Annotated in this window: 61 protein-coding genes (2 of these 61 cut by a window edge); 31 read left to right on the forward strand and 30 right to left on the reverse strand. The window is 68.3% G+C overall.

The genetic code is table 11. The features are described from left to right. A protein-coding gene (locus LDL21_RS00455; protein WP_225278344.1) for a TetR/AcrR family transcriptional regulator crosses the window boundary here: on the forward strand, window positions 1-295 show its end. 431 nt of this gene lie to the left of the window's left edge; 295 of the gene's 726 nt are visible here — the last part of the coding sequence; its start codon lies beyond the left edge, outside the window; its stop codon occupies window positions 293-295. Between the two features lie 114 nt (window positions 296-409). On the opposite strand, the gene thiD is transcribed toward LDL21_RS00455, so the two are convergent. After that, the gene (thiD, locus tag LDL21_RS00460) at window positions 410-1,258 is read right to left on the reverse strand and encodes a bifunctional hydroxymethylpyrimidine kinase/phosphomethylpyrimidine kinase (protein ID WP_225278345.1); all 849 of its coding nucleotides are present in this window, start codon (window positions 1,256-1,258) and stop codon (window positions 410-412) included. A gap of 77 nt (window positions 1,259-1,335) precedes the next feature. Between thiD and LDL21_RS00465 the strand changes: the two genes are divergently transcribed. Beyond that, window positions 1,336-2,484, forward strand: a complete 1,149-nt coding sequence (locus tag LDL21_RS00465) for a GTP-binding protein (protein ID WP_225278346.1) — start codon at window positions 1,336-1,338, stop codon at window positions 2,482-2,484. A gap of 100 nt (window positions 2,485-2,584) precedes the next feature. Here the strand turns inward: LDL21_RS00465 and LDL21_RS00470 are convergent, their stop codons facing one another. Further along, a complete protein-coding gene (locus tag LDL21_RS00470) occupies window positions 2,585-3,718 on the reverse strand; it encodes an epoxide hydrolase family protein (RefSeq protein ID WP_225278347.1) in 1,134 nt (377 codons plus the stop codon). Between the two features lie 89 nt (window positions 3,719-3,807). Here LDL21_RS00470 and LDL21_RS00475 point away from each other — a divergent pair, with 89 nt between their 5' ends. The 10 genes from LDL21_RS00475 (at window position 3,808) to LDL21_RS00520 (ending at window position 11,319) form a co-directional block, all read left to right on the forward strand. Further along, window positions 3,808-4,455: a TetR/AcrR family transcriptional regulator gene (locus LDL21_RS00475; RefSeq protein ID WP_225278348.1), complete on the forward strand. Its 648-nt coding sequence runs from the start codon at window positions 3,808-3,810 to the stop codon at window positions 4,453-4,455. 57 nt (window positions 4,456-4,512) lie between these two features. After that, window positions 4,513-4,923 carry a VOC family protein gene (locus tag LDL21_RS00480; RefSeq protein WP_225278349.1) on the forward strand — a complete coding sequence of 137 codons (411 nt, stop codon included), beginning with the start codon at window positions 4,513-4,515 and terminating at the stop codon, window positions 4,921-4,923. 57 nt (window positions 4,924-4,980) lie between these two features. Then, entirely contained in the window at window positions 4,981-5,778 is a 798-nt protein-coding gene (locus LDL21_RS00485) for an ABC transporter permease (protein WP_225278350.1), read from the forward strand. A gap of 109 nt (window positions 5,779-5,887) precedes the next feature. Next, entirely contained in the window at window positions 5,888-6,625 is a 738-nt protein-coding gene (locus LDL21_RS00490; RefSeq protein ID WP_225278351.1) for an ABC transporter ATP-binding protein, read from the forward strand. 31 nt (window positions 6,626-6,656) lie between these two features. Continuing rightward, window positions 6,657-7,652, forward strand: a complete 996-nt coding sequence (locus tag LDL21_RS00495; protein WP_225278352.1) for an ABC transporter substrate-binding protein — start codon at window positions 6,657-6,659, stop codon at window positions 7,650-7,652. 155 nt (window positions 7,653-7,807) lie between these two features. Then, entirely contained in the window at window positions 7,808-9,325 is a 1,518-nt protein-coding gene (locus LDL21_RS00500) for an MFS transporter (RefSeq protein ID WP_225278353.1), read from the forward strand. 71 nt (window positions 9,326-9,396) lie between these two features. After that, window positions 9,397-9,828, forward strand: coding sequence for an SRPBCC domain-containing protein (locus LDL21_RS00505; protein ID WP_225278354.1), 432 nt, complete (start codon window positions 9,397-9,399; stop codon window positions 9,826-9,828). Continuing rightward, window positions 9,818-10,147, forward strand: a complete 330-nt coding sequence (locus LDL21_RS00510; RefSeq protein WP_067484519.1) for an ArsR/SmtB family transcription factor — start codon at window positions 9,818-9,820, stop codon at window positions 10,145-10,147. The genes LDL21_RS00505 and LDL21_RS00510 overlap by 11 nt, the downstream gene beginning before the upstream one ends. A 19-nt stretch (window positions 10,148-10,166) precedes the next feature. Continuing rightward, the gene (locus tag LDL21_RS00515) at window positions 10,167-10,673 is read left to right on the forward strand and encodes an SRPBCC family protein (RefSeq protein ID WP_225278355.1); all 507 of its coding nucleotides are present in this window, start codon (window positions 10,167-10,169) and stop codon (window positions 10,671-10,673) included. A gap of 28 nt (window positions 10,674-10,701) precedes the next feature. Further along, a complete protein-coding gene (locus LDL21_RS00520) occupies window positions 10,702-11,319 on the forward strand; it encodes a maleylpyruvate isomerase family mycothiol-dependent enzyme (RefSeq protein ID WP_225278356.1) in 618 nt (205 codons plus the stop codon). A gap of 117 nt (window positions 11,320-11,436) precedes the next feature. Here the strand turns inward: LDL21_RS00520 and LDL21_RS00525 are convergent, their stop codons facing one another. From LDL21_RS00525 to LDL21_RS00535, 3 genes are all read right to left on the reverse strand, one after another. Next, entirely contained in the window at window positions 11,437-12,231 is a 795-nt protein-coding gene (locus LDL21_RS00525; protein ID WP_225278357.1) for a thioesterase family protein, read from the reverse strand. Window positions 12,232-12,273: 42 nt separating this feature from the next. Further along, on the reverse strand, window positions 12,274-12,486 hold the full coding sequence (locus LDL21_RS00530; protein WP_225278358.1) for a hypothetical protein: 213 nt from the start codon (window positions 12,484-12,486) through the stop codon (window positions 12,274-12,276). Between the two features lie 71 nt (window positions 12,487-12,557). Then, window positions 12,558-13,415 (reverse strand): MmyB family transcriptional regulator, encoded by an 858-nt coding sequence (locus LDL21_RS00535; RefSeq protein ID WP_225278359.1) that lies wholly within the window; start codon window positions 13,413-13,415, stop codon window positions 12,558-12,560. An 87-nt stretch (window positions 13,416-13,502) separates the two neighbouring features. On the opposite strand from LDL21_RS00535, the gene LDL21_RS00540 reads away from it, so the two are divergent. The 4 genes from LDL21_RS00540 to LDL21_RS00555 all read left to right on the forward strand — a co-directional run bounded on the left by LDL21_RS00540 (window position 13,503) and on the right by LDL21_RS00555 (window position 15,436). Next, window positions 13,503-14,261, forward strand: a complete 759-nt coding sequence (locus LDL21_RS00540; RefSeq protein WP_225278360.1) for an SDR family oxidoreductase — start codon at window positions 13,503-13,505, stop codon at window positions 14,259-14,261. A 50-nt stretch (window positions 14,262-14,311) separates the two neighbouring features. Then, a complete protein-coding gene (locus tag LDL21_RS00545; RefSeq protein ID WP_225278361.1) occupies window positions 14,312-14,521 on the forward strand; it encodes a 4-oxalocrotonate tautomerase family protein in 210 nt (69 codons plus the stop codon). 124 nt (window positions 14,522-14,645) lie between these two features. After that, window positions 14,646-15,074, forward strand: coding sequence for an alternative ribosome rescue aminoacyl-tRNA hydrolase ArfB (gene arfB, locus LDL21_RS00550; protein ID WP_067484539.1), 429 nt, complete (start codon window positions 14,646-14,648; stop codon window positions 15,072-15,074). Between the two features lie 197 nt (window positions 15,075-15,271). Beyond that, window positions 15,272-15,436 (forward strand): hypothetical protein, encoded by a 165-nt coding sequence (locus LDL21_RS00555; RefSeq protein WP_225278362.1) that lies wholly within the window; start codon window positions 15,272-15,274, stop codon window positions 15,434-15,436. Window positions 15,437-15,492: 56 nt separating this feature from the next. On the opposite strand, the gene thiC is transcribed toward LDL21_RS00555, so the two are convergent. The 8 genes from thiC to LDL21_RS00595 form a co-directional block, all read right to left on the reverse strand. Further along, window positions 15,493-17,145, reverse strand: coding sequence for a phosphomethylpyrimidine synthase ThiC (gene thiC, locus LDL21_RS00560; RefSeq protein ID WP_067485802.1), 1,653 nt, complete (start codon window positions 17,143-17,145; stop codon window positions 15,493-15,495). A gap of 177 nt (window positions 17,146-17,322) precedes the next feature. Further along, a complete protein-coding gene (locus tag LDL21_RS00565) occupies window positions 17,323-19,578 on the reverse strand; it encodes an MMPL family transporter (RefSeq protein ID WP_225278363.1) in 2,256 nt (751 codons plus the stop codon). A gap of 125 nt (window positions 19,579-19,703) precedes the next feature. Further along, entirely contained in the window at window positions 19,704-19,892 is a 189-nt protein-coding gene (locus LDL21_RS00570; protein ID WP_067979020.1) for a hypothetical protein, read from the reverse strand. A 63-nt stretch (window positions 19,893-19,955) separates the two neighbouring features. Continuing rightward, window positions 19,956-21,131, reverse strand: coding sequence for a fumarylacetoacetase (fahA, locus tag LDL21_RS00575; protein ID WP_225279187.1), 1,176 nt, complete (start codon window positions 21,129-21,131; stop codon window positions 19,956-19,958). 8 nt (window positions 21,132-21,139) lie between these two features. After that, window positions 21,140-22,333, reverse strand: a complete 1,194-nt coding sequence (locus tag LDL21_RS00580; protein WP_225278364.1) for a homogentisate 1,2-dioxygenase — start codon at window positions 22,331-22,333, stop codon at window positions 21,140-21,142. Window positions 22,334-22,391: 58 nt separating this feature from the next. Continuing rightward, window positions 22,392-23,207 (reverse strand): exodeoxyribonuclease III, encoded by an 816-nt coding sequence (locus tag LDL21_RS00585; protein WP_225278365.1) that lies wholly within the window; start codon window positions 23,205-23,207, stop codon window positions 22,392-22,394. A gap of 43 nt (window positions 23,208-23,250) precedes the next feature. Next, window positions 23,251-24,204, reverse strand: a complete 954-nt coding sequence (locus LDL21_RS00590; RefSeq protein WP_225278366.1) for an N-acetylglutamate synthase, CG3035 family — start codon at window positions 24,202-24,204, stop codon at window positions 23,251-23,253. Next, window positions 24,197-24,784, reverse strand: a complete 588-nt coding sequence (locus LDL21_RS00595; RefSeq protein WP_225278367.1) for a peptide deformylase — start codon at window positions 24,782-24,784, stop codon at window positions 24,197-24,199. The genes LDL21_RS00590 and LDL21_RS00595 overlap by 8 nt, the downstream gene beginning before the upstream one ends. Before the next feature lie 181 nt (window positions 24,785-24,965). Here LDL21_RS00595 and napA point away from each other — a divergent pair, with 181 nt between their 5' ends. The 5 genes from napA (at window position 24,966) to LDL21_RS00620 (ending at window position 29,213) form a co-directional block, all read left to right on the forward strand. Continuing rightward, a complete protein-coding gene (napA, locus tag LDL21_RS00600; protein ID WP_225278368.1) occupies window positions 24,966-25,271 on the forward strand; it encodes a nucleoid-associated protein NapA in 306 nt (101 codons plus the stop codon). A gap of 42 nt (window positions 25,272-25,313) precedes the next feature. Further along, the gene (locus LDL21_RS00605; RefSeq protein WP_225278369.1) at window positions 25,314-25,877 is read left to right on the forward strand and encodes a LytR C-terminal domain-containing protein; all 564 of its coding nucleotides are present in this window, start codon (window positions 25,314-25,316) and stop codon (window positions 25,875-25,877) included. 88 nt (window positions 25,878-25,965) lie between these two features. Beyond that, on the forward strand, window positions 25,966-26,664 hold the full coding sequence (sodC, locus tag LDL21_RS00610) for a superoxide dismutase[Cu-Zn] (RefSeq protein WP_225278370.1): 699 nt from the start codon (window positions 25,966-25,968) through the stop codon (window positions 26,662-26,664). A gap of 12 nt (window positions 26,665-26,676) precedes the next feature. Beyond that, window positions 26,677-27,819 carry a glutamate--cysteine ligase gene (locus LDL21_RS00615; protein WP_225278371.1) on the forward strand — a complete coding sequence of 381 codons (1,143 nt, stop codon included), beginning with the start codon at window positions 26,677-26,679 and terminating at the stop codon, window positions 27,817-27,819. A gap of 50 nt (window positions 27,820-27,869) precedes the next feature. Further along, on the forward strand, window positions 27,870-29,213 hold the full coding sequence (locus LDL21_RS00620; RefSeq protein WP_225278372.1) for a phosphatase PAP2 family protein: 1,344 nt from the start codon (window positions 27,870-27,872) through the stop codon (window positions 29,211-29,213). Here the strand turns inward: LDL21_RS00620 and mnhG are convergent, their stop codons facing one another. The 8 genes from mnhG to LDL21_RS00660 all read right to left on the reverse strand — a co-directional run bounded on the left by mnhG (window position 29,214) and on the right by LDL21_RS00660 (window position 38,751). After that, entirely contained in the window at window positions 29,214-29,546 is a 333-nt protein-coding gene (mnhG, locus tag LDL21_RS00625) for a monovalent cation/H(+) antiporter subunit G (protein WP_225278373.1), read from the reverse strand. It abuts the gene before it with no gap. Then, window positions 29,543-29,803 (reverse strand): monovalent cation/H+ antiporter complex subunit F, encoded by a 261-nt coding sequence (locus LDL21_RS00630; RefSeq protein ID WP_225278374.1) that lies wholly within the window; start codon window positions 29,801-29,803, stop codon window positions 29,543-29,545. Before LDL21_RS00630 ends, mnhG begins: the two co-directional genes overlap by 4 nt. Next, window positions 29,800-30,333, reverse strand: a complete 534-nt coding sequence (locus LDL21_RS00635) for a Na+/H+ antiporter subunit E (protein WP_372462146.1) — start codon at window positions 30,331-30,333, stop codon at window positions 29,800-29,802. The genes LDL21_RS00630 and LDL21_RS00635 overlap by 4 nt, the downstream gene beginning before the upstream one ends. A gap of 17 nt (window positions 30,334-30,350) precedes the next feature. Then, the gene (locus LDL21_RS00640; RefSeq protein WP_225278376.1) at window positions 30,351-31,949 is read right to left on the reverse strand and encodes a Na+/H+ antiporter subunit D; all 1,599 of its coding nucleotides are present in this window, start codon (window positions 31,947-31,949) and stop codon (window positions 30,351-30,353) included. After that, window positions 31,946-32,332 carry a Na(+)/H(+) antiporter subunit C gene (locus LDL21_RS00645; RefSeq protein ID WP_067484576.1) on the reverse strand — a complete coding sequence of 129 codons (387 nt, stop codon included), beginning with the start codon at window positions 32,330-32,332 and terminating at the stop codon, window positions 31,946-31,948. Before LDL21_RS00645 ends, LDL21_RS00640 begins: the two co-directional genes overlap by 4 nt. Beyond that, entirely contained in the window at window positions 32,329-35,112 is a 2,784-nt protein-coding gene (locus LDL21_RS00650; protein WP_225278377.1) for a Na+/H+ antiporter subunit A, read from the reverse strand. The genes LDL21_RS00645 and LDL21_RS00650 overlap by 4 nt, the downstream gene beginning before the upstream one ends. A 108-nt stretch (window positions 35,113-35,220) precedes the next feature. Continuing rightward, window positions 35,221-36,495: a hypothetical protein gene (locus tag LDL21_RS00655; RefSeq protein ID WP_225278378.1), complete on the reverse strand. Its 1,275-nt coding sequence runs from the start codon at window positions 36,493-36,495 to the stop codon at window positions 35,221-35,223. A 57-nt stretch (window positions 36,496-36,552) separates the two neighbouring features. Further along, a complete protein-coding gene (locus LDL21_RS00660) occupies window positions 36,553-38,751 on the reverse strand; it encodes an AAA family ATPase (RefSeq protein ID WP_225278379.1) in 2,199 nt (732 codons plus the stop codon). Window positions 38,752-38,889: 138 nt separating this feature from the next. Here LDL21_RS00660 and LDL21_RS00665 point away from each other — a divergent pair, with 138 nt between their 5' ends. Further along, window positions 38,890-39,252: a hypothetical protein gene (locus tag LDL21_RS00665; RefSeq protein WP_225278380.1), complete on the forward strand. Its 363-nt coding sequence runs from the start codon at window positions 38,890-38,892 to the stop codon at window positions 39,250-39,252. A gap of 2 nt (window positions 39,253-39,254) precedes the next feature. Here LDL21_RS00665 and LDL21_RS00670 read toward each other — a convergent pair whose 3' ends face one another. From LDL21_RS00670 to LDL21_RS00690, 5 genes are all read right to left on the reverse strand, one after another. Then, on the reverse strand, window positions 39,255-39,599 hold the full coding sequence (locus LDL21_RS00670; protein ID WP_225278381.1) for a UBP-type zinc finger domain-containing protein: 345 nt from the start codon (window positions 39,597-39,599) through the stop codon (window positions 39,255-39,257). Window positions 39,600-39,658: 59 nt separating this feature from the next. After that, window positions 39,659-41,098 carry an ATP-binding protein gene (locus LDL21_RS00675; RefSeq protein WP_225278382.1) on the reverse strand — a complete coding sequence of 480 codons (1,440 nt, stop codon included), beginning with the start codon at window positions 41,096-41,098 and terminating at the stop codon, window positions 39,659-39,661. Window positions 41,099-41,106: 8 nt separating this feature from the next. Next, window positions 41,107-42,774: an NAD(P)/FAD-dependent oxidoreductase gene (locus tag LDL21_RS00680; RefSeq protein WP_225278383.1), complete on the reverse strand. Its 1,668-nt coding sequence runs from the start codon at window positions 42,772-42,774 to the stop codon at window positions 41,107-41,109. 85 nt (window positions 42,775-42,859) lie between these two features. Further along, complete coding sequence (locus LDL21_RS00685) at window positions 42,860-43,039, reverse strand: hypothetical protein (protein ID WP_067642018.1); 180 nt, start codon at window positions 43,037-43,039, stop codon at window positions 42,860-42,862. A 189-nt stretch (window positions 43,040-43,228) separates the two neighbouring features. Then, on the reverse strand, window positions 43,229-44,260 hold the full coding sequence (locus LDL21_RS00690) for a beta-ketoacyl-ACP synthase III (protein ID WP_225278384.1): 1,032 nt from the start codon (window positions 44,258-44,260) through the stop codon (window positions 43,229-43,231). Window positions 44,261-44,500: 240 nt separating this feature from the next. On the opposite strand from LDL21_RS00690, the gene LDL21_RS00695 reads away from it, so the two are divergent. The 5 genes from LDL21_RS00695 to LDL21_RS00715 all read left to right on the forward strand — a co-directional run bounded on the left by LDL21_RS00695 (window position 44,501) and on the right by LDL21_RS00715 (window position 48,679). Next, on the forward strand, window positions 44,501-44,773 hold the full coding sequence (locus LDL21_RS00695; protein WP_225278385.1) for a GlsB/YeaQ/YmgE family stress response membrane protein: 273 nt from the start codon (window positions 44,501-44,503) through the stop codon (window positions 44,771-44,773). A 69-nt stretch (window positions 44,774-44,842) separates the two neighbouring features. Next, the gene (locus LDL21_RS00700) at window positions 44,843-45,556 is read left to right on the forward strand and encodes a phosphatidylserine decarboxylase (protein WP_225278386.1); all 714 of its coding nucleotides are present in this window, start codon (window positions 44,843-44,845) and stop codon (window positions 45,554-45,556) included. Beyond that, a complete protein-coding gene (locus LDL21_RS00705; protein ID WP_225278387.1) occupies window positions 45,553-46,431 on the forward strand; it encodes a CDP-alcohol phosphatidyltransferase family protein in 879 nt (292 codons plus the stop codon). The genes LDL21_RS00700 and LDL21_RS00705 overlap by 4 nt, the downstream gene beginning before the upstream one ends. A gap of 85 nt (window positions 46,432-46,516) precedes the next feature. Next, window positions 46,517-47,389, forward strand: a complete 873-nt coding sequence (locus LDL21_RS00710) for an RNA polymerase sigma-70 factor (RefSeq protein ID WP_225278388.1) — start codon at window positions 46,517-46,519, stop codon at window positions 47,387-47,389. An 81-nt stretch (window positions 47,390-47,470) separates the two neighbouring features. Next, entirely contained in the window at window positions 47,471-48,679 is a 1,209-nt protein-coding gene (locus LDL21_RS00715) for an NAD(P)/FAD-dependent oxidoreductase (RefSeq protein ID WP_225278389.1), read from the forward strand. Between the two features lie 20 nt (window positions 48,680-48,699). On the opposite strand, the gene LDL21_RS00720 is transcribed toward LDL21_RS00715, so the two are convergent. Continuing rightward, window positions 48,700-49,965 carry a hypothetical protein gene (locus LDL21_RS00720; RefSeq protein WP_225278390.1) on the reverse strand — a complete coding sequence of 422 codons (1,266 nt, stop codon included), beginning with the start codon at window positions 49,963-49,965 and terminating at the stop codon, window positions 48,700-48,702. Window positions 49,966-50,038: 73 nt separating this feature from the next. On the opposite strand from LDL21_RS00720, the gene LDL21_RS00725 reads away from it, so the two are divergent. Continuing rightward, window positions 50,039-50,767, forward strand: coding sequence for a Clp protease N-terminal domain-containing protein (locus tag LDL21_RS00725; RefSeq protein WP_225278391.1), 729 nt, complete (start codon window positions 50,039-50,041; stop codon window positions 50,765-50,767). Between the two features lie 244 nt (window positions 50,768-51,011). Beyond that, on the forward strand, window positions 51,012-52,634 hold the full coding sequence (gene groL / locus LDL21_RS00730; protein ID WP_225278392.1) for a chaperonin GroEL: 1,623 nt from the start codon (window positions 51,012-51,014) through the stop codon (window positions 52,632-52,634). A 177-nt stretch (window positions 52,635-52,811) separates the two neighbouring features. Here groL and LDL21_RS00735 read toward each other — a convergent pair whose 3' ends face one another. After that, window positions 52,812-53,609, reverse strand: a complete 798-nt coding sequence (locus LDL21_RS00735) for a DUF6585 family protein (protein WP_225278393.1) — start codon at window positions 53,607-53,609, stop codon at window positions 52,812-52,814. Window positions 53,610-53,767: 158 nt separating this feature from the next. On the opposite strand from LDL21_RS00735, the gene LDL21_RS00740 reads away from it, so the two are divergent. Next, window positions 53,768-54,259, forward strand: a complete 492-nt coding sequence (locus LDL21_RS00740; protein ID WP_225278394.1) for a hypothetical protein — start codon at window positions 53,768-53,770, stop codon at window positions 54,257-54,259. Here LDL21_RS00740 and LDL21_RS00745 read toward each other — a convergent pair whose 3' ends face one another. Beyond that, window positions 54,260-54,814 carry a TetR/AcrR family transcriptional regulator gene (locus LDL21_RS00745; RefSeq protein ID WP_225278395.1) on the reverse strand — a complete coding sequence of 185 codons (555 nt, stop codon included), beginning with the start codon at window positions 54,812-54,814 and terminating at the stop codon, window positions 54,260-54,262. A gap of 38 nt (window positions 54,815-54,852) precedes the next feature. On the opposite strand from LDL21_RS00745, the gene LDL21_RS00750 reads away from it, so the two are divergent. Next, the gene (locus LDL21_RS00750) at window positions 54,853-55,626 is read left to right on the forward strand and encodes an alpha/beta fold hydrolase (protein ID WP_225278396.1); all 774 of its coding nucleotides are present in this window, start codon (window positions 54,853-54,855) and stop codon (window positions 55,624-55,626) included. On the opposite strand, the gene LDL21_RS00755 is transcribed toward LDL21_RS00750, so the two are convergent. Next, window positions 55,606-55,701 carry the final stretch of an SMP-30/gluconolactonase/LRE family protein gene (locus LDL21_RS00755; RefSeq protein WP_225278397.1) on the reverse strand. Its footprint extends 864 nt past the window's final position, so the window shows 96 of its 960 coding nt (coding positions 865-960); its start codon lies beyond the right edge, outside the window; it ends in the stop codon at window positions 55,606-55,608. The two genes, LDL21_RS00750 and LDL21_RS00755, sit on opposite strands and share 21 nt — an antisense overlap.

Raw genomic sequence — 55,701 nt, forward strand, 5'->3', positions numbered from 1 at the left:
CGCCGCCCGCCAATCGGCCAGGCGCGCCGCCGAATTCATCGCCGGGTTGCTGCCGGACGAGTCGGTCGACGTGGCGGGCATCGAATTGGTGAGCTATTCGATTTTCGGGGCGGTCGCCTCGGCGACGGACTGGTGGCTCGGCGCCAATCAGCGCGAGGTGTCGGCGATGCCCGTGGAGCGGTTCATCGACTATCTGGCCGAGAGCATCTCGGCCCTGGCTCAAGCTCATGCGCGCTTCAACGGCGTGCGCATCGACCCCGCACAGCCATTGCGCGACGCCTTTATCACGGCCTGAAACGTCTCGCGCCCGGCACGAACCTCGTTGTTCTCGCCGACTACGTCGTTGGAGCCGGTGGGGGTGCGATGACCTCAGTATGGACCCGCCCACCGACAAGTTTCGATTGCCACGCTAGCGATCTGTGCGGAGTCTCCATAACGGTGACACAGGCCCGTGACCAGCGCCGAGGTCGTAAGACGCGGCCAGGCAGCGGTAGGTCCACTCCTTGGCGAAGGCCACCGCGTCGGGCACCGGGAACCCGTGGGCGAGTGCGCTCGCGATGGCCGCGGCCAAGGTGTCACCGCCGCCGTGATCGTTGCCGGTGGCGATGCGCGGCGCACTGAATTCCTGGAAGGTGTCGCCGTCGAAGAGCAGGTCCGTGCTGGTCTCCGACGTGCGCAGGTGCCCGCCCTTGACGATGGCCCACTGCGCGCCGAGGCCGTGCAGGGCTTCGGCGGCCTTGCGGGCGGTCGGGTCGTCGACCACCTCGATGCCGGTGATCAGGCGCACCTCGTCGAGATTCGGCGTGACGACGGTGGCGAGCGGAATGAGTGTCGTGCGCACGGCGTCGAGCGCCGAGGCGTGCAGCAGGGGGTCGCCGTGCATGGACGCCGCGACCGGATCGACGACCAGCGGCACCGTTCCCTGCCGCCCGATCCCGACTTCGCGGCACACCGCCGCCACCGATTCGATGATGGCGGTGGACGCGAGCATCCCCGTCTTGGCCGCGCCGATCCCGATATCGCGCACGACCACCCGCACCTGATCGGCCACGATCTGTGGCGGGATCTCGTGAAAACCGCTGACGCCCACCGTGTTCTGCACCGTCACCGCCGCGACGGCGACACAGGCGTGCACCCCGCACATGGCCATGGTCCGCGAATCGGCCTGGATACCCGCGCCGCCACCGGAGTCGGTGCCCGCGATGGTGAGCGCGCGAACAGGAGTTTGGCCATCGGGGGCGAGCGGCAACATCTTCACGCCCCAACCCTACGACCGCCTGTCCGATTTACTGGACCCAACCGGTTACGGCAATTGAAAACCATTATCATTAACTGGTGACCACTACCGATTCGCCCACCCGCCTGCCCGTCACCGTCCTGTCCGGCTTCCTCGGCGCGGGCAAGACGACCCTGCTCAATCACATCCTCGCCAACCGCGAAGGCCGCCGGGTCGCGGTGATCGTCAACGACATGAGCGAGGTGAACATCGACGCCGCGCTCGTCGCGGGTCAGGGCCACCTCGACCGCACCGAGGAGAAACTCGTCGAGCTCACCAACGGCTGCATCTGCTGCACGCTGCGCGAGGACCTGATCGAAGCCGTCGCACGACTCGCCCGCGAGGGCCGGTTCGACCAGTTGGTGATCGAGTCGACCGGCATCTCCGAACCGATGCCGGTGGCCGCCACCTTCGACTGGGAATTCGAGGACGGCTTCCGCCTCGGCGATGTGGCCCGCCTCGACACCATGGTCACCGTCGTCGACGCCTCGACGTTCCTCGCCGAACTGGTGCGCGGCCAAGCCCTGGCCGAGCGCGAACTCGAAGCGGGCGAGGGTGATTCGCGGACCATCGCCGACCTGCTCGTGGATCAGGTGGAGTTCGCCGACGTACTGCTGGTGAACAAGACCGACCTGGTCAGTGCGAATGCCGCCGCGACCGTCGAGGCCACCGTGCGCAGGCTCAACCCACGCGCCCACATCCTGCGCACCGAGAAGGGGGTCGTCGACCTGGGTGAAGTGCTGTCCACCGGTCGCTACAACCCGGTGGTCGCCGCCGAAACAGACGGTTGGGCAGAGGAATTGGCAGGCGGACACACACCCGAGACCGAGGAATACGGCATCAGCAGCCTCACCTTCACCGCTGACCGCCCCTTCCATCCGCAACGCCTGGCCGACGCGCTGACCACCCTGCGCGGCATGCTCCGCAGCAAGGGCTTCTGCTGGATCGCCAGCCGCCCCGAGTTGGCCGCGATCTGGTCGCAGGCCGGACCCAACCTCACCTTCGAACCGGGCGCGTGGTGGTCGGCGCTCGAGGTGCCCGCCGGACAGGAGATCGTGTTCATCGGCGTGCGGCTCGACGCGGCGGCGGTGCGGCGCGAACTGACCGCCGCCCTGCTCACCGATGCCGAATTCGCCGCGGGCGCGGCCGTGTGGGCGACCTACGACGACCCGTTCCCCGCCTGGGGCGACCTGCACGAACACCACTGATCGCCGACTTCGTTACGCACATGTCGGTGCGCTGGTGCATGATTCGAATGGGCCTCGGCCCACGCACCGATGAGGGGAGCGTGGGCCGGGGCACCGGGACTCAGGACAGGCCGGCGAAGAACCGCCGGATATCGCCCACCAGCACGTCCGGCGCCTCGTGCGCGGCGTAGTGCCCGGCGGCATCGTTGGCCCCGCCCGCGCCGGTGCGCACGTCGTAGGAATTCCAGCTGACGATATTGCTGTGGTCGCGTTCGGCGAAGCGCCGGATGGACTGGAAGTCGCCGGCGAACATGGCCAATCCGGTCGGCACGGTGGTCGGTGTGCTCGGGTGCTCGGCCGCGTGCGCGTCCTCGTAGTAGAACCGCAGCGACGAACCCGAGGTACCGGTGAGCCAGTACAGCGCCACATTCGCGATCACGAACCGCGCGTCGATCGATTCACCGAACAGCTGTGCGTTCCAGCCGAGCAGGCCGATCGGTGAATCGGCCAGCGCGTAGGCCAGGGTCTGCGGCTGCTGGCTGTGCAGGGTGTTGAACGACATCTTGTTCTCGTGGAACCACTGCAGGTGTTGCAGCGCGGCCATATCCGCCTCCGACATCCCCTCGAACTCGGCCGGGTCGCCGGAGGGGAAGGAGAACAGCTGGGTGACGTGCACGCCGATCACCTGCTCCGGCGCGATCCGCCCGATCTCGGGGGAGACCATCGAACCGCCGTCGTTGCCGATGGCGCCGTAGCGCTGGTAACCCAGGCGCGCCATCAGCTCGGCCCACGCGCGGGCGGTGCGGTAGCGATTCCAGCCGGTGCTGCGGGTCGGCCCGGAGAACCCGAATCCCGGCAGTGACGGGATGACCAGGTGGAACGCCGGATCCTCGGCGGATTCGGGCTCGGTGAGCGGCGCGATCACATCCACGTATTCCAGGATCGAGCCCGGCCAGCCGTGGGTGAGGATCACCGGCGTCGCATCGGCGCGCGAGGAACGGATGTGCAGGAAGTGGATGTTCTCGCCGTCGATCTCGGTGGTGAACTGCGGGTAGGCGTTCAGCTCGGATTCCACTGCGCGCCAGTCGAATTCTTCGAGCCAGTACTTGGCCAGAGCGCGGACCCGATCGCCGGGGACGCCGTAGGCATCGCCCACGCCGGGCAGCTCGTCCGGGTAGAGCGCGTTGCGCAGCCGGGCGGCGAGATCGTCGAGCCGGGCCTGGGGGACATCGATGCGGAAGGGCGTGACGGTCATGTCGGATCCTCTTGTTGAAACGGAATGCTTCGTTCTGTTCCAACCGTAACAGAACGGATCATTCCGTTTCAAGTGGTAGGCTGATATTCATGCCGAAGCAGAACGAATCCCCAGCTCAGCCGCGCTTGCCCGGTCGCAAGGCGCAGGCCGCGCGCAATGACGGACTGATCCTCGAGGCCGCGCGCACGGTGTTTCTCGACGATCCGAACGCACCGATCGCCGCGGTGGCCGAGCAGGCCGGCGTCGGGATCAGTGCCCTCTACCGCCGCTATCCGAGCAAGGAGGTGCTGCTGCGCACGTTGTGCCACGAAGGGTTACGGCGCTACAACGTGGAAGCCGATGCCGCACTGGAGGACTCGGACGGCTGGCGCGGGTTCGTCGGCTTCCTCGAGCGGGTGGTCGATGCCGACGTGCACTCGCTCACCGTGCGGTTGGCAGGCACCTTCACCCCCGACGACGCGATGCTGCCCGACGTGCTGCATTCCGGCGAGGTCACCGAGGAACTGGTCCGCCGCGCCCACGCCACCGGTCGACTGCGCGCCGACGTGAGCGCCTTGGACATCGGCCTGGTTCTCGAGGCATGCGCCGCGATAACCATGCCCGGCCAGGCGCGCACCGGCGAACTACGCCGCCGCGTCCTCGCCCTGCTGATCGACGGCCTGCGCGCCGACGGCGACCTGCCGGGCCCGCCACCGGCACCGGGCGAATTCGCCTGGCGTTGGGAGCGGAAACCCTGAGGTGGTGGCACACTGATCGGCGTTGCGAGTCGGCAGACCAACCGTGGAGGGTGCGTCGTGAACTGGACTCTGGAAGTAGTGGTCGTTCCTGTCTCGGATATCGACCGAGCCAAGGATTTCTACGCGAACCGGCTGGGCTTCGATGTCGACCACGACACGGTGATCTCCGACGACGTGCGCATCGTCCAGCTCACCCCGCCCGGCTCCGGCTGTTCCATCGTGATCGGCAAGGGCGCGGTTCCACAGATGCCGCCGGGTTCGTTGAAGGGCTTGCAGCTGGTGGTGCCCGATATCGAGCAGGCGCGTGCCGAACTCGTGGCCCGCGGCGTCGAGGTCACCGACGTGCAGGTGCTCGGCGTGAACCCGTCGCCCACACCGCATCCACTCGACAATGTCGGCTTCGTGTTCTTCAGCGATCCCGACGGCAACGGGTGGGGTGTGCAGCAGATTTCCAGCCGCGCGGGGTAATCCTCGAGCTGATCGCAACCCTGTCGTGGCGTGACAGGGGCGGGGCACCATGCATCCATGTCGATCGCAACGCGCACCGCACCTGTGGACCGGCCGCTGTATCGCCGACCCGGCCTGCTGCGCGCGGTCGCGCCGCTCGCGTTGCTGCTGCTGTGGCAGATCGGCAGCACCAGCGGTTGGATTCCACCGAAGAAGCTGCCCGCGCCGTCGGCCGTGGTCGAGGCCGGTCTGGAGATCTACCGGTCCGGTCAACTCGCCGACGCGCTGCTGGTCTCGGGCCAGCGCGCGCTCTACGGTTTCGCGCTCGGCGCGGCGCTCGCGTTGCTGTTCGGCGTGGTGGCCGGGCTCAGCAAGATCGGCGAATACGCGCTCGATCCGCCGCTGCAGATGATCCGCACCATCCCGCTGTTCGGCCTGATCCCGCTGTTCATCATCTGGTTCGGCATCGGCGAGGAACCCAAGGTCTATCTGATCGCGCTCGGCGTGTTCTTCCCGCTCTACCTCAACACCTACTCCGGTATCCGTCAGCTCGACCCGAAGCTGCTCGAACTCGGGACCGCCCTTCGTCTCGGCCTCGGTGAGCGGTTGCGGCTGCTTGTGCTGCCGGGTGCGCTGCCGCAGATTCTGGTCGGTGCGCGTCAAAGTCTCGGCATCGCTTGGCTTTCGCTCATCGTCGCCGAACAGATCAACGCGAGCGCGGGTCTCGGCTTCGTCGTCAACAACGCCCGCGAATTCCTGCGCACCGACATCGTGGTGTTCGGGCTGGTGGTCTACAGCCTGCTCGGCCTGCTCACCGATTCGCTGGTGCGGCTGGCCGAGCGCCGTGCGCTGCGCTGGCGACCGGGGGTGCGGTGATGGGCGAGTCCATCTCGTCGCGACCGGCGTCACCATCGGCTACAGCTGCCTCGGGGCGCCACGCACGCCGACCGACCATCGTCCGCCGTTCGATTGCGAGGCCCACCCGATGACAGCCACTACCGCCACCGCCCCGCGCACGGCCACCGCCGCGCGAATCACTGGCCTAGGCAAGAGTTTCGGTGACCGAACCGTCCTCGACGGCATCGACCTCGAGATCGGCGCGGGTGAGATCGTCGCCCTCGTCGGACGCAGTGGCTCGGGCAAATCCACCCTGCTGCGGATTCTCGGCGGGCTCGATTCGGCAAGTGCCGGTGAAGTTCTCGTCGAGGGCAGGCCGACGATCGTCTTCCAGGAACCCCGGCTGATCCCGTGGCAGCCGGTGGTTCGCAACGTCGCGCTCGGCAGGCGCGCACCGCGCAATCGCCGAGCCGACGAACAAGCCGCGCGCGAAGTACTCGCCGAGGTCGGCCTGGCCGCGCGCGCCGACGCGTGGCCGCTCACGCTGTCCGGCGGCGAAGCCCAACGTGCCGCGCTGGCACGGGCTCTGGTGGCCGAACCGACCCTGCTCCTGCTCGACGAACCGTTCGGTGCCCTCGACGCGCTCACCCGGCTGACCATGCACGACCTGCTGCTCGGTCTGCACGCCGAGCGCGCCTTCGGCGTGCTGCTGGTGACCCATGACGTGCTCGAGGCGATCACCCTCGCCGACCGCGTGCTCGTCCTCGACGACGGCCGCATCGCCGCCGACGTCCCCATCGACCTCCCGCGACCCCGCACCCCGGCGGCACCGGAGGTCGCCGAATACGCGACCCGACTGCTCGCGCTGCTCGGCGTCACCCACTGACCCACCCATCCATCGCACGAAAGTTGTTCGCGTGAAACGCACTCCGAAGTCCCGTCTGGCCGGACTCGCCCTCGCCGTCGTCGCCGCGCTCTCGCTGAGCGCCTGCGGTGACGACGCGGCGACCGAGGCGGCTCCTTCGGGGCCGGTCGACCTGAGCACGGTGACGCTGAAAGTCGGTGACCAGAAGGCGATCTCGATCGAGGTGCTGCTGAAGGCGTCGGGTCAGCTGGAAAACCTGCCCTACAAGATCGAGTTCTCCACCTTCACCGCCGGCCTGCCGCTGGTCGAGGCGGCCAGCGCGGGCGGCATCGACATCGCCCAGACCGGCAACACCCCGGTCATCTTCGGTGCCGCCGCCGATGCCGATATCAAGATCGTCGGCGCGCTCTCGGCCACCGGCAAGGGCGATGCGATCCTGGTCGGCAAGGATTCGCCGATCGCTTCGGTCGCGGCGCTCGAGGGCAAGAAGGTCGCCGTCTACAAGGGCAGTTCGGCCAACGCCAACCTGCTGCTGCAACTGAAGAAGGCCGGTCTGTCGCTGAGCGATGTCGAACCGGTCTACCTCTCGCCCGGTGACGGCTACACGGCCCTCACCAGGGGAGATGTCGATGCCTGGGCCACCTGGGACCCCTACACCGCCATCGCCGAGAAGGAGATCGGTGCCAAGTCCATCGCCACCGCCGATCAGGCCGCCAACGGCTACAACTTCTGGGCAGCGGGCAACAAGACCCTCGCCGACCCGGGCAAGTCGGCCGCCCTCGCCGACTTCTTCCAGCGCTACGCGGCCGCGACCAAGTGGTCCTCGGACAACCTCGACACCTGGTCGGCGAAGTACGCCGAACTCACCCAGATCAGCGTCGATGCCTCCCGCACCACCTGGACCCGCTCGATCAAGGAACCGATCGAGCTCACCGACCAGGTGATCGCCTCCGAACAGGAGATCGCCGACGCGTTCACCGACGCCAAGGCCATCCCCGGCAAGGTCGACTTCGACTCCTACGTCGACACCAGGTTCGACAAGTCCTGAGACAGACCCATGACGGCGCCTTCGATCCACCGGGTCGGAGGCGCCGTTTCGCGTTCACCTGGTGTGGCGCTGCCCCGGGTGACCGGTGCCGAGCGGTTACGTTGACCTGGGCGGTCGAGCGCCACGGAAACCGATCACGACCAGGATGGTGACAGGTGGACGAGCAGACGAAGACCTACGGGTCGGTGCGCTGGGTGATGCTCGGGGTGCTGTGCGCCAGCCTGTTGCTGGTGGCGATGGATGCCACGATTCTCAATGTGGCGTTGCCGTCGTTGATCGACGATCTGCACGTCGGGCCGCTCGAGCAGTTGTGGATCATCGACATCTACGGCCTCGTGCTCGGCGGGTTGCTCATCACCACCGGTGCGCTGGGCGACCGGTGGGGTCGGAAGTTGTTGTTCATCAGCGGTTTTCTGCTGTTCGGTGTCGCTTCGGTGATCGCGGCCACCGCGGGCAGTGCGGCGCAGCTGATCGTCGGGCGTGTGCTGCTCGGTATCGGTGGCGCGATGGTGATGCCCTCGACGCTGTCGCTGATCCGCAATATCTTCACCGACGTGCGCGAGCGCACCATGGCCATCGGGATCTGGGCGGCGGTCGCCGGGGTGGGCGCGACGGTCGGTCCGATCGTCGGCGGTTTCCTGGTGGAGCATTTCGGCTGGTCGTCGGCGTTCTGGCTGAACGTGCCGGTGGTGCTGGTGACGGTGGTCGTCGGGTTGTGGGTGCTGCCGGAATACCGGACCCCGCAGGCGGGTCGGCTCGATTGGTTCTCGGCGGTGCTGTCCGTGGCGGGCATCGTCTGCCTGGCGTGGGGCATCAAGCATCTGGCCAAAGGCGAGGCGACCGTGGTGGATTGGGCGATGCTGCTGATCGGTGTCGGCGCGCTGGCCTGGTTCGCCCGCCGCCAGCTCCGGTCGGCCGATCCGCTGCTGGATGTGCGCCTGTTCCGCAACGGCGCGTTCACCGCGGCCGCCGTCGCGACCCTGCTCGCCATGATGGCCATCGGCGCCGCCATGTTCCTGATCTCGCTGTGGTTGCAGTATGTGCACGGCTACAGCCCGTCGCAGGCGGGTATCCGGATGCTGCCCGCCGCCCTCACCCTGCTCACGGCCTCGCTGCTCACGCCGATGCTGATGGAGAAATTCGGGGTCCGCGTGGTGCTCGGCGTCGGGCTCGGCGCGGTCGCGCTCGGTTTCCTGCTGCTCGCGGTGAGCCCGGAACCGACCTCGTATCCGGTGGTTGCGCTGGTGCTCGTCTCCTTCGGGCTCGGTGACGGGATGGCCGTCACCGCGGCCGCTGCCGTGCTCGTCGGTGCCGTTCCCGCCGATCGGGCGGGCCAGGCCGGCGCGGTCGAGGAGACCAATTACGAGGTCGGCGTTGGTTTCGGGGTGGCGTTGCTCGGCAGCCTGCACGCCCGGCTGTTCACCGAGCACATGACCGATCTGCCCGTCCCCGCCGACCGGGTGGAGCAGGCGAGCGGCTCGGTGGGCGGCGCCGCCGAGGTCGCCTCGGACCTGCCGGAACCCGCGCGCACCGAGCTGCTCGGCGCCGCCACCCATGCTTTCGATTCCGCGCTCACCACCACGTCGTACCTGTCCGCGGCCGTGGTGGCCCTGGTGACGGTCGGCGCCGTCTGGCTGGTGCCCAAGGGGTTCCGGGTGAGCGGCGGACACTGACTCTTGACGCAACTAGTTGGTTGCCATACTGTGAGTAGCAACCAATCGGTTGCGACACAGGAGGAAGCACCATGGGATTTCCCGATCAGATCGTGCGAACCGTAGAACTCGACCACCCGCCTGCCAAGGTATGGGCGGCGATCACCACCGCCGAGGGGCTCGCGAGCTGGTTCGGCAATACCGCCGAGATCGACCTGCGACCCGGCGGGGACATGCGGATGACGTGGGACGAAGGCATGGCCGCCGACATGCGCGTGGAACGGGTCGAGGAGCCGGCCGTCTTCGGCTACACCTGGCCCATCAACGGCCTGCCCGACGACGACCCGCGCCGCACCTACGTCGAATTCCGGCTCGAACCGACCGGCGCGGGCACCCGGCTCACCGTGGTCGAATCCGGCTTCGCGCAGCTGCCCGAGGATGCCCACAAGGAGGCGTTCGAGGGCAATGTCGGCGGCTGGAAGAGCGAGCTGGGTGAGCTCGTCGAGTACCTCGATGCGGCCTGAGACCGAGGCAACCGCCGAACGGGTCTTCGTCGCGCTGGCCGATCCGAGCCGTCGCGCGGTCCTCGCCGCGCTGGCCGCCGACGGTCCGGCCACCGCGACCGACCTCGCCGATCGCCTGCCCATCACCCGGCAGGCGATCGCCAAACACCTTGCCCTGCTTGCGGACGCGGGCCTGGTGATCGCGGAACCCGGTGAACGGCGTCGCGTGCGCTACCGCCTCGATTCCGCCCCCATGCGGGTGGCCCAGCAGTTCCTGGCCGCCCTGTCCCGTGACTGGGACGGTCCACTCGACGCGCTCCGCCGCCACCTCGACGGCTGAGCCGAACATAGGAAAAGCCATGAGCGACTTCACCGCGACAATCACCGTGCCCAAGACCCCGGAGGAAGCCTTCGCCGCCATCAACGACGTGTGGTCGTGGTGGTCGGAGACGGTCGAGGGCACCTCGGGAACGGTCGGCGACAGCTACCGCTTCGAAGTCCCCGGCATCCACCGCTGCACCATGACCACCACCGAATCGATCCCCGGCAAGCGCCTGGTCTGGCACGTCACCGACTCCCACCTCGCCTTCATCTCCGACACCGCCGAATGGGAGAACACCGACGTCGTCTTCGACATCGCCGAAACCCCCGCAGGCACCGAAATCCGCTTCACCCACGTGGGTCTGGCGCCGGAGGTCGAATGCTACGAGGTGTGCGCCAATGCCTGGGGTGCCTACATCACCACCAGCCTCCACGGCCTGCTCACCACCGGAAAGGGTGATCCGTTCCGCCGCACGAGCACCGGTGAATCGGAACTGATCAAGCACGGCAACGCCGAACTGGTAAACCTCGACGCCCTGCGCTGAGTACCCCGCGGCCGGTACTTTCGATGCTGTGCACGAGCATCCGGCCGAAACCTTTGTGAGCGCGGCGGCGAGCTTCGCCGCCCTTGTCCGAAAGATCCCCGCCGACAGCTGGGCGGGGCCGGGACTGGGCGAGTGGGATCTGCGATCGCTGGTCGGTCACACCTCCCGCTCGCTCACCACCGTCACCGCCTACCTTCGGCAGCCCGCCGAGGTGGAGGACGTGGCGAGCCCGCAGGAGTACTACGCCATGGCGAAAGCCTATGCGGCGCGGGCGGGTAGCGAGGCGATCGTGCGGCGCGGACGCGACGCGGCCACCGAACTCGGCGACGACCCCGCCGCGGCGATCGACGCCCTGGCCGCCGCCGCGACCGCCGCTGTGACCGGCGCCGAGGATCGGTTGATCACCGTCATCGGTGGGCTCGGGATGCGGCTCTACACCTACCTGCCCACCCGGACGTTCGAGCTGGCCGTGCACAGTCTCGACATCGCCGCCGCCACCGGCCTGCCCTGCGAGTTGCCCGAGGATGTGCTCACCGAGGCCACGGTGCTTGCCGCACGCACTGCGGTCCACCTCGGCGACGGAGTATCGGTGCTGTCGGCGTTTACGGGGAGATCCACACTGCCCCAGGGTTTTTCGGTGGTCTGACGAATGTGCTGCGGTGCGCACCCGGCGGGCTGGGTGGGTCGGCACCGGGATTGCGCGCCGCACCGCCCGGTTCTCCGCACCGAAGTGTCATCGCGTGGGTGTCGCCGAGAAGGTGCCCTATCCGCGCGGTGCGATCAACAGGGTCTGGGTACTGCGCCCGATCGGCCCCGTCTCGTCGAACAACGCCGATTCCGCGAGGCCGATGCCGTGCGGTTGCGGGTGGGTCACCGCGTCCAGGCAGACCCACTCGCCCACGGGCTGACGGTGCAGCGTGACAGTGAGGTCGGTGTTGATGAACAGGTATTTCGACCAGTCGAGCACCGCGCTCACCCCATTGCCCGAATCGGCGGCGGCCAGCGCACGTTCGAGCGGGCTCGGTGTTGTGCCCGCGACGATCGGGTACTTCAGTTTGATCCAGCACACCGCGGGACCCGGGGCGGCGAAAGACCCTGTACTGAAACGGTATTCGATTCCGGTGTGGAACCCGACCCGCTGATTCGACGGGAACGTCCCCGGCTGCGCCTCGTCCGGCAGCGGCCTCGTGCCGCTCGGCAAAAACTCCGGCGGCAGATCCAGCGGCGGCTCCGACAACTTCAACCGCCAGGCCACCGCCCGCATCACCGGCCCCCGCTCCGCCGACAACGTAGCCTCGATCAACTCCACACTGCGCCCCGACCGCACTACCTCGGCCCGCACCGTCAACGGCGCCAACGGCACCGGCCCGAGAATCTCCACCGCCACCCGCCCCACCTGAAACCCGTCACGCGGTTCGCACCGCTCGATGACATGGCCGAGCAGCGCCGACGGCGGCCCCGCGTGCTGCGCATCCGGCGACCAGGGGCCGCGGGTGAGCTCGGTCGACTCGAAGCGATTCGGGTCCGTCGGGTCGGGGAGATAGAACGCATCGGCCATATCGCCGACGCTACCGCAGGCCGTAGCGGGGATGGTGCGCCGTTAGGCGGAGCCGCTGGTCACCAGGGTGAGCAGGTCGAGCAGCGGGCGAATGGGGCAGGGGTTGATATCGGTCGACGTGCAACCGATGGAGGACGACCCGGAATCGGCGATCGGCAGCGGCGAGGCCGCCTGAGCGGTACCGAGCGGTGCGGCGAGAGACAGGGCGGCGGCCGCGAGGGCCCCGGCGAAGACACGTTTCGTGCGAACAGACATGCCAGAACCCTAGTGATCGCCTGGATAACGTCGCCCCGTCCGCCGCCCCTGACCTCGGGCCCCGGCACCGGTCACCGGAGGTCGGTGAGTTCCTGTGTGCCGACCACGGTGAGCAGGTCCAGCTTGTTCGCGCTGTCGGTGCCGACGGCCGGGGTGAACCAGAGCAGCCGTTGCCGGCCGTCTTCGCTGAACAGATTGAGGCAGTTGACTTCGATCAGGCCGAGCGTCGGGTGATTGATACGTTTGCGGTCGTTTCGACGGAATGCCACCTCGTGAGCCGTCCATATCGCCGCGAACTCGGCCGAGCAGCTCAGCAGCTCGGAGATGAGCGAAGCCGCCTCGGAATCCGCGGCGGAGCGACGGCCCGCGGCGGCCCGCAGATCGGCGACGAACGCGCGGGATTGGGTCTCGTGGTCGCTGTCGGGATAGAGCCGCCGGGATACCGGATCGGTGAACCATCGGTACACAAAGCTCGCCCCCATGCCCTGTCGGCCGGTTTGATCGCCGAGCAGCGCGACGGCCAGAGCATTCTGCACCAGCGTGACGTGCAGGTCGGTGATCACCTGGGCGGGCGTCGCGACAAGCCGGGTGAGCAGGTCGACCATTCCCGGATGGACGTGCGAACTCGCGGTGCCGGCGCGCCGCACCGGACGGTCGGCGAGGTGATAGATGTGGTCACGTTCGTCTGCGGTCAGCCGCAACGCGCGCGCCAGCGCCGCCAGCATCTGTTCCGACGGCTGCGACCCGGCCCCGCGCTCGAGCTCGTTGTAGTAGTCCACCGAAGCTCCGGCGAGTTGGGCCACCTCGTCGCGACGGAGTCCGCGCACGCGCCGTCGTGGCCCGGACACGAATCCGACCTCTTCGGGCCGGATGCGCTCGCGCCGTGACCGCAGGAACGCACCCAGCTCGGCATACTTAGCGACGCTCATGACATCCAGTCTGCGGTATGCCGGGCCCGCGACACAGGGGATGACGTCCCCTCGTACCCGCCGCCCGAGCCGCCGATAGTTGAGAACATGACATCTACCGACATCGCATCGGGAAAGGCCGCACAGGTTGCCGTCGTCACCGGAGGTTCCCGCGGCATCGGGCTGGCGATCTCGCTCGAGCTCGCGGCCCGTGGCAGCACCGTCGTCGTCAACTACACGGACAACGCCGCCGCGGCCGAGGAAGCCGTGGCGACCATCTCCGCGACGGGTGGCACCGCCATCGCGGTCCGGGCCGACGTCGCCGACGAAGACGCCGTCTCGGCACTGTTCGACCGCGCCGAGGCCGAATTCGGCGGCGTCGACGTCGTCGTCAACTCTGCGGGCCGCCTCGCCCTGTCCACCATCGCCGACCTCGATCTGAATGTTCTCGACGCGATCCACCGCGTCAACATCCGCGGCACTTTCGTCGTTGCCCAGCAAGCCGCGCGGCGGCTGCGCGGCGGCGGCTCGTTCGTGAGCTTGTCGACCTCCGTGGTCGGTGCCCAGTTCCCCACCTACGGCGCCTATGCCGCCAGCAAAGGCGCCGTAGAAGCGGTCACGCTGATCCTGGCCAGGGAACTGCGTGGCCGCGACATCACCGTCAACACCGTGGCTCCCGGCCCGACCGCCACCGCGATGTTCCTGGACGGGAAGACCGAGGAACAGATCACAGCGCTGGCCGAGAATCCGCCGCTCGAACGCCTGGGCACACCGGAGGACATCGCCCGCGTGGTCGCCTTCCTCACCAGTCCCGAGGGGCACTGGATCAACGGCCAGATCGTGCGCGCCAACGGCGGCATGATCTGACGCCGAGACCGCCGCCATCGCCGAATATCACACCACCTGAGGAGATCGTTATGCCGTTCGCCAACTTCAAGGTCCCCGCTGGGACCATCGACGACGAGGACAAGCGGAAGATCGTGGAACGCACCACCGAGCTGTATGTCGAGATCTACGGTGAACGCGCTCGCGCGACCACCGTCGTCCTCGTCGACGAGATCGTCGACGGCGGCTGGGGAGTCGGCGGCAATGTGCTGACCGCCGAAATGCTCAACGGCAACACCTGATTCATTCGCCGCACAGGCACACCCGAAACGCGCGCATACAAGGTCGTCGTTATCGTGAACGACAAGGTCACCATTCAGCTACTTGGGATAGTGGACTCGCGAATCGGAAAGACGGCATCGGATCATGGCGGAAGACCTGACCGTGACTCGGACACTGGTGATACCCGCATCCGAGTTGCGCGAGCGGTTCTCACGCTCGTCCGGCCCGGGCGGGCAGCACGTCAACACAACCGACAGCCGGGTCGAGCTGTCGTTCGACCTCGCCAACTCGCCTTCCGTGCCGGAGTGGCTGCGCACCCGGATGCTCGATCGCCTGGCCACCCGCCTGGTCGACGGGGTGCTCACGATCGCCGCTTCGGAGCACCGCGCACAGTTGCAGAACCGCGCAGCCGCCCGCGAACGCCTGACCTCCTTACTGCGTGCCGCCGCTGCCGCCCCGCCACCCGTCCGCCGCCCCACCAAGCCGTCGCGCGGCGCGAAAGAACGTCGCATCGCCGCGAAGAAGCGGCGCGGCATCACCAAGCGAAACCGCCGCGCGTTCCCCGACGACTAGGCCGTGTGTCGAAGTGGTGAGCAGCGACGCGGATGGTCGCGAGGTATCGGACAGCGTCTGGAATAGGGAAAGCCCCCGAACCCAGTGAGTGGCCGCAGTTCGAGTTCCGGGCTGTGTCGCTGGGGTCCGGGACGATCGGGGACGCGCGTTATGTGCGGAAAGTAGGCGCCCCGGCGGCGGTTGCTCATCCCTCGGCGTTGGGACTCTGGAGTGTCACTGTCGAGGAGTTCGACAAGCTGTTCGGCCCGGTGCAGCCGGTGGACAGCTGGCTCCCGAACGAGGAGTTCATCTTCTGGTTCGAGGGTCGACGATGCGGTGTCGGGTTCGGCTGGGGCTTGTATCTAGGGTTCGACCAGCTCTGATCGGACATCGTCCGACGACAACGCCCGCCCCGATGGTGGGGCGGGCGTTGACGGGGTCAGGAGACGACCGGGAGGTAGACCTGGTTTCCGTGGTCGGCGAACTCGGCGGATTTCTCGGCCATGCCCGCTTCGATGGCGGCGACGTCGGTGAGGCCTTGTTTTTCGGCGTATTCGCGGACGTCGGCGGAGATGCGCATAGAGCAGAACTTCGGGCCGCACATGGAGCAGAAGTGGGCGGTCTTGGCGGGTTCGGCGGGCAGGGTTTCGTCGTGGTATTCGCGGGCGGTGTCCGGGTCGAGCGAGAGCGCGAACTGGTCGTGCCAGCGGAATTCGAAACGGGCCTTGGACAATTCGTTGTCTCGGTCCTGGGCGTGCGGGTGGCCCTTGGCGAGGTCGGCGGCGTGGGCGGCGATCTTGTAGGTGATCACGCCGACCTTCACGTCGTCGCGGTTGGGCAGGCCTAGGTGCTCCTTGGGGGTGACGTAGCAGAGCATCGCGGTGCCGGCCTGGGCGATGATCGCGGCACCGATGGCCGAGGTGATGTGGTCGTAGGCGGGCGCGATATCGGTGGCGAGCGGGCCGAGGGTGTAGAACGGTGCCTCTTCGCAGAGTTCTTCTTCGAGGCGGACGTTCTCGACGATCTTGTGCATCGGCACGTGGCCGGGCCCTTCGATCATCACCTGCACGCCATAGGATTTCGCGATCTTGGTGAGTTCGCCGAGGGTGCGCAGTTCGGCGAACTGGGCCTCGTCGTTGGCGTCGGCGATGGAGCCGGGGCGCAGGCCGTCACCGAGGGAGAAGGTGACGTCGTACTTCGCGAGGATCTCGCAGAGCTCCCGGAAGTGCGTGTACAGGAACGATTCCTGATGATGCGCCAAACACCAGGCGGCCATGATGGATCCGCCGCGCGAGACGATGCCGGTGACGCGCTTGGCCGTGAGCGGGATGTAGCGCAGCAGCACGCCCGCGTGCACGGTCATGTAGTCCACACCCTGCTCGCACTGCTCGATCACGGTGTCGCGGTACAGCTCCCAGGTGAGCTTGGTCGGATCACCGTTCACCTTCTCCAGCGCCTGGTAGATCGGCACCGTGCCGATCGGGACCGGCGAATTGCGCAGGATCCACTCGCGGGTCTCGTGGATGTTCTTGCCGGTCGACAGGTCCATGATGGTGTCGGCGCCCCACCGCGAGGCCCACACCATCTTCTCCACCTCCTCGGCGATCGACGACGACACCGCCGAGTTGCCGATATTGGCGTTGATCTTCACCAGGAACTTCTTGCCGATGATGGTCGGTTCGAGTTCGGGGTGGTTGTGGTTGGCCGGGATCACCGCGCGCCCGGCGGCGACCTCCTCGCGCACGAGTTCGGCCGAGACGCCTTCGCGGGCGGCGATGAAGCGCATCTCGTCGGTGACGACGCCCTGGCGCGCCCAGTGCAGCTGGGTGGGCGGGCCGTCGATCTGCGGCTTGGTCCATTCGTCGCGCAGTTTCGGCAGACCGGCTTCGAGGTCGATCACCGCGTTGTCGTCGGTGTAGGGCCCCGAGGTGTCGTAGACGTCGAAGTGGTCTCCGTTGGTGAGGTTGATCCGGCGCACGGGAATGCGCAGGCCGTCGACCTCTTTGTAGTGTTTGACGCTGCCCTGGATGGGTCCGGTGGTGACGGTGTCGACTCCGGCGGTGTTGCCGTTCGACGACGTGGCTGTGCCCATGAACAGTCCTCCCTACGCCGGCATTACCCGGTCAGGTTCATACGGTCGACGGCCCTGATCGCCCGGAAAAAGGGCTAGCCGTCCTCTCAGCCCGCTGGTGCGAGCCCCCGTGTTGATGTGGAATTCTCCGCCGCCGACGATACCCGCCGGGCGGTGCGACCCGCCCGGCGATCGGGGTTATGCGGAGGTCTTCTCGAGTGTCGGATGTGCGGCCGGGAGGTCGTCGTCGGCCTCGTGTAAACCGAACCTGTTGTGCAGCTTCGCGAGTGGCTTGGGCGCCCACCAGTTCCAGGTGCCCATCATCCGCATGAGCGCCGGCGCGAGCAGGCCGCGGATGACCGTCGCGTCGCTGATGACGGCGAGCGCGCAGCCCAGCCCGAACAGCTTCATCATCGACACACCGGAGGTGGCGACGCCGAGGAACACGATGCTCATCAGCAGCGCGGCGGCGGTGAAGATGCGCCCGGTGCGGGCCACACCCATCGCGACCGCCTCGGTATTGCCCTCGGTGGTCTTGGGTCCGGCCAGCCATTCCTCGCGAATGCGGGAGAGCAGGAACACCTCGTAGTCCATGGACGCGCCGAAGGCCAGGCTGAACATGAGGATCGGCATGGCCAGGTTGAGGGTGCCGGTGGCCTGGAAACCGAGCAGTCCGGACAGGTGTCCGTCCTGGAAGATCCACACCATCGCGCCGAAGGTGGCCGCCAGCGACAGGATATTGAGCGCGAGCGCCTTCACCGGGAGCACGACGCTGCCCGTGAACAGGAACAACAGCACCAGCGTGGTGATCGCGATCAGCGCACCGGCCAGCGGCAGCTTGCCGGTGATGGCCTCCACGGAATCCTGGTTCAGTGCGGCGGGACCGGTGACGAGTGCGTCGGTGGGTGCGGGTACGGCACGCAGCGTGTCGAGTTGGTCGCGGCCCGCGTCGGAGTAGGGATCGAGCCGGGTGGCGACCGACAGGTACGCACCCGCCGGCGGGTCCGACATCTCCGGCACACCCGCCGCCACCCGCAGGCCGTTGCGGTACACGGCCGCGCTGCTCAGCACCGCCGGTACGTCGGGCACCTTGGACAGCTCGCGCGCGTACGCGTCCAGCTCGGCCGGGCCGCCCCGGAATTCGCGCAGCACGATGGTCGCGCTCGACGCCATGTCGGCGTCGAATTCGGTGCGCAGTACGTCGCCGACTTCACGGCTGGCGACTTCGGTGGGCAGCGAGCGGTCGTCGGGGTAGCCGAACTGCACGCCGAGGAACGGTGATCCGAGCAGCAGCAGGAACGCGGTGGTGGCCAGCGCGATCGGCAGCGGCCGCTTCATCACGGCGGTGACCAGGCGGTACCAGAAAGTCTGGCGCGGCTGCTTCTCCTCGCGCGGCGCCAGCCGCAACAGCTTGCGCAGCGGTGTGCGCAGGTCACCGGCGTCGATGCGGTGCCCGACCAGCATGAGCAGTGCGGGCAGCACGATGACCGCGGCGGCCGTGGCCGCGGCGACCACCGCGATACCGGCGTAGGCGAACGACTTGAAGAAGTACTGCGGGAACACCAGCAGCGCCGACAGCGACAGCGCGACCACCAGCGCCGAATACACCACCGTCCGCCCGGCCGTGCGGATCGACCGGATCACGGCCTCGGTGGGTGTGGATCCGCCGGTGAGTTCCTCGCGGTAGCGGCTCACGATGAACAGGCTGTAGTCGATGGCCAGCGCCAGACCGAGGGCGGTGGTCATGTTCAGGGCGAAGATCGACACATCGGTGACGGCGGTGAGCACACGCAGAATGCCGAGCGCGGCAGCGATCGCGAACATGCCGATGGCCACCGGCAACGCGGCCGCGACGAGACTGCCGAACACCAGCGCCAGCAACAGGCCGGTGATGGGGATGGCGATGGCCTCGGCCAGGATCAGGTCCTTGCTGATCTGGGTGTTGATGTCGGAGAACGTGGCGGCCAGACCGCCCGCCTCGATGGTCACCGGCCCGTCGTGGTCCGCCAGTGCCTTGGTGATCTTGCCCGCCCGGTCCGGCAGTTCGGCGTCGTCGCCCTCGATGCTGGCGAGGATGAGCGCGCGGTTGCCGTCCTTGCTGCGCAGCGCCTGCTTCAGGTCGGGACGCGAGGTCCAATACGCCTGCACCCCGCTGACCTCGGGATAGGTGCGCAGCGCGGCCACGGCGGCATCGGCGGCGGCGCGGGCCTCGGGGGAGTCGATCGACACCGGGTCGGTGACGAGCAGGACGTAGTTCGGTTCGCTACCGGGGAAGTGCTCGCTCAGATACTGACTGGCCTGCACCGAATCGAGATCTTCGGTGACGAATCCGCCCGATTTCATGTTCGAGTGCACGGTGGCGCCGATCGCGCCGCACAGGATCATCAGCAGCAGCGCGACCGCGACAATCAGTCGCGGTCTGCCGACAGCGATACGGGCGATTCTCGTCAACATCCTCGGCACCCTTTAGTTCGAAGTATCGAGGTGTCACCGTATCCCGGCAACATTTCCGCCCGATACCACCTCAGGGCGGACGCCGACGGAGTACCATCTCCGCCCCTGGGTGGATGCCTCGGCCGTTACGGTGCTGCCGACGACCCGCTGAGCAAGGTCTGGGCCAGCCGCGACAAGAAGTCGCCGACCTGCTGGCCCGAGCTCGGCTCGCAGGGCACTGGGTAGGGCCCGCATGCGGAGGCGGGTGCGGCCAGGGGCAGCTGAGCCAGGGTGATCAGGGCGAATCCGGTTACTGCGGCGATCGTCGATTTCATCGGGTCACCGTATCGATGCGCTCAGGGCGGCGGAAGACCCGACTTCTCAGGTCCTGTCGTGCCTCATGCCTGGCGCGCGGGCAGGATCCGTCCGCCGACCTCGCCCAAGCCGATGGGGCGCCCGGCGGTGCCGGGGGCGGTCGCGGTGATGGTGACTTCGTCGCCGTCGGCGAGGAACGTTCGAGTCTCCTCGCCCACGGAGATGGGTTCTCTTCCACCCCAGGACAATTCGATGAACGAACCGCGCTGGGCCGGTTCCGGACCGGAGATGGTGCCGGAGGCGTAGAGGTCACCGGGGCGGATCGAGGCGCCGTTGGCGGTGAGGTGGGCCAGCATCTGTGCGGGCGACCAGTACATCCGCGCATACGGCGGCCGGGTGACCACCTCCCCGTTCCACGCCACCGCCAGGTCGATATCGAGGCCGTGGTCGGCGGTGCCGCGCAGGTAGGGCAGCGGTTCGGGGTCCTGGGTCGGCAGCGGCACCCGCGCCTGTTCCAGCGCAGCCAACGGAGTGACCCACGCCGACAGCGAGGTGGCGAAGGACTTGCCGAGGAACGGTCCGAGCGGCTGGTACTCCCAGGCCTGGATATCGCGCGCGGACCAGTCGTTCACCAGGGCGACCCCGAAGACGTGCTCGGCGAAATCGTCGACACCAACCGGAACGCCCAGCGTCGACCCGGTGCCGACCACGAACCCCAATTCCGCTTCGATGTCCAGCCGCTGCGACGGGCCGAATTCCGGTGCACCCGAATCGGTCCGGCGCTGCCCCTGTGGACGGATCACCGGGGTGCCGGAAACCACGACGGTGCCCGCTCGCCCGTGATATCCCACCGGCAGATGACGCCAATTCGGCAGCAGCGGTTCGCTGTCGGGCCGGAACAGCCTGCCCAGATTGGTCGCGTGGTCGATGCTCGCGTAGAAATCGACGTAATCGCCGATCGTCACCGGCAAGGCCAGCCGCACCGAACGCACGGGGTGCACGACCTCGACCGGCAGTGCGGTATCGGCCAATTCGCGCAAGCGCGCCCGGACAGCGCCCCACCGAGCGGGCCCGGCGGCGAGAAACGCATTGAGATCGGGACGGGCGAAGACCGGATCGCCGAGCAGCGCGGCGAGATCCAGGACCATATCGCCGAGACGCACACCCACCCGGAAGGATTCACCCGGTGGGGCGAATACCCCGTAGGGCATGTTCTCCGGCCCGAACAACGAATCCGGCGCTACCTCGACGCGAAGCAACCGCCCGCTCACCGGGGCCCACGTCCCGACCAGGTCCACGCGTATCCGGGATCCTCGCAGGCCAGCGCACCTTCGCCGAGCTGCAACGGCCGGAAGGTATCCACCATCACCGCCAGTTCGTCGAAGAATTCCGCACCGATACTGCGCTCGTAGGCGCCGGGCTGCGGGCCGTGCGCGTAACCACCGGGATGCACCGACACCGAACCCTGCGCGATCCCGGAACCCTTGCGCGCCTCGTAGTTTCCGCCGCAATAGAACATGATTTCGTCGGAGTCCACATTCGAGTGGTAGTAGGGCACCGGAATCGAGAGCGGGTGGTAATCCACCTTGCGCGGCACGAAATTGCAGATCACGAAATTGGCACCCTCGAAGGCCTGATGCACCGGCGGTGGCTGATGCACCCGCCCGGTGATCGGCTCGAAATCGGCGATGTTGAAAGTGAACGGGTACAGGCACCCGTCCCAGCCGACTACATCGAAAGGATGAGTGGCATAGGTCAACCTGGTGCCGATCACCTCCGCTCCGGCGCGATGCTTGACCAGCACCTCCACATCGGTGCCCTCGGCGAGCAACGGTGCGGTCGGCCCGTGCAGATCCCGCTCGCAGTACGGCGAATTCTCCAGCAGCTGACCGAATTTCGACAGATACCGCTTGGGCGGGGTGATGTGGCTCGACGCCTCGATCACATACGCGCGCAAGGGCGCTCCGCCCGTCGGCAGCCAGCGGTGCGTCGTCGCTCGCGGCATGAGCAGCTGGTCGCCCTGGTGCACCGGCACTGTGCCGAACACGCTCTCCACCACCGCCGCACCGGATTCCACGTACACCAGCTCGTCGCCGATGGCATTGCGGTACAGCGGCGACGCCGCCTCGGCTACCACATACGAGATCCGCACATCGGCATTCGCCAGCAGCAACCGCCGGCCCGTCACCGGATCGGTCGCCGCAGGCGTGTCGCCGGGAAACAGGTCGGGCAACCGCAGATGACGGTGGCGCAGTGGATGATTCGGTGTCAACGACTGATCGCGCAGCTCCCACACCGTCGAGTCGACGATGGCGGGCGGCAGGCCCCGGTGATAGAGCAGCGAGGAGTCTCCGGAGAACCCCTCCTCGCCCATGAGCTCCTCGTAGTAGAGGTTGCCCCGCTCATCGCGATGTTGCGTGTGCCGCTTGGGCGGCACCGCCCCAACACACCGGTAGAACATGCACAACCTCCCGCGGGTCGGATATTCCGTGACCCCACGGTACCGCTGTGGACAAGTCTCAGTCGGTGAACTCGGCGATCACGGGAGCATGATCGCTGGCGCCCTTGCCCTTGCGTTCCTCGCGGTCGACGAAGGCTTCCTTGGTGCGGTCCGCAAGGGCGGGGGAGGCCAACACGAAGTCGATGCGCATGCCCTCCTTGCGGGGGAAACGCAGCTGGGTGTAGTCCCAGTAGGTGTAGACGCCGGGGCCGGGCGCGAACGGCCGCATCACGTCACGGAAGCCGGTATCGAGCATGGCCTGGAAGGCGGCGCGCTCGGGTGCGGAAGTGTGGGTCTTGCCCTCGAAGAGCTTCGGATTCCACACGTCGTCGTCGGTTGGCGCGATATTCCAGTCGCCGACCAGGGCGATCTGGGCCGAGGGGTCCTCGGTGAGCCAGCGGGCGGCATCGGCGCGCAGCGTGGAGAGCCACTCGAGTTTGTAAGCGTAGTGCGGGTCGCTGAGCGAGCGGCCGTTCGGCACGTAGAGGCTCCACACCCGCACCCCACCGCAGGTCGCGCCGATCGCCCGCGACTCGACCACCGGCGAGTCGAGCAGCGAATCACCCGCGTTCTTGTCGAAACCGGGCTGATCGGGGAACGCCACCTCCACGTCGTCGAGCCCGACCCGCGACACGATGGCCACACCGTTCCACTGATTGAGCCCGATATGGGCCACCTCGTAACCGGCCGACTCGAACTGCTCGAACGGGAACTGGTCGTCACGGCACTTGGTTTCCTGCAGCGCGAGCACGTCGATGTCGTGGCGGTCGAGCAACGCCGTCGCCCGGTCGACGCGGGAGCGGATCGAGTTCACATTCCAGGTGGCCAGACGCACGTGCGAGGTCCTTTCCGGGGGTATCTACCGAGGTTACCGGGGGTTATCCCTGCGGCGCGGCGTAGCGATACGAGTGGTGTTCGATGAAGCCGAGTTCGCGGTAGAGGGCCAGTGCGGTGGCGTTGCCGACTTCGACTTGGACGTAGGCGTGGGTGGCGCCCTGGTCGGCGCCCCAGCGGATGAGCTCGGCGCAGACCAGGGTGGCCAGGCCGTTGCGGCGGTGCGCGGCGGCCACGGCGACGCAGGTGAGGCCGACCCAGCGTCGGCCGTCCGGCGCCGTCGTCACCGCACCGCGCCCGATGGCGAGGGCTTCGGGCACACCGAGGGTGGCGAAGCCGACGGTGCCGTCGAGGACCGAGGTGAGCACGTCGCGGTCGGGTTCGCGAACGGCCGGGTCGAGCGGGATCTCGCCACGGTAGCGGTGGGTGCGCAACCAGCCCTCGTCCGGTTGCGCGGCGACGCGAACCATCGAAGGGCCCTGGGGCAGCACGAAGTTCGAGATGTCCAGGCCGAGCATCACGGTCTCGCTCCAGCTGTTCCAGCCGGGCGGAACCGGGGCGAGCCGGTCGGGCAGTTGCAGCAGCAGCGGCAGACCGCGCGCGGTGTACCAGTCGGCGATCCGGTGCATCGTCTCGATCGACAAGGTGGCGGGCACGCCCGACTCACCGAGCGGCACAGCCGAATTCGCCCGGCCGGTGTATCCGTTGCCCGCGCGGACCAGCCAGCCGTCGATCCACGTGTGCTCGACACCGGGCCAGCCGCCCGCCGCCGCCGTCTCCAGCGACCGGATCTCCTTGGTCCGAATCGGCCTCGGCCCCAGCGCCTTCAGTGCGACGACCCGATCCGCCGCGACCGAAACCACCTCACCCTCGGCGGTGCGCACCGACGGCGGCGTCATCGACACCAGCTCGCCGATCACATCGGTGAGCGGCTGTGGATAACCCTCGGGCAGCTGATACCGCATCACCACCCGGCGGCCGAGGGGTATGTCAGTCATTGCCGAAGGGGTCCGGGACGGTGCCCGGCACCCAGCTCAAACCCGGCTTGCCCCAACCGTTTCGCTTGATCGCCTTCTTGGCGGCGCGGGCGTTGCGGCCGATCAGCACGTCGACGTAGAGGAAGCCGTCGAGGTGGCCCACCTCGTGCTGCAGCATGCGCGCGAAGAAACCGGCGCCCTCGATGTCGACCGGTTCGCCGTGCTCGTCGGTGCCCGTGACGCGTGCCCAGTCGGCGCGGCCGGTGGGGAACTGCTCACCGGGCACCGACAGGCAGCCCTCTTCGTCGTCGTCGGGATCGGGCATGGTCTCCGGGATCTCGGAGGTCTCGAGCACCGGGTTGATCACGGCGCCGCGGCGGCGGATCTGGTTGCCCTCCGCGTCGAAATCGGGGCAGTCGTAGATGAACAGCCGCTTGCCGACGCCGACCTGATTGGCCGCGAGGCCGACACCCTTGGACGCCTCGAGGGTGTCGTACATGTCCGCGATCAGCCCGGCCAGCTCTGCCGGGGTCTCCGTCACCGGGGCGGTAGCGGTGTGGAGAACGGGGTCACCGACGATCACGATCGGGAGAATTGCCATGGTGGCCATTATCGCCGCGGTATCGCCCGCGCGAGCGGCGGCCCCTGTGCGCCGCGACACTCCTACTGGCCCTCAGTCAACACGCCGGGGCAGCGGTCGAAGGATCGGGTGGGCTCATGGTTGAATGATCCGCGACGTGCAAGCGTCATTTTCATCTCGTGATACTCGGCGAGGGAGCAAGATGGACGGCGCAGCGGCTCGGCACATCCCCCAGGATTCGGCCGGCGACGATGGCTCCGGTCTCAGTCGGCGTGAACTCGACATCCTCGACTTCGAACGCAAATGGTGGAAGTACGCGGGCGCCAAGGAAGACGCGATCCGCGAACTGTTCTCGATGTCGGCCACCAGGTACTACCAGGTACTCAACGCCGTCGTCGACAAGGAAGAAGCACTCGCGGCCGACCCCATGCTGGTCAAGCGACTGCGCCGGTTGCGCGCGAGCAGGCAGAAGGCCCGTGCCGCCCGCAAACTCGGTTTCCAGGTCTGACATGCGAGCCACATCTCCGTCGATGCGACTAGGGTTGCGCGGGTGAGCAACCCGAATCCCACCCCCGGCGGCCCACCGCTGCGCGCGCTGGCGATGGTGTTGATCGCGCTGGCCATCGTCTTCGCCGGCCTGGGTGCGATGTCGTTGTCGAATTCCGGTGCCGAGGCGGCCGATCCGGTCGAGCAGACCGAGACCACCACCTCGAGCGCGGTGGCGCAGGCCCCGGCGACCACGGCCGCCCCGACCACGACCAGCGCGGCCGCCGCCCCGACGACGACAACCACCGTCGCGCCGACGACCACGACCACGACCACCACACAGGCCGCGGCCACGGGCGACAAGGACATTCCCGTCCGCGTCCTGAACAACAGCCTCGTCGCGGGCCTGGCCGCGCGCACCGCGAGCGAACTCGGCGCGGCGGGCTGGACCAATGTGAGCACCGGCAACTACAGCGGTTCGAACCTGACAACGACCACGGTGTACTACGGCACCGCGCCGGGTGAAGAGGCCGCGGCCGCCGAGATCGCCGCGCAGGTCGGCGGAACCGTGGCCCCCAAGACCGCCGACGCCACGCCCGGTGTCGTCGTCGTCCTGACGGGACGCTGAGCCGGCACGGCACGCGGTGCCGCAGGGCGTGTTCGCGCTGTGGCATCATCTTCAGCGGTACTGCCCCAGTCCGATAAGGAGTCCCCTGATGGCCACGTCGTCCACTCGTCGCCCGTCCTGGCGCATTGTGACCCCGGTTGTCGCGGTCGCCGCGTTCGGGCTCGCCGCCTGCACCAACAGCCAGGAGTCGAGTGACGTCAAGGGCACCACGCCGCCGGTGTGGACCGGTTCGTCCGCCCCCGCGGGCGGTGGCGAGGACCACGGCACCGGCCATCCCGCCCCCTCTGCCTCCGGCGAACCGGGCGCGCACGGCGGCGACCACGGTGCCTCGACCGGTGGTCTGAAGGCCGAGCTGAAGAACAGCGCGGGCGCCGGTGTCGGCACCGCGACCATCGTCGCCGAGGGCAACCACCTGGTCGTCACTGTCGAGGCGCAGGGTCTGACCCCCGGTTTCCACGGCCTGCACTTCCACCAGAACGGCACATGCGAGGGCGACTTCACCTCGGCCGGTGGTCATCTGCAGGTCGGCGGGGCCACCTCGCACCCGGCCAGCGGCGACCTCACCTCCCTGCAGGTCGGCGCCGACGGCTCGGCCAAGCTGGTCACCCGCACCGACAGCGTCACCCTCGACAACATCAAGGGCAAGGCCCTGATCGTGCACGCGGGCGCCGACAACTTCGGCAATATCCCGCCGCGCTACACCCGGGAAGGCGGCACGGGCCCGGACGAGACCACCCTGTCCACCGGTGACGCGGGTGCCCGAGTGGCCTGCGGCGTCGTCGGTTAGCGAGACCCGCTGATGGCCGGGGCAATTCAGCCGGTGCCGTTTCGCGGTTCGCCCCGGCCGACAATCGGCATCGAGTGGGAGATCGCGCTCGTCGACAAGGTCACGCGCGATCTGTCCAACACCGCCTCGGCGGTCTTCGATGCCGTCGGCGACCTGCGCGCCCACGACGGGACACAGCAGGTCACCAAGGAATTGCTGCGCAACACGGTGGAATTGGTCACCGGCGTGCACGAGACCGTCGGCGGCGCCGTCGAGGACCTGCGCACCACGATGGACGCCGTGCGCCGCGCGGCCGACCCACTCGGTGTCGACCTGTTCTGCGCGGGCACGCACCCGTTCGCCCAGTGGTCGGCCCAGCAGCTCACGCGCTCACCGCATTACGACGAGCTGATCGAGCGCACCCAGTGGTGGGGCAGGCAGATGCTCATCTGGGGCGTGCACGTGCACGTGGGAGTTTCCCACCGCGACAAGGTCTTTCCCATCCTGAACTCGCTGCTGCTGTCGTATCCGCATCTGCTCGCGCTCTCGTCGTCCTCGCCGATGTGGTCCGGCGACGACACCGGCTATGCCAGTAACCGCGCGCTGATGTTCCAGCAGCTGCCCACGGCGGGCCTGCCGTTCCAGTTCGAGAACTGGCGTCAGTTCGAGGGTTTCGTGCACGACCAGATGAAAACCGGTGTGTTCGAACAACTCGGCGGCATGCACTGGGACATCCGGCCCGCGCCCAAGTGGGGCACCATCGAGATCCGGGTGTGCGACGGGCTGTCCAGCCGCGCCGAACTGGCGTCGGTGGCCGCGCTGATCCACTGCCTCGTCGTCGATCTGGAACGCAGGCTCGACGACGGTGAACAGCTGCCGACCCTGCCGCCCTGGCATGTGCAGGAGAACAAATGGCGGGCCGCGCGCTACGGACTCGACGCCATCGTGATCGTCGACGACGCGAGTAATGAGCGTTTGGTCACAGACGATCTGATGGATCTGCTCACCCGGTTGGAGCCGACCGCGCGCCGTCTCGGCTGCGCCGACGAACTCGCCGCCGTGGCCGAGATCCCCCGCCACGGTGCCTCCTACCAGCGTCAACGCCGGGTTGCCGCGCAGTCCCAGGGTGATCTTGTCGCGGTGGTCGACTCGCTGGTGCGCGAGCTGGATCAGTAGCGTTCAACTACCCAGCCCGGTGGCGTTAACCCGCCGTTTACGATGGGTGGATGCTTGTCGAACATCCGCGTGCTGCCGCGGGGGGTGCCACCCTCGGTTCCCGTCTGCGCGAACCGAGGACGCTCGCCGCAGTCGCGGTGTCGGCGGTCCTGCTACTGCTGATCGGCCTGCAGATCGCGGCGTCGATCAGCGGCTTCGAAGGACCACTCGCCAGCTTGGCGCGCGACTATGTCGGCACGCCCAAGTCGATGTCGGTTCCGTGGGCGGGTCTCGTCCTCGCGCTGGTCGGGGTGTCGGCGCGCAGGCGGGTGTTCGCGGTGAGCGCCGCGATCGGGATCGACGCGGTGTTCGTCGCGCTGCGACTGCTCGACGGTAAACCGTTCACCGTCGGCAACGGGCCGACCATCGTGCTCACCGCCCTCGCGATCATCGCGGCGGTGCGCTGGCAGGGCCGCGAACGGACCGACGCGCTGAAGGCCGCGGCACTGGGTGCCTTGCTCATCCTGGCGACGAAGGTCGGCGACGTGTGGTTGCACGTCACCTCGGCGGTACACCCGACGGTGCTCGACGAATACCTGCTGCTCGCCGATCACGCGCTCGGCGACCCGTCGTGGGTGGTCGGCCGGGTGCTCGAGGTCCTCGGGCCCGAGGTGTACGCGGTGCTGCACTGGGTCTACATCGAGCTGCCGGTGGCGGCGATCGTCGTCGCGGTGTGGCAGTTGCGCGGTGTGGTCAGCACGGGAATCTGGCCGGGGCACTATCTGGTTCGCACGTTCCTGGTGCTCGGGTTGGTCGGGCCGCTGTTCTATGTGCTGTTCCCCGTGGTCGGCCCGATGTTCGCCTTCGGCGCCGACGGCAACGGCTTCCAGCTCGGCAACTTCTGGCCTTCGGCGCTGCCGCCGATCGGGCAGAGTCCGGCGCCGCTGCCGTTCGACGAATTCACCCCGCGCAACTGCATGCCGTCGATGCACACCGCATGGGCGCTGTCGCTGTTCATCCACACGCGTCGCGATGTCGACGGCAGCCGCGCGCCCGCGTGGTTGCGGTGGGGCGGGGCGTTCTGGCTGGCCGCGACGGTCGCGGCGACGCTCGGTTTCGGTTACCACTACGGCGTGGATCTGGTGGCGGGTGTGGTGCTGTGCCTGACCGTCGAATCGGCGCTGCGCGCACCCGAGCGAGGCTGGGACGCGGCGCGGATCCGCCTGGTCGCCCTCGGATCGGCCGTTTTCGGTGGTCTGCTGCTGGGTTACCGCTACCTGGCGGTCGAGATGGCGCAGTACCCGGTGCCGGCCGGCGCCATCGTGATCGGGCTGCTCGCGGCGGTCGCCGTGGCGTTCCACCTCACCTGGTTCGCCGCCGCGCCCGACCGGGCACCGGCCGCGGTTCGGGTGTAGTCAGTCCACCTCGTCGCCGAGTTCGTTGACGCGCAACAGGCCGTCGCGGTGCCGCTGCTCGCGGTAGGCGGTGCGCCCGAGCAGATGTGCGACCACCGGTGCGGTGATGATCGTGAACAGTCCGGTCAGCACGAGCATCCACACATTGGCGTCGCCGCGCAGGTCGATCCCGGTGCCGATGAGAACCATGATCAGGCCGATCACCTGCGGTTTCGTCGCCGCGTGCATCCGGGTGAGAGTGTCGGGGAAGCGCACGATCCCCAGTGCGGCGGTGCAGGCGAGGACACAGCCGAGCACGATCAGCGGTGCCGACACCCACTCCCAGCCGCTCATCGGTCGTCCCGCACGCGAAAGCGCGTCACCGCGGCCGATCCGAGGAAACCGACAAGGGCCAGCGCGACGATCGCCGGGACGACGGTTGTGTCGTTGCTGTAGGCCGCCCACACCGCGAGCCCGGACGCGGCGATGGCCATCAGCGAGTCGATCCCGACCACCCGGTCGAGGGTGCTCGGGCCGGCGAGTACGCGGTAAGCGGTGCAGATGGCGGCGAACGACAGCAGCACCGCCGCGATGACGGCGACGACGGTCATACCTGAACCTCCGGTCCGTGATGCCGCTCGCCTGGTCGTTCGAAGGCGTCGATGATGAGACGTTCCAGGCGGCGGGTGGTGCGGTAGAAGTCGTCGACCGCCTTGTCGCTGCCCACATCGAGCACGTGGACGTACACCACACAGCGCTGACGGTCGATCTCGAGCACCATGGTGCCGGGAATGAGATTGAGCAGATCGGTACAGATCACCAGCACCAGATCCGACTGGATGCCGAGGGCCACGCGCAGCACGCCCGACACCGGCGGGCCCGAGGGCCGCAGCGCGAACCAGGCCACCTGCACGCTCGACTCGAGTGCGTAATAGGTTGCCGCGGCGATCAATTCGAGAAAGGACAGCGGGTGGAACCGGCCGGTCACCGGGATCCGTGGCAGCGGAAGCGCGAACACGACGATCAGCGCGACCACTCCACCGGCGAGCACATTGGCCGCGCTGAGGTCACCCCACAGGGCCACCCACACCGCGGTCAGCCAGGCGAGGACGCCGAGTCGTAAGACGTTCTGCCGGTTCACGAGCCGGCGCAACACGGTCATCGCGGCTCCTGTCCGCCGAGGACGGATTCGATATACACCGACGGGTTGTTCAGATCGGCCGCGGCGCGTTCGGCGATGCCGAGCACGGGGCCGGCGAACACGGTGAGCGCGAGGCCCGCGGTGATCAGCCCGGCGGTGGCGAGCACCATCAGCGCGGGCATGCGTCCGGGGTCGGTGCGGTCCTCGTACTGCACGTCGGTCGAATCCTCCACCAGGGTGGGCGGTTTCGCGGCACTGAGATGTCCCTCGGGCGCTTCTTCGCGCGGGCGCCAGAACGCCTTGCCCCAGACCCGCGCCACCGCGTAGAGCGTGAGCAGGCTGGTGACCACCGAACCGGCGACCAGCACCCAGGCCAGCACGCTACCGTCGGCCGCACCCGCCTCGAGCAGGGTCACCTTGCCGATGAAGCCCGAGAAGGGCGGAATACCACCGAGATTCAGTGCCGGTATCAGGAAGAGCAGCCCGAGTAGCGGACTCGCCGAGGCGAGCCCACCGAGGCGGCGCAGCGACACCGACCCGGCCTGGCGCTCGATCAGGCCGACGGCGAGGAACAGCGCCGTCTGCACCAGAATGTGGTGGGCCACATAGAACACCGCACCGGTGAGCCCGGCCGACCCGGCCAGCCCGATACCGAAAACCATGTACCCGATGTGGCTCACGAGGGTGAACGACAGCAGGCGCCGGATATCGGTCTGGGCGATCGCGCCGAGAATGCCGACGAGCATGGTCGCCAGCCCGCACACCAGCAGGATGTCGTCGAACGCGCCGTCCGGGAACCACAGCGTGTGCGTCCGGATGATCGCGTACACACCGACCTTGGTGAGCAGGCCCGCGAACACGGCGGTCACCGGCGCGGGCGCGGTGGGGTAGGAGTCGGGTAGCCAGCTCGACAGCGGGAACACCGCCGCCTTGATGCCGAACGCCACGAGCAGCACGGCGTAGCAGGCCGTGCGCACCCCCTGTGGTGTCGCCTCGAGCCGAACGGCCAGTTGCGCGAGGTTCAGGGTGCCGGTGGCCGCGTAGGTGAGGCCGATGCCGATCAGGAAGATCATCGACGACACCATCGACACCATCACGTACGCGATGCCGGTGCGGATGCGTTCCTCGGTGGCGCCGACGGTGAGCAGCACGAACGAGGCGGCGAGCAGCAGCTCGAACCCGACGAACAGGTTGAACAGGTCACCGGCCAGGAACGCCATCGACACACCGGCCGTGAGCACCAGGTAGGTGGGTCGGTAGATGGAGGTGGGCTGGTTGTCGTCGCCGTCGGAGATGTTCTGCCCCGCACCGTAGATCGACACCAGGAGCAGGACGAACGCCGAGACAAGCAGCATCGCCGCGCTGAGCCGGTCGACGACGAGGGTGATGCCGATCGGGGTCGGCCAGCCGCCCACCTGCACCGCCGTCGTGCCGTCGCGGTCGGCGAGGTACAGCAGCAGCGCGCTGATGGCGAGCACACCCGACAGCGCGACCATCGACACCAGCCGCTGGACGCGCGGTCGGCGCCCGAAGATCAGGGTGACCGCGGCGGCGAGCAGCGGGACCAGCACCGGCAGCGCGGCGAGATCGGGAAGCAGCTGCGGGGAGAGGGTCATTCGGCCGGGTCCTCGCTCTCGCGCCGGGCCGCGACCTGGGTGTCCTCAGGGTCGTTGCGGACGTCTTCGGTGGTGGTCAGCCGGTAGGCGCGATAGGCGAGGGCGAGCACGAACGCGGCCAAGCCCATCGTGATGACGATGGCGGTGAGCACCATCGCCTGGGCCAGCGGATCGGCCATGCCGTCGGGCGAGGTGTCCGAGCCCGACAGCACCGGTGGGTTCCCGTCCGGCCCGCCGCCGACGGTGAGGATCAGCAGGTTCACCGCGTTGCCGAGCAGGATGATCCCCAGCAGCATCTTCGACACCACCCGCTCGAGCACCAGGTACACCCCGCAGGCGGTGAGCGCGCCGATCGTGAGCAGCATGACGAGGTTGGCACTCATGAGATCTCCTTGTCCAGGCGGGCGCCGAGGCTGCGCAGGACGTCGAGGGTGAGGCCGACGATCACCAGGTACACGCCGAGATCGAAGAACATGGCGGTGACGAGTTTGATGTGGCCGAGCACCGGCACGGTGATCTCGATGATCGCCGAGGACAGTGGTGGGGCCCCGAGCAGCAGCGATGTGGTCGCCGTCCCGGCGGCGAGGACCAGGCCCGCGCCGAGGAGGTGTCCGGCGTCGACCGGGAGGGCTTCGCCGAGTTCGTAGCGTCCACCCGCCAGGTAGCGCAGGGTGAGGGCGAGCCCGGCGAGCAGGCCACCGGCGAAGCCGCCGCCGGGTGCGTTGTGGCCGGAGAAGAAGAAGTACACCGACAGGACCATGATGGTCGGGAACAGCAGCCGGGTGGTGATCTGCAGGACCATCGAGCGTTCGCGCCGGTCGAGCAGCCGGGCGGCAGGCAACCAGCTCACGGCGTCGGGGTTGTAGTTCGGTGCGTCGACGGCGCGTGGCGCGCTGCCGAAGCGGCGGCTGCGGAACACCAGCGACGCAACGCCGGTGGCGGCGACGACGAGGACCGAGATCTCGCCGAGGGTGTCCCAGGCGCGGATGTCGACGAGCAGCACGTTCACCGCGTTCTTGCCGCCGCCGACGCGGTAGGCGGCGTCGGGGATGGTGCGCCAGATCGGCTCGCTGTGCCGGGCGGCGGAGGCGAACGCGGCGAGTACCGTCACGGTGACGCCGACCGCGATCGCGAGCAGCGCGCGACGGACCTTGAACGCGGCGGCGTAGCCGTCGGTGATCTCGGCCGGGAACCCGCGCAGCACGAGCACGAAGATCACCAGAGTCAGTGTCTCGACCAGGAATTGGGTGAGCGCGAGATCCGGTGCGCCGTGCAGCGCGAAGATCACGCCGCAGCCGTATCCGGTGACACCGACCACGAGCACACTGGCCAACCTGTTGCGCAGCACCGTCGCCGCGAGCGCCATGGCGATCATGATCGCGCCGATCACCGCCTGCAACGGCGAATCCCACAGGTGCAGGGTGATTCCCGTGCGGGTACCGGTCGCGAGCATCACGGCGGGCAGCACGATGAGCGTGCCGAGGATGAAGGCCTGGCTGACGGGCAGCGAACCGGATTGCACCGTGCCGGTGAGGCGAAGCGAGAGCCGGTCCATCGCCCGCAGTGCGGCGTCGTAACCCCGGTCGGCATTGCCGAGTCGCGGACGAGCCGACTCGTGAATCCTGTTGCGTACCAAGAACAATGCGAAGCCGACCAGCACGATGACGGCGGTGAGCGCGAGGGCGGGTGTGAAGCCGTGCCACAGCGCGAGTGCCCCGTCGAGGACGCCGGGCAGGGTCTCGGCGTACGGGCTCAGCCACTCGTCGACGACCCCGGCACCGAACCCACCCGCCAGCCCGGCCACCGCCAGCACGGCCGGCGGGCCGACCAGCAGCGGTCCCGGCGCGTGCCAGGTTGTCGTGACGCCGGGGCTCGTGCCGAACGCGGCCCACAGGAACCGCGCGCTGTAGGCGACGGTGAGGGCCGAACCGACGGCGATACCGGTCAGCAACAGCACCCGCACCGGCGGGCTCAGCACCTGTGCCGCCCACACCGCGCTCAAGGCGGATTCCTTGCCGACGAACCCGAGCATCGGCGGCAACCCCGCCATACTGATCGCCGCGGTCGCCGCCACCGCGCACAGCACCGGCGCGCGCCGCCCGAGCCCCGACAACCGGCGCAGATCGCGAGTGCCCGCGCCGTGATCGATGATGCCGACCACCATGAACAGGCACGCCTTGAACAGCCCGTGCGCCACCAGCAGCGCCAGCCCGGCGAGTGCGGTATCCGGGGTGCCGATGGCCATCATGGTGATGAGCAGTCCGAGCTGGCTCACCGTGCCGAACGCCAGCACCAGTTTCAGGTCGTGCACCTGCATGGCCCGCCAGCCGGCCAACAGCATCGACGCGATCCCCAACGGCAGCACGAGCACATGCCACGGTGGAGTCTGGGCGAGTGCGGGTGCCAGGCGGGCGACCAGATAGATGCCCGCTTTCACCATCGCGGCGGCATGCAGGTAGGCGCTCACCGGTGTAGGCGCGGCCATCGCACCGGGCAACCAGAAGTGCAGGGGCACGATCGCCGACTTGCTCAGCGCCCCGACGAGCACGAGCACCACCGCCACCGACACCGCGATCCCATCGGGTGGAGATTCGCGGGCGAGCACGTCCGACAGCAGGAAACTGTCGTAGCGCGATCCGAGGATGACGATGCCGACCAGCATCGCCAGTCCGCCCGCCGCCGTGACCAGCAGTGCCTGGATCGCGGCGCGGCGACTCGCGGCCTGCTCGGCGTAGTGGCCGACCAGCAGGAACGACAGCACCGTTGTGATTTCCCAGAACACGTAGAGCAACAGCATGTTGTCGCTGGTCACCAGGCCGAACATGGCACCGGAGAAGCCGACCAACTCGGCCGCGAATATCCCGAGCCTCGCCTCGTCACGGTCGAAGTAGCGCCCGCAATAGGCCAGGATCAGCGCGCCGATGCCGAGGACGAGCACACACATCACGGCGGCGAGGGAATCGAAGCGCAGGTCGATGTCCATCGAGATCTGCGGCGCCCACCGCACCCGGCTGGTGACGGTGACGCCCCAGTGCGCGAGCACCCACCCGAGACTGCCCAGCGGAACCAGCGCCAGCAGATAGAAAGCGTTGCGGCCCAGCGCTCGCACGCACAGCGGGGCCGCGAGCGCGGCCATTGCGTGAGCGAGCAGGACAGCGAGCAACCGCGCCTCCGGGTCTCCTAGCGTGTGGCGAGCCCCGATCCTACGGGCGCGGAGACGATGCGCGTCGGCACCGAGGCTGTCGCGTCGGCCATGTCGGCACCGGTGCGGCTATGACCTGGGCGCCGGTTCGGCGGGCCTGATCCAGTAGAACAGCGCCAGCGCGCCCGCGGCGCCGATCGTGATGGCCAGCGCCGTGAAGCCGGGGGTCCGGTCGTCGGCGTTCACCCCGCCCGCTGGCCAGTTGCGCAGGCGGGTGGGGATGGCCCACAGGATCGACGGCAGATACAGCGCGCCCAGGGCCAGTACCGCGCTCGGCAGATAACTCACCCGCACCGAGGCGAAGCCGTACCCGGCGACGGCGGCGAGCAACCCGGTGCCGATCACCCAGGTGACAGTCCAGCCGAAATCGTCGGTGAACAGGGAGAAGATCGCGATCGCGGCCGCACCGAGCAGCACCGGCCACGGCGACGGCCGCGCCAGCCCGGCCAGCACGGTGATCACGACTACCGCGATCACCACCAGCAGGTTCCAGCCGAGGCTCGGTGCGTCACCGAGCGAGTCGGCCACGGCGGCCAGGCTGACCGCGAGCAGCACGGCGGCGCCGTCACGATCGGGGAGCAGCAGGGCGGTGACGAAGGCGGCGGCGACGGTGAGGACCACCGCGAGTCCCACCTGTGCGGTGCTGGCGCGGCGTCCGTCGAATTCGCCCGAGAGCCATTCGGTGGTGAGCAGCAGGGTCAGCGCGAGCAGGGTGGTCGCGATGATCGGGGAGATCGGCAGGTCGGCTGCCAGCCGGGGCGGGGCACCCAGAATGACGCCGTGCTGGTGCCGTGCGGTGTTCACCGCGAGCAGGACAAGGGCGCACAGCACCAGCCACGTCGGGCTGTGCGCGGACTTGTCGGCCTGGGTCGAATTCGAGGTGAAGATGGCGACCACCTCGCCGTAGACGAACACCAGGATCGTCCCGACCGCGAACCCGACCGCGGGCCAGCGCATCCGCAACGAGCAGATCCCGAGCGCGCCGTAGGCCGCGCCGCCGCAGATGCTGTCGATGTAGTTCTGGGTGGTCAGCACATCGGCCGAGGTCATCAGGGTGCCGATGTAGTAGTTCACGGCCAGTGCCGCCGTCGCGCAGGTGGCGGCGAGCCAGACCAGCCCGGGCCGGGTGAGCGGACGAACCAGTACCGCGACGACCACCGCGACGATGAGCCCGAGCGCGGCGGCTCGGGGGACGCTGTTGACCAGGCTGGTGACCCGGTACGGCGAATCGAGCGACGAGGCCGCGGTGGTGCGGAACGTGAACGGCAGGAACAGCGCCATGCCCGCGACCGCGGCACCCGCGAACGCTGTCACCGCATCCAGACCATCACCGATCCTGGGCACGGTTCCGACGATACCGGCGAAACCCGCACCACCTGGGAAATCAGCCCCCGGGGCGGTTCATCCCCGGTTGCGCGCGTACTCCCGCAACGATTCGACCTGCGCGGGGTCGAGCGAGGGACGGACGGTGCGGCGGGCGGTCGCCACGTCCTCGGCGGTGACATCGGCGGCTGCCATATCGCGGCGCAGTGCCGTGAGGGCGGCTTCGCGCAGCAGGGCGGCGCAGTCGGCGGCGGAGTAGCCGTCGAGGTCGTCGGCGAGGGCGGCCAGGTCGACGTCGTCGGCCAGCGGCACCGAGCGACCGGCGGTGCGCAGGATGTCGAGCCGCGCGGCCGCGTCGGGCGGCGGAACGAACACCAACCGTTCCAGCCTGCCCGGACGCAGCAGGGCGGGGTCGATGAGTTCGGGCCGGTTGGTCGCCCCGAGCACCACCACGTCGCGCAACGGCTCCACCCCGTCGAGTTCGGTGAGCAGGGCGGCGACCACCCGGTCCGACACTCCCGAGTCGCTGCTCTGTCCCCGGCGTGGGGCGAGCGCGTCGACCTCGTCGAGGAAGATCAGCGACGGCGCCGAATCGCGGGCCCGCTGGAACAGTTCGCGCACCGCGCGCTCCGATGAACCGACCCACTTGTCCATCAGCTCAGCGCCTTTCACCGCGTGCACACTGAGCTGTCCGGTCCCGGCCAGGGCCCGGACCAGGAAGGTCTTGCCGCAACCGGGCGGTCCGTAGAGCAGCACGCCACGCGGCGGCTCGATACCGAGCCGGGCGAACGAGTCGGGGTGGCGCAGCGGCCACAGCACCGCCTCGGTGAGCGCCTGTTTGGTTTCCACCATGTCGCCCACGTCGTCGAGATCGAGGGAGCCGATGGCCAATTCCTCGGTGCCGGAACGCGACAGCGGCCGGATGACGTCGAGCGCGCCGATGAGGTCGTCCTGGGTGAGTTCGGGCTCGGCCTGTTCCCGGCTGGCCCGACCGGCCGCGCGCACCGCCGCCTCCCGGCACACCGCGGCGAGATCGGCGACGACGAAACCCGGTGTGCGCGAAGCGATCACGTCGAGATCGAGCTTGCCCGACGGCACCTTGCGCAGCAGCTGTTCCAGCAGCGCGCGTCGCACGAGTGCGGTCGGCAGCGGCAGCGCCAGTTCGCGGTCGCACAGATCCGGTGCCCGCAATCGCGAATCCACCTGTGCCGGATGCGCGGTGGTGGCCAGCAACGCGACGCGTGGCTCGCGGACGGCGGCCCGTAACTGGTCGAGGATGAGGGTGGCGACCGGGTCCGCCTCCAGCGGCAGCAACGCATCGATATCGGTGACGATCAGCACCCCGCCCTGGCCGGTGGCGATATCGGCGACCGCCTCGGCGACCTCACGCAACCGCGCCCCGCTCTCGCTCGCCCCGACACTCGGCCCGTCGAGTACGACGACGCGGCGCGGCGCGGCGACCGCTTCGGCGAGGGTCGCCTTGCCCACGCCTGCGGGACCGGTGATGAGCACGCCGAGATGTGCCGGTGCGCCGAGGACTTTCAGCAGTTCCGGCTCATCGAGCGCCAGACTCAGCCATTCGGCGAGCTTGGCGGCCTGGCTCTGCACGCCGGCCAGATCCTCCACCGGCACGGGCGCGCTGCCCGCGCTCACCGTCGGCACTTCGAGCGAGGTGGCGAGCGGGCCACCGTCGCGCTCCACCGCGTGCTGCACCGCCGCCGCGCCACTACCCCAGCCGACCGCCGAATTCGGTTGCACACTCACCGGACCCGGCCGTGGATCGATCGCGGTGACCGTGAGCAGCTCGGTGGTCCAGGCGATCCCGAATGTGCGCGCCAGCGCCTGAGTTGTCGCCGCGGAGCTGATGTCGGGGCCGAGGTCGCGCGGCAGCAGCGACACCGTGTCGCCGACGGTGACCACCTTGCCGAGCAGGGCCTGGCGCAGCGTCACGGCGGGAATGCTCGCCATCGCCTGCGCCGAACCGCTGAGCGAGATCTGCTTGGCGCCGAACACCGTCACCGGGGCGACGGTCACCGCCGCGTTCTCCCGCAGACCCACATTCGACAGGGTCACATCGTCGAGCAGGGCGACGCCGGGCGGACTGCCCGCGGGCGCCTTGGCGACCACCGCTGCCGTGCGCCGTGCGCCGATCAGCGCGATACCGTCCCATTCCCGCAGGCCGAGCGCCGTGAGCGTCTCCGGATGCAGACGAACCACCCCGCGACGGGCATCGGCGGCCGAGGGATTGAGACGAGCGGTCAGCGAAAGTTCAGCCACCGTGCCATTCTGCCCGCTGCCCGCACCCGGTGCTGTGGACGATCAGCGATCGATTGGCTCATCCCAAGGTCGGAGTCTGTACGCTGCACCCGACGCGCCGGACGTGCCGGCGCCGCGATCCACCGGGGAAACCAGCAGATGAACCGAATCTCTTCCGTCGTCGCGACTGCCGGGGCACTCACCCTGATCCTGGCAGGCTGCGGTTCCACCGACGAAGCCACCGACGCCTCCGGCCTGCGCAAGGGCACGCCCGCGAGCACCACCGCACCGGCCACGACCACGTCCAAGGCGGCCGCGAGCGGTTCGCAGGTCACCTGCTCGGAATTCAAGTCACTCGACAACGACGCGCAGACGCGGGTCATCGAGCAGATCCTGGCCGACAACCCCGGCGGTCCGTTCGAGGGCAGCCCGAACGTGGCGCTCGGCACCGCCAAACTGGTGTGCCTGGCACCGGGCAATGCCGATAAGACGGTGGCCGAGGCCGCCGGGATGACGCCCTGACCTCAGTGGATCAGTGACTGCCAGTTCTCCGGCACCCGGCCAGCCGGGCCGGGAGCGGGTTGCTCGGCGGGATGACTGGTCGGCGCCGCGAGTTCGGGTCCGCCCTCGTACATCTCGTTGGTCGCGAAGTTCCAGAACCAGTCCTCGCCGGGCTCGTAACTCTGCATGAACGGATGACCGGTGCTGCCGTAGTGCCGGGTGGCGTGCTGGCTGGGGGAGCTGTCACAGCAACCGATGTGCCCGCACTGCGCGCACCGGCGCAGATGCACCCACCAGCCACCGGCCTCGGTGCACTCGGCACACCCCGGCCCACTGGGCGGCACCGTTGGATCGATTCCTTCTGGCATTCGCTGACCTCCGTTTCCAGGCGGCTGGCGCCGCGGGGGTTCTCGGCGTGCTTGGAACCCTACGACCCGGCGGGTACCTGCTGTGCGGGTTGCAACGGCAGGCGCACGGTGAACCGCGTGTCGCCGGGAACGGAATCGACGCGGATATCACCGTCGTGTTTGTTCACCACGATGCGGAACGAGATGTCCAGGCCGAGACCGGTGCCCTCACCGACCGGTTTGGTTGTGAAGAACGGTTCGAAGATGCGGTTGCGCGACTCCTCGGGAATCCCGGGACCCGTGTCACCGATTTCGACTGCCACACAATCGTTCTCGCGGTAGGTGCGCACGGTGAGGGTGCCCTCGCCGCCCATCGCGTAGACCGCGTTGTCGATCAGATTCGTCCACACCTGATTGAGTTCGGCGGCGAAGCACGGCACCGGCGGCAGGGCGCGGTCGTAGTCCTTGACCACCCGCACACCGTCACCGAGCTTGCGGTTGAGCATCACCAGGGTGGAATCGAGCAGCTCGTGCAGGTCGACGACCTGGTACGGCGCCCGGTCCATCTGCGAGTACTGCTTGGCCGCGCCGACGAGCGTGGAGATGCGGCCGGTGGAGTCGACGATCTCGTTCAGCAGCAACTCGGTCTCGATGGTGTAGTTCAGCCAGCGCACCGCGCCCTCGAACACGTCGGCATGGCAGGCCTGCAGGGTCGCCTTCACCCCTTCGAGCCAGTCGACGTCGAGACCGGCCTGCACGAAGGTGGGCGCCAGGTTCCAGCCGTCGGCGATGCCCTCGTCGGTGAACCAGTCGGCGAGGGCGTCCTCGCGGTCGGCCGCCTCCAGCGGGGACAGATCCGGCGCCTTGGCCACCTGTTCGGCGGCCTGTTCCTGCAGCTCTACCAGGTGCACGAGGGCCTCGGTGGGGAACTTGCCCTCGGCCATCATCTTGAGCTTGTGCCGCATCCCGGCCACCCGCTCACGCAACCCGGCGGTGGCGCGCACAGCAGCGGCGGCGGGATTGTTGAGCTCGTGGGTGAGCCCCGCCGACAGCGAACCGAGCGCCACGAGCCGCTCGCGCTCGGCGATGCGCTGATTCGACCGCCGCCCACCGAAGAACGCGCCCTCGAGCAGGTGCACCGCCATCGGGAACCACGCGTGCATCATCCGGGAGAAGTCGGCCGCGTCGAGCACCAGGAACCGGGAGCGGCGCAGCACATACATCGACCCGTTGTAGTTCGGCTCGGCCTTGTCGCCCAGGTACGCCGTCCACGCGCCCGCGTACACACCGCGCTGGTCGGTGCGGTTGGTTTCCACCTCCACCCCGCCCGAGAGCTTGGTGAGCTTCACCTCGCCGTCGATGAGCACGTAGAAGCAGGTCGCTGGTTGGCCCTCGAGGAACACCGGCCCCGGGTCGACGTATTCGATGCGACCGGCCGCGCACAGCTCGGAAAGCTGTGTTTCATCCAGCTTTTCGAACAGGAACAGGGTTCGCAGTTCTTCGGGATCACAGACCGACATCACGCCTCCTACGACAGGTACCGGTGCACGAACATCACGGCCATGGCGCCTTCGCCGACCGCCGAGGCGACCCGCTTGGCCGACTCGGCGTGCACGTCACCGGCCACGAACACTCCGGGAACGCTGGTTTCCAGGTGGTGCGGTGGGCGCGGCAGCTCCCAGCCTGCCGGGCGCGCGCCGTCGACGAGCAGGTCGGGGCCTGCCAGCACGTAACCGGCGTCGTCGCGAGCGACGACACCGTCGAGCCAGCCGGTCTGCGGTGCGGCGCCGATGAAGAGGAACAACCGTTGTGCGTCGACCTTGTCCTCGGTGCCGTTGCGGTTGTCGCGCAGGATGATCCGTTCCAGGTGCTGGTCGCCGTCGGCGCCGGTCACCTCGGTTTCGGTGTGCACGGTGATGTTCGGGATCTGGGCGATCTGCTGAATCAGGTAGTGCGACATCGACTTCTCCAGCGAGTCGCCACGCACCACCAGGTGCACCCCGCGCGCGTGCCGCGACAGGAACACCGCGGCCTGTCCGGCGGAGTTCGCGCCACCGACGATGTACACCTCCTGCTCGGCGCATTCGGTGGCCTCGGTCATCGCCGAGCCGTAATACACGCCGCGCCCGGTGAATTCGTCGACACCCGGCGCCGGATGACGTCGATAGTCCACGCCGGTGGCGATGAGAACCGTGTGCGCGCACAGTGAGCCACCATCGGCGAAGCGCACGGTGCGCGCCGAGCCGTTCACCTCCAGACCGACGACCTCACGGGTGGTGACGACCTCGGCACCGAACTTGGCGGCCTGCCTGCGTGCGCGGTCGGCCAGTTGTGCGCCCGAAAGCCCGTCGGGGAAGCCGAGATAGTTCTCGATGCGCGAACTCTGCCCGGCCTGCCCGCCGGTCGCGGTGCGCTCCACCAGCACGGTACGCAAGCCCTCCGAGGCGCCGTAGACGGCGGCGCCGAGCCCGGCCGGACCACCGCCGACGACGATCAGGTCGTAGAACTCGTCACTGGCTTGCACGCTGAGACCGCAACTTTCGGCCAGTTCGCTGTCGGTCGGCTGGATCAGTGCCTCGCCGGCCTGGGTGATGACCACCGGACACGACTGCGGGTCGGCGCCGGCCGCCTCGAGCAGCCGGGCGCCCTCGGGTTCGTCACGTGGGTACCAGCGATACGGCAACTGGTTGCGCGCCAAGAACTCTCGCACCTGTGAGGATCGCGGCGACCAGCGGTCACCGACCACCTTGGTCTCGTAGACGGGTCGCTGTTCGGCGCTGCGCCAGGCGTCGAGAAGTCCGTCGATCACCGGATACAGCTTCTCCTCCGGCGGATCCCACGGCTTGAGCAGATAGTGGTCGAGATCGACGACGTTGATCGCGTTGATCGCCGCGTCGGTGTCGGCGTAGGCGGTGAGCAATACGCGGCGCGCGTACGGGTGCAGGTCCATCGCCTGCTCGAGGAATTCGATGCCGTCCATCCCCGGCATGCGGTAATCGGCGATCAGCACGGCCACCGGCTGACCGCGCAGCTTCATCTCACGCAGTGCCTCGAGGGCCTGCGGACCCGATTCGGCGCGCAGAATGCGGTAGTCGGCGCCGAAGCGGCGGCGCAGGTCGCGCACCACCGCCCGCGAAACGCCGGGATCGTCGTCGACGCTCAGAATGGCCGGTTTGGTCATGGCGGGATTGCTCACCCCGCAAGTATCTCCTGCGAGAGCTGGTGAGTCTTTTCCCGGAGGGGCCCGAAGGGCCCCGACTCGAGCGCGTCAGCGCTCCATGTCACAGCTGGCGCTGCAGTACCAAGTCGAGCTCGCTGGGGGTGAGCAGGCGTTCGAGGCGTTCGTCGCGTTTGCGGCGGGTGAAGGCGCTGCGCAGGGCGAAGCTGTCGTCCGGCTCGATGGTGGGGAGCAGCGGAACCTCGTTGATGTGCCTGCGTGGCAGGAGTGAGCGCAGTTTCACGGCCGATCACCTCGGGGTCGACGACGGGTATGCCGGGCGGCTGAGCCTCTTCGGTCAGCTACTTCGATTAGCGAAGAGTTTGCCAGCATGTCCGAGTTGGTGCAAGCGGGACGGTGTGGACACGGCCGAAAGCCCGGTCGGTGACCTGCTTCGGTGCAGGTCACCGCCGTCGTTGTGAGATTTGCCGAGTCAGGACTTCCAGGCGGGCATGGTGACCACCTGTGCGGCATAGGACAACCCGGCGCCGAAGGCGATGAGCAGGGCCGTGTCGCCCGGCTTCGATTCGCCCTTGCGCAGTAACGCCTCCATGGCCAGCGGGATCGAGGCTGCCGAGGTGTTGCCCGCCTCCTCGATGTCGTTGGCCAGCGCGCAGCTCTCCGGCAGCTTCAGCACCCGGGCCATGATCTCGATGATGCGGCCGTTGGCCTGGTGCGGGATCATCGCGTCGAGGTCGTCGGTGGTCAGGCCCGCGCGATCGATCGCCTCCCGGCACACCTTCTCCAGCGAGTGCGCCGCCCAGCGGAACACCGCCGTGCCCTCCATCGTGAGATAGGGCCGCACCGCCTCGACACCCTTCTCCTCGATCTCGGCGAAGAACTCCATCCAGTCCTTGCTCTGGCGGATGGCGTGGTGCTGGGTGCCGTCCGAACCCCACACGGTCGGGCCGATGCCCTGCTCCGGCGCGGGCCCGACGATCACCGCGCCCGCGCCGTCGGCGAACAGGAAGGCGGTGGAACGATCGGTGAAATCGATGGTGTCGGTGAGCTTTTCGACGCCGATCACCAGCACGTGCTGTGAGGTGCCCGCGCGCACGAGGTCCGAGGCCATACCGATGGCGTGACAGAAGCCGGCACAGCCCGCGGAGATGTCGAACGCGGCGGCGCCGGTCATGTCGAGGTCGGTGGCGATGCGCGGGCCGATGGCCGGGGTGAGCAGCAGGTGGGTGGACGTCGCGACGATGACGCAGTCGACCTGATCGGCGGCGACACCCGCGGCGGCCATCGCGTCACGCGCGGCGGCAACGCTCATGGACTGCACGGTCTCGGAGTCCGAGGCGAAGCGGCGGGTCTTGATGCCGGATCGGGTCTGGATCCACTCGTCGCTCGAGTTGATCGGGCCCGCGACCTCGTCGTTGGTGACCACCCGGGCGGGGCGGTACACGCCCAGCCCGAGGATCGCGGTGTGCTCCGCGCCAGTCGTCTGGGCGATTCGAGCAGCCATGCGTATCTCCTCTGTACCTGGCAACCTGCGGGTTGCACCGCTGGGTGTACCTGAAGCATCGAAATCGGTCCCTCATCGCCCGTGACCCCTGCGTGGACAGCATGTGAACGCGCAGACATGAGGCCTCCTCATATTAGCGCGAAAATCTGTCCGAAGAGTGTCGATTGTCACAAGAGCCGCGGGGTATAACTGTGAGACGAGGCGATAGCTAGCCGACCCTTCGAGGGAACGAGGTACACAATGCTCGGACTCGGGATCATTGGTTGGATCATCATCGGCGGACTCGCCGGATGGATAGCCAGCAAGTTCATGAAGACCGACGCCCAGCAGGGGATCCTGCTCAACATCGTCGTCGGTGTCGTCGGTGGCCTGCTCGGCGGCTTCGTCCTGAAGCTGTTCGGCGTCGACGTCGAGGGCGCGGGCTGGATCTTCAGCTTCATCACCTGTCTGGCCGGTGCCTGCCTGCTGTTGTTCCTGGTCGGGCTTTTCACCGGGCGCAGATCAGTGCACTGACGGCCACTGCGGGCGACGGGCTTCCCGTAAGGTGTGATCGCTGTTGTCATCACACGAAAGAGGGAGCCCGTGGCACGCCGCCCCACCCCGCCCGGCACGCCCGAGACCACCGGCGTCGGCCATGTCGTCGACCTGGTCCGGGCCGCTGTACCTCCGCTGCACCCCGCAGGCCTGCCGTTCGTGGCGGCGCCGCTGGCGGTGGCGGTCGTCGGCGGACGCAACAAGTGGGTTCGGCGGGTCGGTCTAGCCGCCGCGGCGGCCTGCGCAGCCTTCTTCCGGCACCCGCACCGGGTGCCGCCCAACCGCGCGGGCATCGTCGTCGCACCCGCCGACGGTGAGATCGCGCTCGTCGACACGGCCGTGCCGCCCGCCGAACTCGGCCTCGGTGAGCAGCCGTTGCCGCGAGTCAGCATCTTCCTGTCCGTGCTCGACGTGCACGTGCAGCGCGTGCCCGTGTCCGGCACGGTGCGCGAGGTGCTGCATCAGCCGGGCAAATTCCTCTCCGCCGACCTGGCCGAGGCCTCCGACGCCAACGAGCGCAACAGCATGCTCATCGAGACGGCCGAGGGCAAGCAGGTCGTTGTCGTGCAGATCGCCGGGTTGCTCGCGCGCCGCATCGTCTGCGACGCCCGCGTCGGCGATCAGCTCACCATCGGTGACACCTACGGACTCATCCGGTTCGGTTCCCGCGTGGACACCTACTTCCCGGCGGGCACCGAACTGCTGGTGACCCCCGGTCAGCGCACGATCGGAGCCGAAACCGTGCTGGCTGTGCTGGGATGATCGAACAGGCGCATTCGGCTCGCCGCCGTCGGCCGCGTTCGGTCCGGTTGCTGCCGAGCATCGTCACCATCCTCGCGCTGTGCTCGGGGTTGTCGGCGGTGAAGTTCGGGCTCGACGGTGAACTCGGCATCGCGCTGGCCATGGTCGGTGCCGCCGCCGTGCTCGACACCCTCGACGGCCGCTTGGCGCGCATGCTCGACGCCACCTCCAAGATGGGCGCCGAACTCGACTCGCTCTCCGACGCCATCTCCTTCGGCGTCGCGCCCGCGCTCGTCCTCTACGTCACGCTTCTCGACGGGTACAGCGCGGGCTGGATCATCGCCCTGATGTACGCGGTGAGCCTGGTGCTTCGCCTGGCCAGGTTCAACACCCTGCTCGACGACGATTCCCGCCCGAACTGGGCGCGTGAGTACTTCACCGGTGTGCCCGCGCCCGCGGGCGCCCTGATCGCGCTGGTGCCGATCGCGCTGAAGGTGCAGTTCGGCGACGGCTGGTGGGACAGCTTCACCTTCGTCGCCGTGTGGACCACCTTCGCCGCGCTGCTGTGCGTGAGCACCATCCCGACGCTCGCCATGAAGTCGGTGTCGGTGGCACCGCAGGCCGCCGCCGGTCTGCTGGTGCTCGTCGCGGTCGCGGCCGCGCTGCTGGTGACCTACCCGATCGTGCTGCTGCTGATCCTGGTCGCGCTGTACCTCGGTCACATCCCGTTCGCCTGGCGCTCGGCGCGCTGGGTGGCGGCGCGCCCGGAGACCTGGCAGCACAAACCCGCCGAGCGGCGCGCCCAGCGGCGCGCGCAGCGGCGGATGCCGCAGATCCGTCGCCCGGCGATTCGCGGGTCGGCGCGGTTGCGGTTACGTCGGCCGCGCGACGACTAGCTGCCCGGCGAGACGCCGCCCACATCCTGCTGATCGCCGGTCCGGGCGGGCGGTACCGTAGCGCCACTACGGCAAGGGAGTGCGGGTGGAATCGGACGGGATCACGGAGTTCTCTCAGCACAGGTCCAGGTTGTTCGCGCTGGCGTATCGCATGTTCGGTGCGGCGAGCGAGGCCGAGGACGTCGTGCAGGAGGCCTACCTGCGCTGGGCCGCCGCCGACCGGACCGCCATCGACAATCCCGAAGCCTGGCTGACGACGGTCACCGTGAACCTGTGCCGCACCGAGCTGGCGTCGGCGCGTGCCCGGCGCGAAACCTACGTCGGCCCGTGGTTGCCCGAGCCGGTGCCCTCCGGGGAATTCGGTCCGCTGGAAACCGTCGAGGAACGCGAATCGGTTTCGCTGGCGCTGCTCACCGCGATGGAACGGCTCAACCCGGTGGAGCGGGCGGTGTTCGTGCTGCGCGAGGCGTTCGGCTACCCGCATGCCGAGATCGCGGCCATGCTCGACCTCACCGAGGCCAACTCGCAGCAGATCCTGCACCGGGCCAGCACCCGGGTGCGCGGCGGGAAGCGGCGCTACCCGGTGCCGAGCGAGCAGGTGCGTGCCCTGTTCGAGCGATTCATGTCCGCCGCCGCCACCGGTGATGTCGCCGGTTTGCGCGCCATGCTGGCTGCCGACGTGGTGAGCACGGCCGACGGCGGCGGCAAGGTGACCGCCGCCCGCCGCCCGGTGACCGGCCCCGACCAGGTGTCGCGCTACCTCGTCGGACTCACCAAGTTCCTCACCCCGGCAACAACATTCGCCTTCGACGAGGTGAACGGCGCGCTCGCGCTGGTCGTGCGGGCCGACGGTGTGCAGGCCAGTTCCGTGCTGTTCTTCGAAGTCGACGAGGCCGGTCTGGTCGACGAGGTCCTCATTGTGGTGAACCCGGACAAACTGGACCGATTCGCGGCGTGAGCCGGATCACCGCCGCGACCTGTCAGGAAAGCGGGGGCTGTCCGGTCTGGAGGGTGTCGGCACATCGAGAGGAGCCACACCATGACCGGTCAGCATCGGATCGTCGTTCTCGGCGCGGGGTACGCGGGACTCGCGGCGGCCCGCCGTTTGGCCCGCACATCGCGTGACACGACGATCACCGTGGTCGATTCCCGCGCCGAGTTCGTCGAGCGTGTGCGGTTGCACCAGGAGGCGGCGGGGCAGCGGATCAAGCGCTGGGAGCTGCGGAAGTTGTTGGAGCGCAAGGGGGCAGAGTTCGTTCAGGCGAGAATCTCGGGCCTCGACCCCGTGACCAAGCAGGTTCACCTCGAGGAGCTTGCCGACTCGCCAGGGCGGCTGCTCGGCGGGGGCACCTCGGCGGGGCAGGCTCGCCGGTCCGGTCAGTGGTCGGGCGACGGCACGCCGGAAGGTGCTGGTCACCAGGCCTCGCACATCGGTGAATGGTCACTCGCCTACGACACGTTGGTCTACGCGCTCGGTAGCGCGGCCGATCGGTCGGGTGCGCCGGGCGTGGCCGATTACGCGCGGTCTGTCGCGACGCCCGAGGATGTGCGTGCCCTGCCCGAGGGGCGGGTCGTTGTGGTCGGCTCCGGGTCGACGGGCATCGAGCTGGCGGCGGAACTCGCCGAATCGCAACGGTATTCGGCGGTGACTCTGCTCGGCGCCGATGAGCCGGGCGCCTGGTTGTCGACGCAGGCCGTCGAGAGCATCCGCACCACGCTCACCCGGCTCGGGGTGGAGATCCGGTCGTCGGCGAAGGTCGTCGAGGTGCTGCCGACCGGTGTGCGGCTCGCCGACGACACCGTCATCGAAGCCGAATCAGTGGTCTGGACAGCTGGTTTCACCGTTCCCGATCTGGCTCGCCGCGCCGGTCTCGCGGTCGACGAACACGGCCGCATCCGGACCGACGCGACCCTGCGCTCGATCTCCCACCCCGACATCTACGCCGCCGGTGATGCGGCGCTGATCGCGGGGCCGGGCGATCGTCCGCTCCGAATGGCTTGTGCCACGGCTATTCCCGCAGGTGGTTACGTGGCCCGGGCGATTGTCGCCCGTGCCAAGGGTAGCGAGCCGGAGCCGATGAACTTCCGCTACCAGCTCCAATGCCTCAGTCTCGGCCGCCACGATGCCGTCATCCAGGTGCTCAATGCCGACGACACTCCCGGAGGGCGCGTGATCCGGGGCCGCACCGGTGCGGTGGTGAAGGAACTGATCGTGCGCGGTGCCGGAATGGCGGTCGGCCTGCGCTGACAGCCGCAACCATCGCCAGGTCAGATGCTCGACGCTGAGGTCCTGCCGGCTCGGGTGTCGGCGCGCACGGCACTTCGCGCCACGGCGGTGATCCGCCGGACCCACGGGGCGAGGGCGATCAGGGTCAGTAGCGCGACCCACGGCAGGCGCCACCACCAGCGCAATTCGTAAGTGGCGGACGGTGGTTCGGTGACAAGGGGTCGGGCGGTGGACGACCAGGCGACGAAGGCGTCGCCGATCGGGACCAGGCCGAACGCATAACGTTTCGAGCTGGGCAGGTCGATCGGCAGGCCGAGTAGTTCACCTTCGGCGGCGAGGGCTCGGGCCAGGGCGTCGTCCCCGTTGACGCGGGCGGCGCCCTGGGAAACCACCGTGGCCGACAAGCTGATGCCCGCGATCAAAGGCCCCGAGTCCACATCACCGCTGCCGTCCACGCCGTGTGGGTATTCGCGTATCGCTGGACCGAAACCGCCAGGGTGCGAGAGGAATTCGGCACGGAACAGCGAGTACTGTGCTCGCGCGAATTCCGGATCGATCTCCGGCAGGAACCGATGAATCACCGCCTGGGAGGTCGCCCTCGAGCCAGTGCTCGTCGAGCCGTCCACAGCGGAAACCTGGTGGGGGAGCAGTCCTGTGGATGGGTCGAGGCGCGACCGCGCGTGATCCAGCCACCGCTCGATCACCGCCGAATGCCGGGTGCCGAACAGCTTGTCGTGCAGACGAAGCGAGGCGATCGCGACCGTGGAGTCCACCGGCCACGCCTGCCCTCGGTACGCCTGCAGAAACGGAGTGCCGGACGCCGCGAACGCCTGCGCGATCTCCTGACTGTGCTCGGAGAACCGTTGAACCTGAGCGGAGTCCGACGAGTCGAGCGACAGAATCGCCCCGCGCAACCAGTTCGTCCACCCTGCCCAGAAGATCCCGTAGGCGGGTTGCAATTGCGGACTGAACACCGCCCGCCCCTCCTCGGATTCCAGTCGTGCAAGCGCCCACCGCGATTCGCGCACGGCCTGCGAGCGAAGTCCGGGCTCGGCGTGCGCAGCCTGCACCCAGGCCAGTCCGTAGAGCGCATTCGAGAACAGATGTCCCTCCGGAAACTGTTGCTGCGCTGCCGTATCGGCGCCGTCGTCCAGGGCCGCGCGCAGGAACGACAATTGCCGTTCCGTGGAGCCCGGTATTTCCCCGGCTCCCGGCTGTGGCAGTAGGAATCGTCCCGCCGCGATCAGGCAACATGCGGTCACCACTACTCCCGCGACCCGCAGGATCCACCCCGAGATTCTCCCCATACCGCCCACTCTGCCATCAACGGATCGTCAACCAAGGGTTGACGAAGCGGTATCGTCAACTTAGAGTTGACGCATGAGCACGCCGAACATCCGCCTCGACGATCTGATCGACGGCATCAAGAAGGCCCGTCCCGACAATGTCCTCGAACAGCTCTCCGACGCCGTGGTCGTCGGAGACCACATGGGCGAGGTCGCCGACCACCTCATCGGCCACTTCGTCGACCAAGCCCGCCGCTCCGGCGCCTCCTGGACCGACATCGGCGCCAGCATGGGCGTCAGCAAGCAGGCCGCGCAGAAGCGTTTCGTTCCCAAACAGCCCGGCGACGCCGCCGCCATGGACCCGCAGGCCGGGTTCGCCAAGTTCACCCCGCGTGCGCGGCAGGTCGTCGTCGACGCGCAGGAATCGGCGCGCACGGCGGGCAACGACCAGATCACCCTCGGGCATCTGATCCTGGCCCTCATCGGCCAGTCCGAAGGTCTCGCGGCCAAGGCGATCGAGGCCCGCGGTGTCGAACTCGGCGCTGTTCGCCAAGCGGCCACCGCGGGGCTGCCCGGCGCCGCGGACGAGGTGCCCGCACTCATCCCCTTCGACGGGGAAACAAAGAAGGTGCTGGAGCTGACGTTTCGCGAGGCTCTTCGCCTCGGCCACAACTACATCGGCACCGAGCACATCCTGCTCGCGCTGCTCGAGCACGAGAACGGCTCGGGCGTGCTCAGTGACCTCGGCCTGGACAAGGCTGTTGTAGAGGCCGACCTCGTCGCATTGCTCGAACAGTTCCTCGCCGCCAAGGGTGATTCCTGACCGTCGGTCGTCTCCGGTGCGGTGCGCCCGTGCCGGAGGCGACCTTGCACTCTCGTCACCCGAGTGCTAAAAATGGCTTTGGCACTCACGTCTGTTGAGTGCCAGGTCGGGACGGTGAGATCGGGTTCCATCGACACCCTCGGTCGTCCGTCGCGGGCACCGCACCTGGCCAGCGTACTTGGGGACGATCCAACCTGTGGTCGTCTCGTGTGTCAGCCATAGACATGTGGAGGATCTCAACGCAATGGCCAAGACAATTGCGTACGACGAAGAGGCCCGTCGCGGTCTCGAGCGGGGTCTGAACGCCCTCGCCGACGCTGTCAAGGTGACGCTGGGCCCGAAGGGTCGCAACGTCGTGCTCGAGAAGAAGTGGGGCGCCCCCACGATCACCAACGATGGTGTGTCCATCGCCAAGGAGATCGACCTCGAGGACCCGTACGAGAAGATCGGCGCCGAGCTGGTCAAGGAAGTCGCCAAGAAGACGGACGACGTCGCCGGCGACGGTACGACCACCGCCACCGTGCTGGCCCAGGCGCTCGTGCGTGAAGGTCTGCGCAACGTCGCGGCCGGCGCGAACCCGCTGGGTCTGAAGCGCGGCATCGAGAAGGCCGTCGAGGCCGTCACCGCTCGCCTGCTCGACTCCGCCAAGGAGATCGACACCAAGGAGCAGATCGCCGCCACCGCCGGTATCTCCGCCGGTGACCCGGCCATCGGCCAGCTCATCGCCGAGGCGATGGACAAGGTCGGCAAGGAAGGTGTCATCACCGTCGAGGAGAGCAACACCTTCGGGCTCCAGCTGGAGCTCACCGAGGGTATGCGCTTCGACAAGGGCTACATCTCCGGTTACTTCGTCACCGACCCCGAGCGTCAGGAAGCGGTCCTCGAGGACCCGTACATCCTGCTCGTGTCGTCGAAGATCTCGACCGTCAAGGATCTGCTGCCGCTGCTGGAGAAGGTCATCCAGGCCGGCAAGCCGCTGCTGATCATCGCCGAGGACGTCGAGGGCGAAGCCCTGTCGACCCTGGTCGTGAACAAGATCCGTGGCACCTTCAAGTCCGTCGCCGTCAAGGCCCCGGGCTTCGGTGACCGTCGCAAGGCCCAGCTGGCCGACATCGCCATCCTCACCGGTGGCGAGGTCATCAGCGAAGAGGTCGGCCTGTCGCTGGAGACCGCCGGTCTCGAGCTGCTCGGCCAGGCGCGCAAGGTCGTCGTCACCAAGGACGAGACCACCATCGTCGAGGGCGCGGGCGACGCGGAGGCCATCAAGGGCCGCGTGGCGCAGATCCGCACCGAGATCGAGAACTCGGACTCGGACTACGACCGTGAGAAGCTGCAGGAACGTCTGGCCAAGCTGGCCGGCGGCGTCGCGGTGATCAAGGCCGGTGCCGCCACCGAGGTCGAGCTCAAGGAGCGCAAGCACCGCATCGAAGATGCCGTGCGCAACGCCAAGGCCGCCGTCGAAGAGGGCATCGTCGCCGGTGGTGGCGTGGCCCTGCTGCAGTCGGCGCCCGCACTGGACGACCTGAAGCTGACCGGTGACGAAGCCACCGGTGCCAACATCGTGCGCGTCGCGCTGTCGGCCCCGCTGAAGCAGATCGCCTTCAACGCCGGCCTCGAGCCCGGCGTGGTCGCCGAGAAGGTCTCGAACCTGCCCGCGGGTTCCGGCCTGAACGCCGACTCCGGCGAGTACGAGGACCTGCTGGCCGCCGGCGTCGCCGACCCGGTCAAGGTCACCCGTTCGGCCCTGCAGAACGCGGCCTCCATCGCGGCCCTGTTCCTCACCACCGAGGCCGTCGTCGCCGACAAGCCGGAGAAGTCGGCCCCCGCCGCCGACCCCACCGGCGGCATGGGCGGCATGGACTTCTGATCGGTTGATCAGCTAGTTCTACAAGTCCACGAAGGCCGGTCCACTCTCGAGTGGACCGGCCTTCGGTCTGTCCGACAGGAGCATGAAGTGGCGTTCGCCCGTCATCCGGCGAGTAGTCAGGCGCGACCGATGAGCAGGCGAAGGCAAAACGCCGATCGTGCCTGCGAGTAGTCCGATCTAGCCGACAGGCGTCAGGCGGAGGCGCTCGGCGAGTTCGTTGAAGATGTAGAAGTTGGGGATGGTGTTGACGGGGGCGAGCGACATCCACATGCCTGCGACTTTGAGGCGGATGTGGCCGCTGCGGGCGTCGATGAGTTGGATGTTGGTCCAGGGGAAGTGTTCGCCCTTGTAGGTGAGGGCGTCGAGGGAGAGGCCGAGGTCGCCGAAGTTCACGGTTTCGCCGTTGTCGATGGCGGCCACCGCCAGGGGGAGTTGGGTTGCGGTGACAGCGGATTGGATGGCGCGTGCCCATTCGCGGGCGCGGGCGAAGCCCTCTTCGTCTATTTCGGCGCGGCCCGCGGGACCGGTGAGTTCGAGGCGGTAGGCGACGGGAACGGTGTCGTGGAAGGGGATTTCCTCCTGCCGCACCTCGGTGGTGTCCCACCGGAAGCCGGCGACGCGCTGACCCGAGTGGTACACCGTGACCCCGTATTCGAACAGGTCGATGCGGGCGGCGCGGTTCTGCCGGTTGATGATTCCGCGCCGGAAGGCGAGCATCACCGGGACCGCGGCGATCATGAGCAGTGCGATGGCACCGGGCCACGCGCCGACGATCAGGCAGATCACCCCGATGAACGCGATGCAGCCCGCGACGATGCCGCACCCGCGCACGAAGGTGTCGTCGGCCGGAGTGGCCAGGAAGGTGTCGCGGTGCGCACCGAGCTGCTGGTACTCCGCCATGAGGTGTATCAGCTGGGTCAGGGGCACGGGGTGGCGAGCCTCGGCTACGGTCTCCGGCCTGTTCGGAGTGATCACTTGTCCCTCCATGAGGCGTTTCATCCGCGGCGAAGCGTATTCGACCGGCGCGGATAACGCCACCTGTAGGGCGCTCGGAATCCGCCCACGACCGGCCTGGACACTCTCCATACGCATGCGTATGGTTTGAGCAGGGGAACCGCTGAGAGGTTGGATGAATGATCCGCAACATTCACGAGCGAACAATTCAGGCACCGGCCGCACAGGTCGGCGAACTGCTCGATAAAGTAGCGATTGCGGGAAACCCGTTGTGGCCCAGCGAGAAATGGCCACCGCTGGAGCTGGACGGCCCACTGGCCGAAGGCGCGACAGGCGGCCACGGTTCCACTCTCTACACCTGCACCGCCTACCGCCCAGGTGAATTCGTCGAGTTCACCTTCCCGCCCGGTTTCATGCTCGAAGGCACCCACACCTTCGAGGTGATCGGCAAAGGCACGTCAAGCGCCCTGCGCCATGTGATCTCGGCCGAAACCCGTGGCGTATCCGGATTCCTGGGCTGGCACCTCGCCATTCGTCCGCTGCACGACGCCTTGCTCGAGGAACTGCTCGACAACGCCGAAACCGCCGCCGGCACCCCGCCCGCGCCGTACCGCCGGCCACTGCGCGCCCGGCTGCTCTACTGGACTTTCGTCAAGCTCGGCCTCGACTGACTACATCAGCCGTTCGAGAATCGAATCGACCAATTCGCTGGTGGCGGGCAGGCTTTCGGGAGAAACGCGCGCCAGCTGATTGATCCCGTGATAGATACCGACGGCCACCGCCGCCCGCGTATCCGCCTGCTCAGCGGCCACTCCGAGCAGACGCAACTGCGCGGCCACGTACTCGATCCGCCGCGCGGCGACCCGTCGCATGGCAGCGGCGACCGCGGGCTGGTCGATGGCGGCCAGCAACGCCAGTTCCTCCCGGCCTTCGGTGGCGTAGTCGATGACATCGGTGAACAGCACCCGCAGCCGCTGCGCGGGGTCGGTGAGCTTCTCGAGCGCGGCGATCACCTCGTCGGTGCCCTCACGTTCCCAGTGCGCGAGGACGGCGTCGACGAGCGCCGGGCGGTCTTTGAAGTGCCAGTAGAAGCTGCCCTTGGTGGCGCCGAGACGTTTGGCGAGCGGTTCCACAGCCACGCCGGCGAGACCGTTCTCGCCGAGGGCGACGATCGCGGCGGCGACCCAGTCGTCGGCGCTGAGCCTGCGAGCGGAGGGTGACTTCACAGCCATACGCTATCGAATGGCCGCGCTAGGCTCGAGTGGTGGAGTTTGTCGACGAAGGCGCGGGCCCGGCGATCGTGTGCGTGCACGGAATCCCGGGTTCGGTCGACTGGTTCGGCGCGGCCGCCGAGCGGCTGACTCCCCGTTTCCGGGTGATCCGGGTGGACCTTCGCGCCGCGCCGGAGGATTTCGCCGCCCCGGCCAGATCAGCGCCCATCGCGGCCCTGCTCGAGGAACTCGACCTGACCGACGTGACGGTGGTCGGCCATTCGTTCGGCGCGGAGATCGCCCTCGAGCTGGCAGCGCTGCCCCGTGTGGCACGCGCGGTGGTGGTCGGGCAGAGCCCGGACTACACGGCCGCGCGGATTCCGGGGTTCGCCCGGTGGGTGGTCCGCCCGTGGTCGGTGCGGCTCGCGCAGCGCTGGACGCCCGGTTTCGTGATCCGCCAAGGCAATCGGACCTTGTTCGCGCCGCGGTTCCGCTACGCGTCGGTGCCCGGCCTCGCCGAGGCGGTCGTGCGCGACTTCCGGTCGGCCGCGCCGACGGGCCTGGCCTATGCCGTCGGTGCCCGCGCCGACGACTTCGCCGCCCGGCCGCTCGACGCCAGGGTGGCGGCGCTGGACGTACCGGTGCTCGCCGTGCACGGCCGCCACGACCACCTCTACGACGCCACCGCCACCCTCGCCCGTTTCGCCGCCGCCGGGGCGCGCACGCATCTGGTCGAGCACGCGGGGCATTCCCCGCAGGTCGAACAGCCGGACGAATTCGTCACTGTGCTGGAGGAATTCGTGCGGTCAGAACCCGTCGATCGCTGACACCACGAACGGCCCCGGCTTCTCGTCTGTGCCCATCGGGCCGCCCTTGTCGAACTGAGACGACACGATCAGCGC

The organism is Nocardia rosealba, from assembly GCF_020216065.1.
Classification (GTDB): Bacteria; Actinomycetota; Actinomycetes; order Mycobacteriales; family Mycobacteriaceae; genus Nocardia; species Nocardia rosealba.

Coding starts and splice junctions, on each gene's coding strand:
- LDL21_RS00620 (WP_225278372.1), top strand. CDS start 27,870: ATGCTTGTCGAACATCCGCGTGCTGCCGCGGGGGGTGCCACCCTCGGT.
- LDL21_RS00470 (WP_225278347.1), bottom strand. CDS start 3,718: ATGACCGTCACGCCCTTCCGCATCGATGTCCCCCAGGCCCGGCTCGAC.
- LDL21_RS00475 (WP_225278348.1), top strand. CDS start 3,808: ATGCCGAAGCAGAACGAATCCCCAGCTCAGCCGCGCTTGCCCGGTCGC.
- LDL21_RS00690 (WP_225278384.1), bottom strand. CDS start 44,260: ATGGCTGCTCGAATCGCCCAGACGACTGGCGCGGAGCACACCGCGATC.
- LDL21_RS00570 (WP_067979020.1), bottom strand. CDS start 19,892: ATGAAATCGACGATCGCCGCAGTAACCGGATTCGCCCTGATCACCCTG.
- LDL21_RS00540 (WP_225278360.1), top strand. CDS start 13,503: ATGACATCTACCGACATCGCATCGGGAAAGGCCGCACAGGTTGCCGTC.
- LDL21_RS00590 (WP_225278366.1), bottom strand. CDS start 24,204: ATGACTGACATACCCCTCGGCCGCCGGGTGGTGATGCGGTATCAGCTG.
- LDL21_RS00525 (WP_225278357.1), bottom strand. CDS start 12,231: ATGGCCGATGCGTTCTATCTCCCCGACCCGACGGACCCGAATCGCTTC.
- LDL21_RS00505 (WP_225278354.1), top strand. CDS start 9,397: ATGGGATTTCCCGATCAGATCGTGCGAACCGTAGAACTCGACCACCCG.
- sodC (WP_225278370.1), top strand. CDS start 25,966: ATGGCCACGTCGTCCACTCGTCGCCCGTCCTGGCGCATTGTGACCCCG.
- LDL21_RS00645 (WP_067484576.1), bottom strand. CDS start 32,332: ATGAGTGCCAACCTCGTCATGCTGCTCACGATCGGCGCGCTCACCGCC.
- LDL21_RS00725 (WP_225278391.1), top strand. CDS start 50,039: ATGAGCACGCCGAACATCCGCCTCGACGATCTGATCGACGGCATCAAG.
- LDL21_RS00670 (WP_225278381.1), bottom strand. CDS start 39,599: ATGCCAGAAGGAATCGATCCAACGGTGCCGCCCAGTGGGCCGGGGTGT.
- LDL21_RS00675 (WP_225278382.1), bottom strand. CDS start 41,098: ATGTCGGTCTGTGATCCCGAAGAACTGCGAACCCTGTTCCTGTTCGAA.
- LDL21_RS00510 (WP_067484519.1), top strand. CDS start 9,818: ATGCGGCCTGAGACCGAGGCAACCGCCGAACGGGTCTTCGTCGCGCTG.
- LDL21_RS00720 (WP_225278390.1), bottom strand. CDS start 49,965: ATGGGGAGAATCTCGGGGTGGATCCTGCGGGTCGCGGGAGTAGTGGTG.
- groL (WP_225278392.1), top strand. CDS start 51,012: ATGGCCAAGACAATTGCGTACGACGAAGAGGCCCGTCGCGGTCTCGAG.
- LDL21_RS00665 (WP_225278380.1), top strand. CDS start 38,890: ATGAACCGAATCTCTTCCGTCGTCGCGACTGCCGGGGCACTCACCCTG.
- napA (WP_225278368.1), top strand. CDS start 24,966: ATGGACGGCGCAGCGGCTCGGCACATCCCCCAGGATTCGGCCGGCGAC.
- LDL21_RS00630 (WP_225278374.1), bottom strand. CDS start 29,803: ATGACCGTCGTCGCCGTCATCGCGGCGGTGCTGCTGTCGTTCGCCGCC.
- arfB (WP_067484539.1), top strand. CDS start 14,646: ATGGCGGAAGACCTGACCGTGACTCGGACACTGGTGATACCCGCATCC.
- LDL21_RS00580 (WP_225278364.1), bottom strand. CDS start 22,333: ATGTTCTACCGGTGTGTTGGGGCGGTGCCGCCCAAGCGGCACACGCAA.
- LDL21_RS00535 (WP_225278359.1), bottom strand. CDS start 13,415: ATGAGCGTCGCTAAGTATGCCGAGCTGGGTGCGTTCCTGCGGTCACGG.
- LDL21_RS00695 (WP_225278385.1), top strand. CDS start 44,501: ATGCTCGGACTCGGGATCATTGGTTGGATCATCATCGGCGGACTCGCC.
- LDL21_RS00715 (WP_225278389.1), top strand. CDS start 47,471: ATGACCGGTCAGCATCGGATCGTCGTTCTCGGCGCGGGGTACGCGGGA.
- LDL21_RS00595 (WP_225278367.1), bottom strand. CDS start 24,784: ATGGCAATTCTCCCGATCGTGATCGTCGGTGACCCCGTTCTCCACACC.
- LDL21_RS00640 (WP_225278376.1), bottom strand. CDS start 31,949: ATGACCCTCTCCCCGCAGCTGCTTCCCGATCTCGCCGCGCTGCCGGTG.
- LDL21_RS00530 (WP_225278358.1), bottom strand. CDS start 12,486: ATGTCTGTTCGCACGAAACGTGTCTTCGCCGGGGCCCTCGCGGCCGCC.
- mnhG (WP_225278373.1), bottom strand. CDS start 29,546: ATGAGCGGCTGGGAGTGGGTGTCGGCACCGCTGATCGTGCTCGGCTGT.
- LDL21_RS00565 (WP_225278363.1), bottom strand. CDS start 19,578: ATGTTGACGAGAATCGCCCGTATCGCTGTCGGCAGACCGCGACTGATT.
- LDL21_RS00485 (WP_225278350.1), top strand. CDS start 4,981: ATGTCGATCGCAACGCGCACCGCACCTGTGGACCGGCCGCTGTATCGC.
- LDL21_RS00740 (WP_225278394.1), top strand. CDS start 53,768: ATGATCCGCAACATTCACGAGCGAACAATTCAGGCACCGGCCGCACAG.
- LDL21_RS00490 (WP_225278351.1), top strand. CDS start 5,888: ATGACAGCCACTACCGCCACCGCCCCGCGCACGGCCACCGCCGCGCGA.
- LDL21_RS00615 (WP_225278371.1), top strand. CDS start 26,677: ATGGCCGGGGCAATTCAGCCGGTGCCGTTTCGCGGTTCGCCCCGGCCG.
- LDL21_RS00515 (WP_225278355.1), top strand. CDS start 10,167: ATGAGCGACTTCACCGCGACAATCACCGTGCCCAAGACCCCGGAGGAA.
- LDL21_RS00545 (WP_225278361.1), top strand. CDS start 14,312: ATGCCGTTCGCCAACTTCAAGGTCCCCGCTGGGACCATCGACGACGAG.
- LDL21_RS00705 (WP_225278387.1), top strand. CDS start 45,553: ATGATCGAACAGGCGCATTCGGCTCGCCGCCGTCGGCCGCGTTCGGTC.
- thiC (WP_067485802.1), bottom strand. CDS start 17,145: ATGGGCACAGCCACGTCGTCGAACGGCAACACCGCCGGAGTCGACACC.